The 57,671-nt window shown below is 40.1% G+C and carries 45 protein-coding genes (2 of these 45 cut by a window edge); 9 read left to right on the forward strand and 36 right to left on the reverse strand.

Annotated elements, in window-relative coordinates; all coding sequences use genetic code 11:
* The 19 genes from ACHWSC_RS10245 to ACHWSC_RS10335 form a co-directional block, all read right to left on the reverse strand.
* Positions 1-88, reverse strand: partial view of a response regulator gene (locus tag ACHWSC_RS10245; protein ID WP_394676677.1) — the 5' end (the start) only. It extends 1,043 nt beyond the left edge of the window; 88 of the gene's 1,131 nt are visible here — the first part of the coding sequence; it begins with the start codon at positions 86-88; its stop codon lies off the left edge, out of view.
* Between the two features lie 120 nt (positions 89-208).
* Complete coding sequence (locus ACHWSC_RS10250) at positions 209-1,267, reverse strand: endonuclease/exonuclease/phosphatase family protein (protein WP_394676678.1); 1,059 nt, start codon at positions 1,265-1,267, stop codon at positions 209-211.
* A gap of 10 nt (positions 1,268-1,277) precedes the next feature.
* Positions 1,278-3,095: an ATP-binding protein gene (locus tag ACHWSC_RS10255; protein WP_394676679.1), complete on the reverse strand. Its 1,818-nt coding sequence runs from the start codon at positions 3,093-3,095 to the stop codon at positions 1,278-1,280.
* 13 nt (positions 3,096-3,108) lie between these two features.
* A complete protein-coding gene (locus ACHWSC_RS10260; protein WP_394676680.1) occupies positions 3,109-4,299 on the reverse strand; it encodes a glycosyltransferase family 2 protein in 1,191 nt (396 codons plus the stop codon).
* Between the two features lie 38 nt (positions 4,300-4,337).
* Positions 4,338-5,189: a glycosyltransferase family 2 protein gene (locus ACHWSC_RS10265; RefSeq protein WP_394676681.1), complete on the reverse strand. Its 852-nt coding sequence runs from the start codon at positions 5,187-5,189 to the stop codon at positions 4,338-4,340.
* A 27-nt stretch (positions 5,190-5,216) separates the two neighbouring features.
* Positions 5,217-6,359 (reverse strand): hypothetical protein, encoded by a 1,143-nt coding sequence (locus ACHWSC_RS10270; RefSeq protein WP_394676682.1) that lies wholly within the window; start codon positions 6,357-6,359, stop codon positions 5,217-5,219.
* Positions 6,360-6,476: 117 nt separating this feature from the next.
* On the reverse strand, positions 6,477-7,925 hold the full coding sequence (locus tag ACHWSC_RS10275) for a lipopolysaccharide biosynthesis protein (protein WP_394676683.1): 1,449 nt from the start codon (positions 7,923-7,925) through the stop codon (positions 6,477-6,479).
* Entirely contained in the window at positions 7,918-8,859 is a 942-nt protein-coding gene (locus ACHWSC_RS10280; protein WP_394676684.1) for a glycosyltransferase, read from the reverse strand. The genes ACHWSC_RS10275 and ACHWSC_RS10280 overlap by 8 nt, the downstream gene beginning before the upstream one ends.
* Complete coding sequence (locus ACHWSC_RS10285; RefSeq protein WP_394676685.1) at positions 8,856-9,461, reverse strand: acyltransferase; 606 nt, start codon at positions 9,459-9,461, stop codon at positions 8,856-8,858. Before ACHWSC_RS10285 ends, ACHWSC_RS10280 begins: the two co-directional genes overlap by 4 nt.
* A complete protein-coding gene (locus ACHWSC_RS10290) occupies positions 9,442-10,575 on the reverse strand; it encodes a glycosyltransferase family 4 protein (protein WP_394676686.1) in 1,134 nt (377 codons plus the stop codon). Before ACHWSC_RS10290 ends, ACHWSC_RS10285 begins: the two co-directional genes overlap by 20 nt.
* The gene (locus ACHWSC_RS10295; protein ID WP_394676687.1) at positions 10,544-11,725 is read right to left on the reverse strand and encodes a glycosyltransferase; all 1,182 of its coding nucleotides are present in this window, start codon (positions 11,723-11,725) and stop codon (positions 10,544-10,546) included. Before ACHWSC_RS10295 ends, ACHWSC_RS10290 begins: the two co-directional genes overlap by 32 nt.
* Positions 11,725-12,639, reverse strand: a complete 915-nt coding sequence (locus tag ACHWSC_RS10300) for a glycosyltransferase family 2 protein (protein WP_394676688.1) — start codon at positions 12,637-12,639, stop codon at positions 11,725-11,727. The genes ACHWSC_RS10295 and ACHWSC_RS10300 overlap by 1 nt, the downstream gene beginning before the upstream one ends.
* A complete protein-coding gene (locus ACHWSC_RS10305) occupies positions 12,620-14,065 on the reverse strand; it encodes an O-antigen ligase family protein (RefSeq protein WP_394676689.1) in 1,446 nt (481 codons plus the stop codon). Before ACHWSC_RS10305 ends, ACHWSC_RS10300 begins: the two co-directional genes overlap by 20 nt.
* Positions 14,066-14,071: 6 nt before the next feature.
* Positions 14,072-16,228, reverse strand: coding sequence for a hypothetical protein (locus ACHWSC_RS10310; RefSeq protein WP_394676690.1), 2,157 nt, complete (start codon positions 16,226-16,228; stop codon positions 14,072-14,074).
* A gap of 4 nt (positions 16,229-16,232) precedes the next feature.
* A complete protein-coding gene (locus ACHWSC_RS10315) occupies positions 16,233-16,973 on the reverse strand; it encodes a TolC family protein (protein ID WP_394676691.1) in 741 nt (246 codons plus the stop codon).
* Positions 16,974-16,993: 20 nt separating this feature from the next.
* Complete coding sequence (locus ACHWSC_RS10320; protein ID WP_394676692.1) at positions 16,994-18,190, reverse strand: sugar transferase; 1,197 nt, start codon at positions 18,188-18,190, stop codon at positions 16,994-16,996.
* Positions 18,190-18,555 carry a PleD family two-component system response regulator gene (locus ACHWSC_RS10325; protein WP_394676693.1) on the reverse strand — a complete coding sequence of 122 codons (366 nt, stop codon included), beginning with the start codon at positions 18,553-18,555 and terminating at the stop codon, positions 18,190-18,192. Before ACHWSC_RS10325 ends, ACHWSC_RS10320 begins: the two co-directional genes overlap by 1 nt.
* A gap of 118 nt (positions 18,556-18,673) precedes the next feature.
* A complete protein-coding gene (locus ACHWSC_RS10330) occupies positions 18,674-20,917 on the reverse strand; it encodes an LruC domain-containing protein (protein ID WP_394676694.1) in 2,244 nt (747 codons plus the stop codon).
* 247 nt (positions 20,918-21,164) lie between these two features.
* On the reverse strand, positions 21,165-21,995 hold the full coding sequence (locus ACHWSC_RS10335) for a helix-turn-helix domain-containing protein (RefSeq protein ID WP_394676695.1): 831 nt from the start codon (positions 21,993-21,995) through the stop codon (positions 21,165-21,167).
* Between the two features lie 1,221 nt (positions 21,996-23,216).
* On the opposite strand from ACHWSC_RS10335, the gene ACHWSC_RS10340 reads away from it, so the two are divergent.
* On the forward strand, positions 23,217-23,363 hold the full coding sequence (locus tag ACHWSC_RS10340; RefSeq protein WP_394676696.1) for a hypothetical protein: 147 nt from the start codon (positions 23,217-23,219) through the stop codon (positions 23,361-23,363).
* 43 nt (positions 23,364-23,406) lie between these two features.
* Positions 23,407-25,362 carry a hypothetical protein gene (locus ACHWSC_RS10345; protein WP_394676697.1) on the forward strand — a complete coding sequence of 652 codons (1,956 nt, stop codon included), beginning with the start codon at positions 23,407-23,409 and terminating at the stop codon, positions 25,360-25,362.
* A gap of 876 nt (positions 25,363-26,238) precedes the next feature.
* Here ACHWSC_RS10345 and ACHWSC_RS10350 read toward each other — a convergent pair.
* The 11 genes from ACHWSC_RS10350 to ACHWSC_RS10400 form a co-directional block, all read right to left on the reverse strand.
* Positions 26,239-28,506: a DUF4838 domain-containing protein gene (locus tag ACHWSC_RS10350; RefSeq protein WP_394676698.1), complete on the reverse strand. Its 2,268-nt coding sequence runs from the start codon at positions 28,504-28,506 to the stop codon at positions 26,239-26,241.
* 11 nt (positions 28,507-28,517) lie between these two features.
* Positions 28,518-30,926 (reverse strand): aminotransferase class V-fold PLP-dependent enzyme, encoded by a 2,409-nt coding sequence (locus ACHWSC_RS10355; RefSeq protein WP_394676699.1) that lies wholly within the window; start codon positions 30,924-30,926, stop codon positions 28,518-28,520.
* A gap of 20 nt (positions 30,927-30,946) precedes the next feature.
* A complete protein-coding gene (locus ACHWSC_RS10360; RefSeq protein WP_394676700.1) occupies positions 30,947-33,817 on the reverse strand; it encodes a tetratricopeptide repeat protein in 2,871 nt (956 codons plus the stop codon).
* Between the two features lie 6 nt (positions 33,818-33,823).
* The gene (locus ACHWSC_RS10365; RefSeq protein WP_394676701.1) at positions 33,824-35,332 is read right to left on the reverse strand and encodes a glycosyltransferase family 2 protein; all 1,509 of its coding nucleotides are present in this window, start codon (positions 35,330-35,332) and stop codon (positions 33,824-33,826) included.
* Between the two features lie 10 nt (positions 35,333-35,342).
* Positions 35,343-36,422 carry a HEAT repeat domain-containing protein gene (locus ACHWSC_RS10370; RefSeq protein ID WP_394676702.1) on the reverse strand — a complete coding sequence of 360 codons (1,080 nt, stop codon included), beginning with the start codon at positions 36,420-36,422 and terminating at the stop codon, positions 35,343-35,345.
* Positions 36,423-36,425: 3 nt separating this feature from the next.
* Positions 36,426-37,442: a hypothetical protein gene (locus ACHWSC_RS10375; protein ID WP_394676703.1), complete on the reverse strand. Its 1,017-nt coding sequence runs from the start codon at positions 37,440-37,442 to the stop codon at positions 36,426-36,428.
* A gap of 25 nt (positions 37,443-37,467) precedes the next feature.
* Positions 37,468-38,262: a PleD family two-component system response regulator gene (locus tag ACHWSC_RS10380; protein WP_394676704.1), complete on the reverse strand. Its 795-nt coding sequence runs from the start codon at positions 38,260-38,262 to the stop codon at positions 37,468-37,470.
* Positions 38,263-38,523: 261 nt separating this feature from the next.
* Entirely contained in the window at positions 38,524-39,174 is a 651-nt protein-coding gene (locus tag ACHWSC_RS10385) for a response regulator (protein ID WP_394676705.1), read from the reverse strand.
* Between the two features lie 22 nt (positions 39,175-39,196).
* On the reverse strand, positions 39,197-39,967 hold the full coding sequence (locus tag ACHWSC_RS10390) for a hypothetical protein (RefSeq protein WP_394676706.1): 771 nt from the start codon (positions 39,965-39,967) through the stop codon (positions 39,197-39,199).
* A 1-nt stretch (position 39,968) separates the two neighbouring features.
* A complete protein-coding gene (locus tag ACHWSC_RS10395; protein WP_394676707.1) occupies positions 39,969-42,896 on the reverse strand; it encodes a histidine kinase in 2,928 nt (975 codons plus the stop codon).
* A 228-nt stretch (positions 42,897-43,124) separates the two neighbouring features.
* Positions 43,125-43,892 carry an HAEPLYID family protein gene (locus ACHWSC_RS10400; RefSeq protein ID WP_394676708.1) on the reverse strand — a complete coding sequence of 256 codons (768 nt, stop codon included), beginning with the start codon at positions 43,890-43,892 and terminating at the stop codon, positions 43,125-43,127.
* A 67-nt stretch (positions 43,893-43,959) separates the two neighbouring features.
* Between ACHWSC_RS10400 and ACHWSC_RS10405 the strand changes: the two genes are divergently transcribed.
* Together ACHWSC_RS10405 and ACHWSC_RS10410 are read left to right on the forward strand one after the other, a co-directional pair.
* Complete coding sequence (locus ACHWSC_RS10405) at positions 43,960-44,307, forward strand: hypothetical protein (RefSeq protein ID WP_394676709.1); 348 nt, start codon at positions 43,960-43,962, stop codon at positions 44,305-44,307.
* Positions 44,308-44,333: 26 nt separating this feature from the next.
* Positions 44,334-44,714 carry a hypothetical protein gene (locus ACHWSC_RS10410; protein WP_394676710.1) on the forward strand — a complete coding sequence of 127 codons (381 nt, stop codon included), beginning with the start codon at positions 44,334-44,336 and terminating at the stop codon, positions 44,712-44,714.
* Between the two features lie 494 nt (positions 44,715-45,208).
* Here the strand turns inward: ACHWSC_RS10410 and ACHWSC_RS10415 are convergent, their stop codons facing one another.
* On the reverse strand, positions 45,209-45,655 hold the full coding sequence (locus tag ACHWSC_RS10415) for a response regulator (protein WP_394676711.1): 447 nt from the start codon (positions 45,653-45,655) through the stop codon (positions 45,209-45,211).
* A gap of 473 nt (positions 45,656-46,128) precedes the next feature.
* On the opposite strand from ACHWSC_RS10415, the gene ACHWSC_RS10420 reads away from it, so the two are divergent.
* On the forward strand, positions 46,129-47,385 hold the full coding sequence (locus ACHWSC_RS10420) for a tyrosine-type recombinase/integrase (protein WP_394676712.1): 1,257 nt from the start codon (positions 46,129-46,131) through the stop codon (positions 47,383-47,385).
* Between the two features lie 2 nt (positions 47,386-47,387).
* On the opposite strand, the gene ACHWSC_RS10425 is transcribed toward ACHWSC_RS10420, so the two are convergent.
* The 4 genes from ACHWSC_RS10425 to ACHWSC_RS10440 all read right to left on the reverse strand — a co-directional run bounded on the left by ACHWSC_RS10425 (position 47,388) and on the right by ACHWSC_RS10440 (position 52,035).
* Positions 47,388-48,554: a C1 family peptidase gene (locus tag ACHWSC_RS10425; RefSeq protein ID WP_394676713.1), complete on the reverse strand. Its 1,167-nt coding sequence runs from the start codon at positions 48,552-48,554 to the stop codon at positions 47,388-47,390.
* On the reverse strand, positions 48,551-49,678 hold the full coding sequence (locus ACHWSC_RS10430; RefSeq protein WP_394676714.1) for an acyltransferase family protein: 1,128 nt from the start codon (positions 49,676-49,678) through the stop codon (positions 48,551-48,553). The genes ACHWSC_RS10425 and ACHWSC_RS10430 overlap by 4 nt, the downstream gene beginning before the upstream one ends.
* Positions 49,679-49,779: 101 nt before the next feature.
* Positions 49,780-50,862: an endonuclease/exonuclease/phosphatase family protein gene (locus ACHWSC_RS10435; RefSeq protein ID WP_394676715.1), complete on the reverse strand. Its 1,083-nt coding sequence runs from the start codon at positions 50,860-50,862 to the stop codon at positions 49,780-49,782.
* A gap of 87 nt (positions 50,863-50,949) precedes the next feature.
* Complete coding sequence (locus tag ACHWSC_RS10440; protein WP_394676716.1) at positions 50,950-52,035, reverse strand: mechanosensitive ion channel family protein; 1,086 nt, start codon at positions 52,033-52,035, stop codon at positions 50,950-50,952.
* A 301-nt stretch (positions 52,036-52,336) separates the two neighbouring features.
* Here ACHWSC_RS10440 and gldL point away from each other — a divergent pair, with 301 nt between their 5' ends.
* The 3 genes from gldL (at position 52,337) to ACHWSC_RS10455 (ending at position 56,101) form a co-directional block, all read left to right on the forward strand.
* Positions 52,337-53,149, forward strand: a complete 813-nt coding sequence (gene gldL / locus ACHWSC_RS10445) for a gliding motility protein GldL (RefSeq protein ID WP_394676717.1) — start codon at positions 52,337-52,339, stop codon at positions 53,147-53,149.
* Positions 53,150-53,179: 30 nt separating this feature from the next.
* Positions 53,180-54,715, forward strand: a complete 1,536-nt coding sequence (gene gldM, locus ACHWSC_RS10450; RefSeq protein ID WP_394676718.1) for a gliding motility protein GldM — start codon at positions 53,180-53,182, stop codon at positions 54,713-54,715.
* A gap of 630 nt (positions 54,716-55,345) precedes the next feature.
* Positions 55,346-56,101 carry a hypothetical protein gene (locus ACHWSC_RS10455; RefSeq protein WP_394676719.1) on the forward strand — a complete coding sequence of 252 codons (756 nt, stop codon included), beginning with the start codon at positions 55,346-55,348 and terminating at the stop codon, positions 56,099-56,101.
* 137 nt (positions 56,102-56,238) lie between these two features.
* Here ACHWSC_RS10455 and ACHWSC_RS10460 read toward each other — a convergent pair whose 3' ends face one another.
* Positions 56,239-57,147, reverse strand: a complete 909-nt coding sequence (locus tag ACHWSC_RS10460) for a DUF4625 domain-containing protein (protein WP_394676720.1) — start codon at positions 57,145-57,147, stop codon at positions 56,239-56,241.
* Positions 57,148-57,374: 227 nt separating this feature from the next.
* Here ACHWSC_RS10460 and ACHWSC_RS10465 point away from each other — a divergent pair, with 227 nt between their 5' ends.
* A protein-coding gene (locus tag ACHWSC_RS10465; protein WP_394676721.1) for an RNA polymerase sigma factor crosses the window boundary here: on the forward strand, positions 57,375-57,671 show its 5' portion. Its footprint extends 288 nt past the window's final position; 297 of the gene's 585 nt are visible here — the first part of the coding sequence; the start codon lies at positions 57,375-57,377; its stop codon lies off the right edge, out of view.

Raw genomic sequence — 57,671 nt, forward strand, 5'->3', positions numbered from 1 at the left:
CGCGTTCCAAGATCTCTTTTAATACAAAAAGATTAAGCTCAGAATCCTCTACAATGAGAATATTATAGGTTGAAAAATCGATTTCCATAGATTAATTATAGCTTATGTAGCATTATCCAAAAGGATGCCATCCCTCTTTTAAAATTTATAAATCAATATTACGCTATTAATTACTGTAATATTTTGTGTAGCAAAAATGTTATGCATATCAATTTATCTTAAAATCAACCAATACAGGAAGATGGTCACTAAAGTCAACACTTCCTGTTCTATAATTTACTGCCTGAAATTTAGCTCCAGAAAAGAACACAAAATCAATGCGAAAGAGCTTCATTAAATTATTGTAAGTATATCCATAGCCGTTACCCGCTTCGCAAAATGCATCCTTTAAATTTCCTTTAATTTTATGATAGCTATAAGAATTGGGGCTATTATTAAAGTCCCCACACATAAGCGTAGGAAAAGGAGATTTATCCATTAAACTTTTCAAATAATCAGCCTGTCCCCCTCTCAGCCTAAAATTTTCCGACATTGTTTTAATCGCATTCCACCATTTGAACATAGCATTATCAGCAGGCAATAAATCCCCCTTCACCTGGTTCCAATTTGTCGTCTGCAAATGACAATTCCCGATCCTTATCTTTTCACCTTTCAGGGAAAGGTCGGCAAAAAGCGCACAGTTGGGACGTTCTCCAAATGAAACAGTATGAACCGAGTCTAACGGATATTTACTTAAGATAGCAAGCTGATTATTTCCGGACTTACTCCCTGTTCTTACTAAATAGTGAAACTGGCCAAATGCCCGCTTCAATTCCAATGCTGAGCAGTCGGCCGGCACCTCTTGCAAACATAAGGTATTTACTTTCTGCGATTCAATATAGGAAGCAATCTGTTGCATTGAAGATAAATTATAAATCATTTTAAACTCTCGAACGTTATATGACCCAAAACGTATTTCTGCCGTTTCTACTTGCCCTACAGAGTTCACCTGAATTACCTTTGTGAAATAATGAAAGTTGGCCAATAATGCTACTAGCGGACAAATACTATACCAACTACGCTTATATAAGCCGATAATAAAAAAAAGAAAATTAACGCCGAGAAGTGCTGGTAATAGCACACCGACCCATTGGAAAATAACAGTGGTCTGTGGTGAAATAAACAAAGACAAAAACGACAGGGAGGTAAGTATAGCCACCATTAGCAGCACAATCCGGATCAGTAACCTGGAGATGCTCACGGGCCTAAATTCAAAATCTTTAATCATGGTATGCTATTTAATCTTGTTCGCTTAAGGGTAATCTTATGCTAAAAGTAGCTCCTTGTCCAAGCTCCGATTCGACCCCCAACTGTCCATTCATCTGCTCAACGATACCTTTACAAATTGCAAGCCCCAATCCGGTGCCCTTATCCATTGAATTAATCTTATAAAATCTGTTGAAGATCAACTCTTGATTTTCCATTGCTATGCCTATACCATTATCTTTAACATAAAATTCTACATGATCTTTACTTAGCCTGTAACCAACGTGTACAGCACCCTCAGGTGGCGTAAATTTCAAGCTGTTGTTAATTAAATTGACGAGTACCTGAATCACTCTTCCACGATCCAGCCTAGCCACCAATTCCTTTTCAGGAATGTCAAAAATTATAGCGGGATGTTCGGCATTCGACAGAAAACTCATTGATAATTCGTTCAGTATTCCTTTGAGGGAAACATTCGAGTTCTTTAACCGCACTTTACCTGCATCCATCTGGGACATTTCCAGAACATCCGTTATCAGCCGCAGCAATTGGCTACTATTTACATTGAGGAGTTCACCATATTCCTTTCGCAGTTCAGGATCTGGTGTATCGGCAATAATACTTCCAAACCCCATAATGGCGCTAAGCGGGGTTCGGATTTCATGATTCATATTCGAGATAAAGGCAGATTTTAACCTTTCGGATTCCTCAGCCGCTTCTTTTGAGCGCAACAATTGCTCTTCGTAGCGCAGCTGATCCGAGATATCCCGCTTGATAGTCCAGACGATATCTTCACCGTTACCATTTTTGATCATCAGCGAACTGCATTCCGAGCCAATAATATCCAGTTCTGGATACACCGTATCACAACGATATTGATAATAACCCGAAGCAGAAATGATTTTTTGCACAGATAAATCCCAAGCTTCTTCTGTTGTGAACTCCCGCAGGCATTCAAAAACTTTTAAGTCAGCAATGATCTCTTCTTCTTTCAGACCATTTTGCTGTCGGCAAGCCTTATTCGCAAAAGCCATTGTACCATTTTTATGACATGCAAAAATACTATATGGCGCATTATCAACGACGGAAAGCACCATTTCAAGTTCGTTTCTGTTTTTAATAAAATCGCTTACATTTTGGGAAAAACCGTCTATTAAACATACATTATTTTCAATTCGCTTGGCATACTTTGTCGCCCGTACGTAAGTGATCGGGGTACCGGGTTGTTTTATACGGTACTCAAATGTACTGTATTCAATGGAATCATTGTGCAGAAAAGCATGCATTCGCTTTCTGTCATCGGGATGAACATGTGTCAGTAGATCCTGCAAAGCAATCCTTTCGGGTTCTTCAAGATTTCTTTTTCGGAGATTGGAATAGCCATTGTGCGTAAATTCCCGTTGTTGTAGATCATAAGTCCAATGCCCAATCATGGCGACCTTCCCCACCTCAAGTTGGGCAGTCAGTGCCGATTTAAGACGGTACTTCATGTTACTACGCTGTGTGATATCCCGATATTGGCATATTAGATGTTCGTCATCAAATTTGTGAATTAAAAACTTGAAATAATACATCTGCTCTTCAGTAGGCAGGTCGTAATTTAGATTGGAAGTTTGCCCTGTTTGACGACAAAAGTTAAATTCCTGTTCAATAAGAATTGATGTCGGCTGGGGTAAAATAGACAAAAAATTTTTTCCGACTATATTAATATTAGAATTTAAAATCGGATTATTTGTTTTCATTATAGCATCCACGCAGACATTATCCCTGTTTACCAGCAACAATGTATCGCAAGTCATATTCAAGACTTTCTCCAAGAACTTTAAATCATGTAATATTTTTTTTTCCATAACTTTCAATAGATTATTTTCTTTGAGATTTCTCCCACCCGCCAATATAGCGTCTGCTAAATAAATAGTAAATTCCACGCATTACATTGATGTTCATAAACAGAAAATAGTACGGAATATAAAACAACTTTGAACTATTGGGATCATTTCGCATCGCATACCCTAAAACCGCACAAAGATAAAAGACACACTGAAGCACAAAAATGACAGAAAACACATTGAAAGGTGACAAACACCGATATCCAAGAATTGCAGCCAAGGGGAAGAGTGCAAAAAGAGCAAAAGGTGTAACAGACCAGCGCAACACACGATGAGATATATATTGAAAACTCAGCTTCCCAAATTTAAATCCATTTAGTAATGGCAGCAACCTTCCTATCGACTGCCATCCCCCCGCAGCAATACGTCTTTTCCGTTTTCCTTCCTCTTCCATATTCAGCGAACCGTATTCGACCGCGTACGCATCTGCTGTATATGCAATACGATAGCCTTTTTGTGCGATGCGCATTGATAGCATAAAATCATCCAACAAAGTATCTTCTTCCATCGTAGCAAAGAGTTCTGTTCGTACGGCAAAGAGTTCCCCAGCGGCTCCGACAGCTGAATAAAATTCGAAGTCTAGCTTTTTTAACAGGGATTCATATTTCCAATATGCTCCCTCCCCTTTTGAAGAAACAGTATCGTCATCATTAAAAGCAACTCTTTTTTCACCAGATACACATCCAATTGTTGGATCATCAAATTGGCGAGCAATAATCTTCAACGCCCCGGCATTAAGTAAACAATTAGCATCGCTAAACACCACAATTGGTGTTTTTACATATTCCATACCATGATTAATGGCTGCTGTCTTACCTCTCCTAAGAACTGATCCGACAACCTCGACCATTGTATACTGTCTCAATAGCTCATGACTATCATCAGTACTTCCATCTATAACCCAAAGAATGTGTATCTTGTCTTCAGGATAATCAAGTTCAAGGCAATTTGACATTTTTTCCTGAATAATTTCCGCTTCATTATAAGCAGTAATAAATAGCGTCAATGGAGGAAGCTGCTTTTCCTCACTGTTGCTGGTTTGAACCCATTCCTTGCTGTGAAGAGGGTATGGAAATAACTTGGCCAGTATATAAATTATGATAGCATAGCCGATATAGGTATATAGTACTAAGAATATACAAATCCAGAAGAAAAATTGAAGCATAGGCCGGATAGATTTTAGACAAAAATAGACAATTATTTTTACTGAATCCTATTCGAGTCCTCATCCTGATAATGCTTCTTACCCGAAAATAGTCCGCCTATCGATGTTATCGCTTTACGCAACCTGACAAAAAAGCTATTTGCAAGGGATCCATCCGCACCGAGCGTGTTTTGCCCTGTCATCGCCCGCGCCTTTGTACTTCGAATAAACTGAATCTTTCCGTAGGGCTTAAGTCCCAAAGCCATTGACCCGTCTTCACCACGTTTTATGTCGGTCCTAAAATTAACCTTGCGTCCCAGCTCAGTCTTAAAGGAAAAGACCATCCCCCGAACGCACAATTCAGGCCTTTTTATAAATTGCAGGCTCAGGTAAATATCCCGAAGTCCTTCGTAAAACCAAAGGAAAGTTCTTGACTGTCCGGCTCGGGGCAAGAAACTCCACAAACTGAATGTAGCGGATATCCCTGGCCTATCTAATACTTTCATATGCGTTTCAGCATAGCTTGCGGGATACATGGTGTCTCCATCTACGCAAAGCATAAATTTACCCCGTGCTTGATCAAGACCACATTGCCTAGCAAATCCAGGTCCCTGCTTTAGTTCATTATAATAAGTCACACCAAGTCGTTTTAAAATTGATTCCGTTTGGTCTGTCGAATTATTGTTAACGACTATTAATTCCATAGGCAAATGACAACATTGTTCTGCTAAAGACCAAAGGCATGCCAAAAGCCTTTTTTCTTCATTATAGGCGATAACCACAATACTTATAATCGGGTCAGAACTTGAAAAAAGTTGGATCTGTGCCCGAACCTTCTCAATAACATCATTATCTACAGAACTCATGTCTTGGTCATAGACCTCCGCATACTGCGTATACCATTTAACCATCCTAGCGTCAATTATTTTGTTAAAAAATTAAATTGCTTGCAACACGTTATTCATCTGTTCGGCCCATGATAAGTCCAAAATACTATTTCGAATGCAGGCTGGGTCAAATTTTTCCTTCTTTAAAAATTCCAGTATTTTAGTGATATCAATGGCGGATTCATCCGGACTCGCTTTGAGTACATAAGGTTGCCCATCAAAGTCAGCATCAGATTCCGAATAGATAAAGGGAATTCCACGCGCCGCATATTCTCGGTTTTTTAAGGTTTTTATAACTTGTATACCACTGCGATGACGGCCTAAACTACCGATTGCAAAGTCGGACAGATTAAATATGGCATCCAATTCGTCACCCCAAAGCGGGCCATGTAAGACTACATGTTGCTGGAGATTAAAATGCATTATCGGCTCTAAAATAGATGTCCGTTCACGTTCGCCGCTAAATCGCCCCACTAGGTGAAAAATGATTTGACAATCAGGGTGACTTTGTTTATAAATACCTAGTCCGCGAACCAGCCGATCAAATCCGTGCCAATAATGTATTTCCGCAACCCCCAGCAAATGGATAATTCGTTTTTCTACCCCCCACTTTGGTTTACGAACTGGAATGGCACTGAAGTCTATCCCATTGGAGATGCGTATTGCTCGCTGCCCAAAAATTGTCCGGGCATCAGAAAAAGTGACAAAAGCATTCAATTGCTTTGCAAGCTTTTTACGATAAAGACGATCGATTGCCAATTCGAGGCGCATGCGCAAAGTGACATACTCCTGATCATAGGGATAAGTTGGAATCTCCATTAGCACCTTTGCGCCCGAAAGCCGCATCATCTTCACCATGTTTAATGTGAAAGGATTGGCATTATGGTCGGACCGAATATAAATTAGTTCGAACTTATTTGTCTGTACGTATTCTGAAATCGCCCGATAGTCTAAGCGTTTACGTATTTTTGCTATTAGACCTTTACCGAAATCCACAAGAATGTCATCTTCAATATTCCATACACGTGAGCCATCACTTTCTACCCTGTAATAACACAGCCGAACATCCACACCAGCAGATTTCAAACCGTTAATTTGTCCCCATATTTTTTTACTAATGCCATTATGTTCGCTAAAACCATGGAATACCAAAAAAAGTACCTTATATGATCTATCTTTTACAGCCCCTTTCAATTTTGAATGCTTTTAAATACTGTTGTTACTAGACTGGAAAATACAAAAAGAATATGAATACAGGAAAAAATGATCAAAATGCTTTGATTAAAAACGCTTAAATAAACTAATTTAATCTTACTGAAGTGATGACTTGCGTAAAAATGCCAACAGCAGATTGCGATACCCTCCGAACCAAATCATTAAAATCATAGAAAAAAGATAGATAGCAGTTTTGATTGCTAAGCGAAAACCCAAATTATCCGGCAACTGGTTACCTACAACCAAATGAAAAATAAATCCGAGTATGAATGCAAATAAGATCGGCCGCCATAGGCTATTGACAAAGCCAATCAGGCTTCGCCTGAATACCACGCGATACATTAGCCAATAGGCCTGTACAAAATTGACACTAAATGTAACCAATAAACACCAGGCCACTGCGTCAATACTTTTAGCGTAAAATACACCAAATAGTATTCCCCCAACATTTAATACTGCCGAAAACAAACCGCATATAAACAGACTTTTGGTATCTCCTGCTGTTTGGAAAATGGACCCCGATGAGGATAGTATCAATTGGATCCCGACTGTTAGACTCAATATTTTAAAGGAAGGAATTGCTAATCCCCACTGCGGTCCAAAAAATAATAAAATAAGTTCTTCAGCTGAATAAAACAAGAAAACTGATAATGGAAATCCGATCAGCGACAATAGGCTGGTTAATTTTAGATTTGCCTCATAAAGATATTGACTATCCTTCCCCTTCTGACTTAATATCGGATGGATCACTGGTGTAATCACCTGCGTAATGTTTTGGAGTGGCAATGACATTAGTCGATAAGATTTGTCATAGAATCCCAGCGGTACCATGCCCAGATATTTACCAATTAGTAGGGTATCCGAATTTCGGCTAAAATAATTGATAATATTAAACAAAAACTGAAAAATCGAATAAGAAAATAGTGGCCGAAGTGGTCGAAATGAAAAACGTAGGCTAAATTTTAATGGATACTTTAAATATGAAATAATAAAAATCAATAGTGATGAGAATATGGGATTCAAAATAAGCGCGTACACCCCCATTCCTTTAAAGGCAGCAATTATAGATAATCCTCCGCCGATAAGTTGAACAATCAAACTTCGTAAAGCGATCGATTTAAATAACCTATCCCGAAAAAATAAGGCATTTGGAACTACGGTAATTCCCGAAAAAAATAGACTTAGCGCCAGTAATTGGCAGATTGGTTTTAATTGGGGCTGTGCATACCATTTTTCGATAATTTCAGCAGACAAAAAGAATAGTACTGACAAAGTGATAGCAATATATACAGAAAGGGAAAATAAATAGCCCAATGCTTTTCGATCCAGCTCTTTGTGCTGGACAACTGCCGGAGACAGTCCGAAATCAGCTATTAAATTTAGGAAAGCAATTGCGACTGTAGCTATGGCCACCACGCCAAACTGATCTGGTGCAAGCAATCGTGCTAAAACCGCCGTGACGACCAGCGAAATTACCAAATTCGCGTATTTGGCCAAAGCTGTGAAAAACACCCCAGAAACGATTTCCTTTTTTATGTTATCCATGCAAAAAGCCTTTCTTAAACAGTAGAACTCCCATAGTTTTAAGTGAAACATATTTTCGCCAACACGTCAAAATCAAGAGAAATATTTTCCAGCGGTCAGCGATCGGTAGCACATGTGCTTTCCATACCGCTGCGTCCAACATACGATGCAGATACAACTCAATAATTTGTATACTATCCGAATGCTTTCGTCCATACTCCCTCAAACGCAGGGCAACTGTGAAGTAACATGTTATATTAAAAAGTTTTAATCGGCTTGTCATAATGGAATCTGGCCTGACACGCCTCTGAAAAAATTGCTGTGGTATATAAGCAACTCGAGCTGCCCCTAAATACAACAAGACGGTAAATAACTCATCCTCATGCACAATGCCGGGTTCAAATCCAAATCCATTCCGATCAAGTATGTCCTTACGAATTAAATACATACAAACTGAAGAGAAAAAGTCTTCTGCGTTCAGTTGCTGTTGCAATGCGTCCGGCCCACTAAAAACAGTATAAGCCGGCATCATTTGTCGGGAATAATTAAAATCCTTTAGTATTGAGCTATCCGAATTATCCGCAAAAACCGAAGCATCAAAATAAACAAAATCGAGGTCTTTCTTTTCACAATAATCCAAACACATAGATAGTGCATCTGCACGCAGCAGGTCATCACTATCCATAAAATAAATATACTGGCCGTTCGCAAGAGAAATTCCTCTATTTCTGGCAGCAGATAGGCCTTGATTTTCCTGTGAAAATAATTTGACTCGGTTATCACATGAGCCCCATTTTTCCAGTATAGAGAGACTTTGATCGGTCGAACCATCGTTGATTAGTATAAGTTCAACATCTGCATATTCCTGATGTATAATACTCTCTATAGCCTGATCAACATACATAGCTGTATTATAAACTGGCATTATAATGCTAATCAAAGGCCTTTCATTCATGGTTTGATCCAGGCATTAAGATTAAAATCGTAATTTTTCACAGTTTTGGCCGGGTTTCCAACGACAACACTATATGGCGGAACATCTTTTGTAACCACGGATCCCGCACCTATTACAGCATGTTCACCTATACTAATACCTGCTAGAATAACCACATTTCCACCGATCCAGACGTCGTCAGCAATCGTCACTTGAGCGGTGCTGACTCCTTGATCTGCAATAGCTTTGGTCACATCTTCATACCCGTGGTTTAATCCTGAAATAAGTACATTTTGACCGATATTCACTTTATTACCAATCGTCACTGGCCCTATGATCGTATTCGAAATTCCTATTCGGCTATTGTTGCCGATAAACAAGTCGCCGACAGCATTATTCAATACGGCAAATGACTCTATCACGGATCGGGATCCTATGGCACATTTACGGAAAGGAACCAAATCACGGCGCACACTACCATAAATCACTGAACCCGCTCCCCGTTTAACATAAAAAAACTGCAGCATGCGAACATACCAGCGCGGCCGTGTACGCACAGGATTCATGATAAACCAGTGCAGTAAGCGCTTAAATTTAGGATGATTATGAATGTACGCTTTCATATATTGCTAATGTATGTTTTCCTGTATGTTCCCAACTGAAAGCTTCGCTTCGCGCCAAACCTTTACTAACAAGCGAGCTATATAACTGTGACTCATCTTCCAATTTCAACATGCCTGCTGCAATGGATTCTATATCCATCGGGTCTGTATATACCACATTATCCCCGGCTACCTCAGGAATAGCAGACGTATTGGAAGTAACCACAGGTGTGCCACAGGCCATCGCTTCAAGCAAGGGAAGTCCAAAACTTTCCCGAATAGAAGGATACAAAAAAGCAAAAGCACCATTGTAAACTTCAACCAATTTGTCATGAGCGATATATTCTTCGACCACAATAAAATCTTTTATCGTTAACAAATCGAATTCTTTTAATAGTTTTTCCAAATATGCATGATCCAAATCGGCCAGGAACAACCTTTTCTTGTGGGCACTTCTCTCTAAATAAAAAGCATAAGCCATCAAGGTATTTCTCAGATTCTTTTTGGGATCGGTATTACCTAAAAGAAGCCAAAAATCCCCTTTATCAAACTTTAAAGATTGCCCCTCCGTAGGTATATCCATCGGTTTAAATCTTGAGCTTACACCATTATATACTGTGATAATATTTTTCTGTAGATGCGGAAATGCCGTCTCGATATTTCTTTTTTCAAAATTGGAGACAGTGATCACGGTATGAACCCTTTTCAATACACGTGGCACGACCCAACGTCTATAGATACGTCCCAAATTTTGGTACATGGACGAATTGCTACCAATCTTTTTCTCCATAAAGATGATATCGTGCAACGTAAGTACCAGCGGAATAGACAATCCCAATGGCGCAGTGTTGGAAGTACAGTGCAGGATATCCGCATTGCTGGTTTTAATAAGTTTAGGTAAGAGAAGTTGCTCCCAAATAAAATAGTTGGAGCTTTCCAAAACTTTAATCTCAAAATTCGCTGAACTTTCCAAACAGCGGTCCTCGCCTGGCCCGACAGCGATAATATACCGGTTAAAGGTATCCAATTTTTGAAGGGCGCGAATTACTTCCAAAGCCACAAAATCCATCCCGTGTTTATTGAGACGAAAGATCCGTTGTGCCTCAATGATTATAGTCTTCTTTTTTTTCGCCATGCGGTGTATGCACAAAAGTATTACGTCCCGATTTGATTCCCATAAAGCTACGTAAGATTGCCATAAAAATAAATGGTAATTTTAAAAAGCAGAGCAAGGTCCTGCGCGTATAAAATCTATTTGGTATAGCTAAGCCAAGTGACATAATAAACAGCCCATAGAGTATAAACCATTTATAAGCCAATGTTGGTGCTAACAAATAGACAATGCTTCCCAGTATAGGAACCATTCCGAGTAAAATAATGCGGGGTGGTATCGACCACTGGATCAACTTGTCGAGCATAGGCCAGTTGCGGGTACGAATTATTGTTCGAAATCGCTTCAAAGTAATCAAAAAAGTATCAATTTGAGCAGCGATCCATCTTTTTCGCTGATTGGAGAGATCGCGACGGTTCTGTACTTTCTCATCTAGTACATACACATCCTCCAGGTAAACCGTGAAAATCTTATCCAAGAGCAAATAATACTCCAGCTCTTTATCCTCACCCATAGAGCTTATTTTAGCCATCGTATTTTTAAACCATTTAATTTCAAACAACATGCCCGAACCCGTTAATGCGGCTGGTAATCCCAGGTTCACATGCCCCTGTCTAAAAATTGAATTATTTATTTCCTCGCTGATCCCATCGAGATATGCAGTATCGGTATTACTATTTTTTGCGATGCGATGTGTCTGGACGGCAACAGCGCCAGACGCAAAGCAATCATTGACAAGTGCTAGATAATTTGGAAAAACTAAATTATCAGCATCCAATATAACCACACCATCAAAATCTTCTTCTTTGATAACGTTCATTGTCAGATTTAAAGCAGCGGCCTTGGATCTCTTTTCATATGTAGGAATAAGTATTCGAATGCCCAAATCTTCAAGCTCTTGATTGGTTTCTTTCATCATACCGTCGGAAACAACGACAATTTCAAAAAGCTCTTTTGGATAGTCTTGCTTCAAAAATGATTGTATGCTATCCACAATTACCGCATCCTCTTTGTAAGCGGGAAATATGATGAGAAATCGGTGTTGAATATTCGATCTTTCAAAGAATAATTTCTTAGGAATGCGAAAGCCGACTGAAAAAATAAAGAAATACATGATCCATACCAAGAAAGGAATAAAAATCAATGTTTCAATAATAAACAAAACCGTTCCCATCAGCTTAGATTCTTTTTAGAAAATAATTTAATCCCAGACCATGTCCCTGAACATACTGCTCCAACATGCCTCCACTTACCAAAAAAAACAAATTTAATTAATTTTGTGCTATTCACTATCCCAATGAGATAAAAAACAGCCAAAATCCGATCTATTCCCGACCTGTTTCGATAGGCAAATAACAAGCGGTTACGTGTCAGATAAAATATTTTTAATGGGGAGTCCTGACCTGTGGAAGCACTTTCTTTATGAAAGATATGAGCATCTGCAAAATATACTAATTTATATTTTTTATTAATCCGACAGCTCCAGTCCAACTCCTCATAATAAAGAAAGAATAGCTCCGACATTACACCAATTTCCTTGATAATTCTGTTGGGTACCAACATAGCTGCACCATGTAAATATGGAATCTCAGCACAGTTATTATATTGACCTCTGTCCGTTTCCCGATAACCGATCTGCTTATTTCGAAGGGTAACTGATGTAAGCGTTGTGCACCCCGCAAATTGGATCATTCCCTTGGGTTGATAATACATTATTTTAGGTGAAATTCCACCTACTCGTGAATCTAGCGCAAAGACTTCCAACATAGCCAAAATCTCGCTATCGCCATTTTTTGGAAGTAGCGTATCATTATTTAAGAAATAAATAAATTCGCCAGTAGCTATTTCCAGCCCCAAGTTATTTCCTCCTGCAAATCCCAGATTCATTCTATTATAATAGCCTTTGATATTAGGAAATTGATGTTTGATCAGACTATATTCATCTTTTAACGAACCATTATCGATGACAATAACCTCATATGCAAAAGATAGTCTCGCATTCAGAATACTTTCCAATAGGGAAATGGTATCGGCCAATCCGTTGTAATTGACCGTTATGAATGATATTTTATAGGGTTCCGCTTTCATGGCTCAGTTTTTTGTCCAAATAAGGCGAAAGCATAATAATCCCCATTAGAATGTACACGGTCTGCCCAGTGGGCATTTGATGTAGCACTTCATTCGCATACCCCGCGACCATAATTCCTGCAAGTCCGGCTGTAGAAGCCATTGCTATAGACTTGATCCGCCTATCTTTCAGTCGAAATAGCACGTAATATGTGCCATATCCCAATATCGTAAGACATAAAATAATATAGCATATAAGACCGACGACCCCCGTTTCTACCCATATAAAAACGAAGGAAGAATCGGTTGCGATACCATGTATTGCATCTCCTTCATTCGCATGTTTAGACCCGCCCAATCCTATACCAAAAGGATGGTCGCCCATAAAGGTTCGCATTTTTTTCTGATTCTCCAAGCGCACATTGAAAGAAGCATCCTTTGAAAAAGAGAAAGCCGTCCGCATACGACGGATATCTGAACTGCTATTGCCAATGGTCGTTAAATTAAAGAAAGCAAAAGCCGTTATTAATAAAGAAACGCCAAAGATTACCCACTTCCACTCCTTCACAAGGATAATGAAGAAAGCAAAGCCTGCAAAAGGAACAGCAATAGCGGCCCTTGTACCAGATATCATTAGCCCATAAGCCGCAAAAGCGATAACAAAAATATAAAGAAAACGTCTTTTTGTCTGCTTTTCATAAATAGCTAAGATGGTAAAAACAACCACAGCCAGCCCCATATGACAGCCAAAGTTTGCTGCATCGCTAAAGAATGAAAAGTAACGGATCCCACTATAAATCACATGTGTATGAGCGCCGAATGTATATAACCAAGCAGTCTCGAATCGGTCCAAACCGATATACTTTTGCCCTATCGCCTTTAAAGCTCCCAAAAGAACAAATATGCCCCAAACTTTAAAAAATAAGCGTAATTTGGAAATGTTATCCAAACTAATAAAGACCAATAATTGAAATAAGACAATATGCATCCCAATGCTACGGACTGTCGTAATCCAGTTCGCAAAAGTGGACATTGGATTTACAATCTCCAGCATGCAATAAAGCATCCAAAAGATGGAGATCAAGAGAAAAGTATTAAAATATACTTTACCTAAGGAATTTCCTCTAATAGAATGTAAAGCTAACGAGAGAAAATTAAATAAAATCAAAAGATCCAGGATGACTCCTACCGGAAGTGGAAAAGTGATATAGCGCCCAAAACCCATCACCAGGTAGGACAAAATATACAATAGAAAGAAACAACTTATTGGCGAAGACAGCAGCACAATAATAACCAATAAAAATACAGGCAGCATATAGAACAACATAGCCAGTGACAATCCTGCAAAAATAAAAATGCAAGTTCCTGCCAATCCCCCGAGTATGAGAAACAGCAGGAGCAAATGCCGACTGGTTATCATCGATTTTGTATGATCATACTGCATCATATCCCGCTATTTCCCCAACGATGTCAGACCAAAATTACCCAATTGATATTCCAGACGCCTCAAAAAAGTAAACGGAGGCAACATACCTGTGAACTCTTCCACAACATATTTTTCAGCATTCATTAGACAGATGACAATTGGTTTACCGGCCGAACGCTGCAATAGATCTGCAAACATCAACTCATCTTCTGTTTTCCATACCGAGTCAGCCCTTAATACCAATAATGTAGCCATCCCCCGCTCTAGAAATATAGAAGGGATAGGACGTAATGCCATAGAGCCATGCTTGACTAATGAAATATCATAATTACCCAGTTTTTCCGTCCACGCATCGTCCACTAAATATTCCCTCGATTCTGCACTAAAATTAGTTCCTTCTTTGTATGCTAGTACATTAATACCCAATCCCTGCCAATAGGTTGTTAAAATATCTGTTAGTGTCCCCAAATCAAGTGTAGAAGAGAACTTGACAATATTGATAAAATTTATAGGATTTGAATTGTTGTAAAAACCATATAATCTATTAGCCAAAACGTGGATCGCCCTTTCTTCAATTTTAGTCTGTTTGGCACCGCTTTTACCAAGTTTGGGCAATGCCGCAATCACTTTTCCTTTTGTAATCCGTTCGGTTCGCGTTTTATCCCTTAACGTACGATCAAAAAGTTCAATAATAAGCAAAATACCAAGTATAAATGCCACAGTCCCAAAAAAGACAGCAAATACGATCAATTTCCTGCTATGGGGAAGAGCATTTAACGGAAAGCTTGCCGGGTTAATCACCTTTAGTGTTGCTGAGTTCATTTCCAGGCTCTTCAATCTTAAGCGGGCTGCATTTAGACTGGACAAGATCGACAAATAAGACTGCTCTGTAAAGGATATACCACGTTCCTTACGCTTTAAGACAGAACCAATAGGCGAATATTGTGTATACTTATGATCCAATTCCTGCTTAAAATCACGGGCGACATTAAGTTCTGCCTCCGAACGCTTAAAACGTAATAGCTCTTCTACCCATTGCTTTACATAATTTGCATTTGGATAGCCATTTTTGGTATATTTTTCTGATGTATATTGATCCATAAATGAACGGAATCCCTTCTCCTTTTGATCCAGCTCATGCGACAAAACGTCAAGATCTGCTCCGCCCTGTTTTTGATTAAGAGAATCTACACTCAACGTCCTTATCTTTGAAATATTATAGTTGATGTCTGCAATCTGATTCATACGTGCCAAAAACTCTGTATTATTTTTGATCGCACGCATATTGGCATCCATCCCCGACTCCAGTTGTTTTATAGCTGCTTGCGCACTATTATACACAAATAACACATCCTGGTGCCTTAGTTCATACTCTTTATCCAATAACGCAATTGCCTCTGTCTGTTTGTCATAATTGATCACCCGGTTTTCAACGTTATACATAGTCAGCGAATCTTCCTGTCCGCGAAGTTCCCGTCCTATACGTTCAAGCTCAGCCTCAAAATACCGGATGACATTGTTGGTACTGCCAAATTGCAAATTGGTATATTCGATCGCAAAAACTTTACTCAAAATATCCAATGTCTGAAAAGCAACCCCTGGATCGTTTGCCTGATAGTTGATCTGTAAAATATCGCTATTGTCTACCCTATTGATTTTAATGTTTTCGCGGAGAGCATTATAGCTGAAATAAGGATGGTTCCAGTTGAAAAGGCCGTAGACAAAATTATTTCGGTCTGCTTTCTCATATTTTTCCAGATTCTTTACCGTATTCTCTTCCGAGGTTTTATCAATCAACTTTTGTACATCTTTCGGCGTAATTGCCACAAGCTCCTTGTAATGTTTTGCGGTAATATATACATTATCTTTATTAGGATCACCATGAATCATTAGGCGCGCATATAGTTGCATGGAAAGCCTTTTGATCGTTTCTTTCGAGTTAATCGTATTGATAATATTCTGAATCGAATTGTTTAATACGTTCCAGTCTTGCGAAGCATTCGATTCGCCGGGATCACTTCCATAACTTGAAATAACACCTGTATAGATCGTAATATCGGTTTTATATTGCCGGTCCATTTGACGCGTCAGGTAGATTGCCAGCAAGGCAAAACCTAGCGGCAAAATCAACAACCACCACTTAATTCTGAAAATGGCCCGAAAGATATAATGGAAAATATTCATGATACTATTGGCTTATAATTTTTGTCTTACTCAGGATCTCTAAGGTAAGGATTTCATTGGTAATAATAGATTCGTTGGTTTTCAGAATTTCATAAGCCTCTGTCTCCAACTTCTTTGCTGTATTAAGATCGCTAATATTTGCATTGCCCGACTTAAACTCATTTTCAGTCATTTTGTAATTAGCTAGGGCGATATTGTAATCTTCAATTTTTTTCTTGAGTGTAGAAAGAGCTGTTTTTACTTTCGTATAGGAGTTGACGATACGGATCCGCTGCTCGTCGAGCCACTTGTCCAATTCCAGCTGCGTAAACCGTTGTTCCATCTTCTGACGTTTGATTTTATTGCCTCGGTCGAAGAGATCATCCAAAGGAATATTCACTCCGGCAGTTCCATAGTAGGAACTTTGGGTTACGCCGGAAGACTGATAGAAAAGAGGTGTATATTCATTCGTGAACGCAGAATTGATCGCGATATTGCCATACTGCCAAGATCCACCAACCCTGAAATATTTTAACCAACTTCTCTTTTCGGTTATCAATTGATTGGCCTGAGCCTCCATTTTTGCCTCATACATTTCCACTCCAGGACTTTGTTTGGCATTCTGATAGAGGGTTTCCAAGGGCGGCAATTTCAGCTTTGTAAAATCAACCATATCCGTTGGATCCATTACAGATTGTGCTTTTAGCAATAGACCTACTGTTACTAAATAAAACAGCAAAAAAGCCCGTTTAAGCAATAAGTTCATCGAAATAAATATTTATGTTATTAAACATCCGCCTTTTGGATGAATGCGGAAAACGTTTTATATAATATCTTCAAATCCATCCAAACCGAATAATGCTGTGCATAGTCAATATCCAGTTTTATTCTTTCCTGATCGGACATACTTCCATTATCGCCCCGTTTTTCTACCTGCCATAGGCCGGTTATACCTGCCGGAGCCATAAATCGCTCGATACTATCGTCTGTCGTCAGCATCTCAGCTTCATAGAGTGGCAAGGGTCTATTTCCCACAATAGACATATCGCCTTTAAGCACATTAAACAACTGGGGTAGTTCATCAATGCTATATTTACGGAGAATACGCCCGACCTTGGTTACGCGTGGATCTTTCTCAAGTTTAAAGAAAGCTGCTTTTTTTTGTCTTCCAGCGGTATAAGAACTTTTTACAACACTTTCATCATCAATAAGCACATCACGTAGCTCATCTGTTGTAAAAAGTTGCGCATCGCTATCGCTTATCATAGTGGCCACTGCACTATGATTAACATTTAATGATGCATCCACATACTGATTAAGCGCCATATACTCTTTTAGACGTTTGTCAGCATCCGGATACATGGATCTGAATTTATAAAAATCAAACATATAATATCCGGAGCCTATCCTTTTCGACTTATAAACTGCAGAACCTTTACTTTCCAACTTAATGGCAAAATAAACAATTGCCAATATCGGTGAAAGCAAGAGGATTAAAATCGAAGAAACTGCAATATCAAACAATCTTTTTCCCAGCGGAATTCCTATTTGAGGAAAAGATTTGTTTGCTGTTTCAAACTTTTCAATCTGCGCTGTCGCTTCAAAATATAGCCTGATATATTTTCTAATCGATTCAAAAACATCCGCATGCGGGCACGGATTAATAGTATTTGTTATACCAGCCTCAAAATAAGATTGTTTCTCAAAACGCGAAAGATCATTTCCTATTAAGATTAATAGTGTATCTTTTCCATGTTGGACAAGCTTTGTCAACCGTGATAAATCTTTACTAAGGCTTTTGCTTTTTTCATAGAATACCACAGAAAAAAATTGCCCTTCTTGTTCTCGAAAATACATATCCATGGTCTCAAATGAATCAAAAAACTTCAAGTCAACCCCCAAGATGTCTTGGACCTGTTGATGAAAATAATCAAAAGTTTCGAGATTATCACCAAAGTATATATAATCGCTATATTGAGGCATTATTTTAATGCTTTTTTAATACGTAGTTTTAATTCAAGTGGATTGAACGGTTTTAAGATAAAATCATCGGCGCCAGCTTCAAGTAAACTTATCCGCGTATTGGAATTATCCTCGCCTGACAAAAATATAACCGGAATATTCTTCAGAAACTCGTTTTGCTTAATCATAAGCAGCAAATCGTATCCATTCATCTCCGGCATGGTATAATCCGATAAAATTAAATCCACGCTGTTCCCTTCCTTCAGCCAATTGTAGGCGTCCATCGCATTGCTAAAGAAACGAAAGTCATAATCTGCACTTAAATAAAGTGTAATCAACTGACCAATTGCTGGTTTGTCATCAATTATTAGAATCTTTTTTTTCATAGCGTCTTTAGAATATAATGGTTTAGGCGTACGGATTGCATTATTTAGGCGATCTCCCTATACCAAAGTACTCCTTTCTATTGGACTACTTTGGTATAGGGAGATGTTGCTATTTTTATCATTTCTTATGTAGATACCAATCTGTGTTTTGGCTACCTCCGCTCGTCGCCCAAGACTCAAATAGCGGATAAGCAGCAGTAACCGCCTGTCCTTCGGATGGATATATAAAAGAAACCGGGACTAACAAACCAAAAGGTTCATTCGCTTTTGTCTTAAATGGATCGGTAGCCGACAACAGGTTTCCTGTTTCCTTTAACACCAAACTTTTATTGATTTTATCGGTCGCTTTATAACCAACCAAGTGCACTTCATTTCGGCCAGCAAGGTTTTGATTGAAGTTTACAATAAAGGCATTTAATGTCCCATACGTAAAGTTATCTATTGGAGTATTGAACTCAACAGTTACAAGTACCTCCACTGGTGCATATTGACCAGTTTGAGTCGATATAAAACGTGTATCCGACACACCAAAAGCTTTATGAGCATCATCCCATAATGGAAGCACAGCATACGTTTGTCCAGATTCAGCACCATTCGCTCCAAGAGGCAAGGCTGTACCTACCAAATCTTTGCGCGAATACGTCACATTTTTGACATTTCCTGTTGCGATACCATCAAGCTGTACGGCGGTTGAAAAACGGATCGAAGCACCTATCGAACGCAATTTCGCTTTCAAAGCCACCTTAGTCACTTTATTCGTTGTATTTTGAAATTTGGTGATGTTCATATCCAACACACAGTCATTCATGTCGTAGTCACCTTTAGCCGGCCACTTATCTTCGAAGATGTAAGAATAAGTACCTAAATTAACTTCGGTTACGGTTTGGTCGGTTGGATTGCCACCAGAGGCATTATTACCACCCGCATTACAAGAAGTCCCAGCAATCACCACTGTTGATTTGTCGTAAGGAACCAATTTTGCTGGACTATTGATCACATAATACGTGCCCCATTGTGCATTAGCTGTATGATCTGAGCAAGCTACCTCTAAGTTACCACCGTAGGTAATTGCCATCCACTGGTTGTTCACATCAACCTTTTTGAGACGAGCCAATGCCTGACCTGAAGTTGGCCCAGTCATGGTGCTCGACTGGCTGTTAAATTTGGCCAGGGTGTTGACATCCAAAATTGATGATGCTGCCAAATTAATTTTTGTACCACCAGCATCTAACTTATCTAAGCTTAATAAAGCTCCTTGTGCGACTGAAATTGTCGCTCCATTAGTGGTCAATGAATTGATTACCGTATGACAAACAGCTTCCAAGGTCGCATTTGTCAATGTAGCATTCTGTACGGTAAGTGTACCCTCATTGCGCACGACTGTACCATTTGTGGTACTGCTCAGATTTTGGATTGTCGCCACACCATAGTTAGTAAAGTTACCATTTGTGATATCCGCTTTATCAGCTGTAAGTGTACCATAGTTAACGTACAACGTGTTATTTCTTGTCTCCATTTTGGAAAGTGAAGCAGACCCATAGTTGACAAATCCACCCACTGTATTCTGCGTCACATTCACTAGGTCAATGGAACCCGCCTGTGTAATATACAATCCATTATTGCTTCCAAGGTTTAGCTCAAAGCTTGTATTTTTCCAAGATCCCTGAATGTAAATCTTCACATTACTTGTACCGTTGTTGGCATCGATCTTACCTGTAAAGGTCACTCCAGACTTAACGACATAGGATTTATTGGACTCGACCGAAATTGTAGAGTTACCCGATAGCGCGATTGCATCCGCAGGAACTACTACTGGTGTCGCTTCAACCGTAGCCGCTTTTAAACCACTACTAGCCAATGTATTTGCCGTGGCTGCAGCACGTAAAACACTCGCTTTGCTGCTTGACCCCAGTTTTGCACCGTCAACATTGATTGTATTTTGTTGTCCAACTTCGATCATGCTGACTGCTGCAACACCTAGCGGAGAAGTCTCTCTTAAATAGATATATTTTGCAATTGTCGGAATCATTAGCTTGCCAACAAAATCCTGACCTGATTTCGCCTGACCCGCAGCGAGCAGATTTACCCCACTGGCTAACGTTGGATCATTATCAAAAATTTCAACCCGATAAAAGTATTTACCGCTAAATTGATCGTCTACAGCAACGCGCAAATCTACAGTACGTGTTGAATTCCACATAAAATCGGCTGAAATATTGCCTCCCCCAGGAAGTAGGGCGGACGAATCAGATCCTTTTTCGGTTTCGTTGTACAAATCTTTTACTTTTGAACAACTTGCCCCGAAGAGCGTAATCCCTGCAAGACCTACCAAGAAGAGATTTAAGCTTTTTCTGTTATACATAATTAAATAATAATAGATCAATACCAAACAGCCCCATCATAGATGTCACAAGACTTTAATACTTGGCTTTGCGAATAATATTAAGGTCGAACTGTTTAAAGCAAAGATATAACTAATTCAGCTGACAATAGGATAAAATACACAACTACAGTATAAATCACAAATCTTGTAGCGGTTCCACTACAACAACGCATCGTAAACTACAAAAAGAGTTTATAACTAACAAAATGATATTTAACTATAAGGGTTATTTCTGCCACCTTTTTCGGTACTCGGTAGGCGTCAAGGTGGTTTCTTTCAAGAAAAAAGTACTAAAGTTATTAACATCAGCATAACCAAGTTCCCAAGCAATCTGTTTGATGCTCATCGACGATTCAACTATAAGCTTCTTACTAACACGCAGCAATTCTTTAATGATAAGTTCTTTTGGCGTTACTCCCAAAATTTCTTTGGTTAAGTAGGTTAATTTTTTATTTCCGACATTGAGTTTTTCGGCATAGAAGGCGATCCGCTTTTCTTCTTTTACATGTTTTTTGATCAGCTCCTGAAAATTCGACACCAGCTTTACATCAGCACTTTGCCCCGCCAATTCGCTAGACAGCCTGTCTTCGGCAGATATCGCTGCCAGAAGCACAATTTGCTTAACGATATTATGCGCTAAATCTCGATAAATTGCCAAATTATAATTCTGCTTAGAAAGCTTAAGCTGCATGCTTACAAATTCGTAATAGCTTGCGTACTCTGCAGGAACACGCAGTACACGGTAGGTATATTCGTTTTTATTAAATGATTTGAAATTATGAAGAAAAGTGGTATCTATCTCTGTACGTGCAAAAAAACTTTCCGAAAAATAAATAATAAGAAAAGATCGTCGTTCATTGGGGTTGGCCTCAATTTTTATACCTCTCGGAACTAACACCAAACAGAATTCTTCGATCTCTGTAAGCTGTTTATTGATCTGCAAACTACAACCACCCTTTGATACAAAAAGAACAACATAGTTTTCTTTTGCTGTTGCACCCATAATTTCCGAGAGCTCCTGCGCTATACCAATGACCCGATGAACTCCAAATTCCATAAATATTATTTAATGCATATAAGGCCGAAAAGCTTTTCAAAACACTGAAATATGGAGCAATTTAGTAAATAAATCCCGAACAAAAAAAAAACACTTCCAAAGCAATACATGCGTTTATAGCCTCTTTTTAACAGAGCTTCAGTAAACTTGGAAGAGTATTATGGAGCGTGATATTCAAGTACTTTTTGAGCACAATCAAGCATACCTTTCATTCTCATAAGGACTACTAAATAAAGAATATAAATAGGTTGGAAAAACAATTATTATAGAAATACACATGCCCGCAACTCAAATAGATATCAAATTTTATGGCCAAAAAATATTTTAGTTAAATCATAGGACTATTACACGAATTACAATTCAAGGCTAGGAAGCTTGTTTTTTAACACTTCTTAACACAAAAACGAAACACATCAAAAAATTAGTTGCACACACAATTTTCTTAAAATGAAATCATTTAAAACGCCAAAACGTGAAATATTAAATTAATAAAAACAAACAAAACATATCTTAAAAAACAATAAAACAATAAATATATTGAAATTCAATAAAAACAACGGCTTATACTTAAAAAAACAGGAAACTCTATATCTTAAAAAAAATAAAAAAACAATATTGTCAATATCACACTAAGAAATAAATTTCCAAATAAAAGCTAAAAAAAACAAAAACAAATAAACTGTTTAAACATATTAATTATAAAACAACTATGATACCATAAAAAATATTTAAAAAATGATAAACAAAATAAAAGATGACTTGTTTAATGATCAAGATAGCAGAAAAAAAGCCAGCATCAATCGGTTTACATTGAGATTTAAAAGTATTAAACAAGAATAAACCGACAAATTTTATAGGATAATAACAATGAAGAAAGTTGTTTTATTACAAAATCAAAAATAGCTTAAAAAAAAGTTTACAATTTTTTTTTGCACAAGTTGATATTAAGTCGTAATATTACAATTCAATTCGGGAAAAGTATTACTAGCCGATAGCAAAAAAGTATTAACAATTAAATTAAAAATCAACAAACAGACAAAAAATTTAGGAATACCTAAGTGATAACGGCAAAATATTGCCTATACGCAAAGGCAAGCAGTTATATGCTTAAGTATTTCTAGCAAATAAACGAGGGTTAAATTGTCCATTAAATTTAAACCCCATGCTGGTAACAGCATGGATTATCCAAATAATATTATCATGAATAAGAACGCAAAAAAAATGTACGTAGCTCCGTCCATCAAGGAGCACGTTGTAGAGCTTGAGCAAGGCATTGCTGCAGGTTCTCAGGCACAACCAGATGCCACACCACAAACCGACGGCTGGGGAGCAGGGACAGACGGGACCACTAATGGCGAAGGCGCTTAACGCATTATCATCAAAATTACTAACAACACGAAAAAGCACTAAAATGAGATTTAATCTGACTAAAAGAGCGAACTGGGTTGTTGCGATGGCAATGCTAGCAATCCCCGGTACATTAATCACAAGTTGTTCCAAGGACAACAAGACTGAGAATGTCGAAAACAAAAGTAATGTACTTACTTTCGCTGTAGGTGGCATTAAGACGAACGATACTGGTGACGCAGTGAAAGTTGGATCGACAAAATCGAGCGCAACGACCAGCAAAGTACATTCCTTTTCGGACGTCGACATGGTTGTTTCGACAGACAACAATTTACCAACCATAACTAGCGATGCGATCGGCGTAAAACGCTCCGGCGGTCCAGCTGCTGATGTTGCGCCTGGTGTCACAGAAAATATGGTATCCGGCACAAAGTATGTTGTTTATATCTATTCAGGAACAACATTAGTTACATCAAAGGAATTGACCGCAGGAACGGCAGGTACTATTGAAGGACTTAATTCCGCGACTACGTATACATGGGTCGCGCTATCTTACAATACATCAGATGCTAATCAACCTGCACTTACACCAACAAATGGATCAATTGCTCTTGCGCAAAATAAAGATGTCCTTTATGCTAGCGGAACTGTCAACCTTGCAACCAATTCAAACATCAGTATCCAATTCAGTCATAAGTTTTCACGCATAGGAATTGAATTGAATACCAAAGGTGTTTTTGGAAATATCACAGGCAATCCTACAGTGAACGTAACGGGTTTAAATTTAGCAACAGGTAGTATCGCATTGCAGAGTGGAACTGTTACTGCAGGTGCAAGTTTTACGCCAACGTTAACATATGCCAACTTTACAAATATTGATGCGGCATTCAATGATGCAAAAATTGCCTATGTTTATACCGCATCTACGGCTGCACAAAGTGCAATTAATGTTCAAGTCCAAAACCTAAATATTAGCCATGTTGACGGAAGCTTAGCGCGCACCTATTTTTCAACAGCGTCCAATTTCGGATTTTCCGTTACACCACAATTGGGTAATAGTCATCGCCTATTGCTAAACGTTGTGGAATCCCCATTAATCACCAACTACGGTAACCATACAGTGAAATGGGGACGTTCGAATTTGTTTTACAGAGGCAATAATGGAAATGGCCGCAATTATGCTTTCTACGCAAACAATCAGCTGACCGCTAGAGCAAACGGCTATTTTGCTTTCGGAAGTATTGTTCCAGGGCAATTTGCGACAACTACGACAAATAATGGAGATCCTTGTGCTTTGGTTTATCCAGCGGGACTTTGGAAGCAACCTGCAAAGGCAGATTTTGCCAATATGGTTCGTGGAGACATCGAGTTGAATTCTCTTACAGGAGCGCTGGGAGGCTTAGGTCAAGTTGTTGATGCCACAGGGTTAACCGGTCTCTTAAACATCATTACCAATCTCTTAGGAAACACAGTATCGGTACTAGTCAATACAGCGGCTCCTAATTCATCGCTGGCACCATCAAGTCCATATAATTATGGTCAATATACACTGGCGTCAGGAGCTAATGGGACTCCCACCTCAGGCTCTAATGCTTTTGGCGATATCAATAGCGCATCCAACAGACTACGCTTCTACTACAATGGGGAAATTTCAAATATAAACATATTGCCTCTGCTTGGAAATGGTGGTTTAGCCAATATTGGCTTGAATGATCTTAGCGTTGATATTTCAAACTTTCAGGTTGTAAGCTTGGGTATTAATCTTCTTGATAGCTACGGCAGAGCAACTACATTGTGGACAAATGAACAGGGTGCTAACATTCTTAACCTAGTTGGCGCAGGTACATGGGGTTATTATGGTAATGCTGGCCGGGGAATCGCACTACTCCCTGTTCCATCATTAGGCACAAGATTCCATATGGCAAACAATACGGGAGAACTCTTAAACGGTGTAAGCGCATTAGGTGCAAATGTACTAAGTACATCATTCAAAAACGTTCGCTGCGTACGTGCAAACTAAAAATAGTAATAATTGAAGCTTCGGCAACTAAACAAAGACGGCTAGAAATTCTAGCCGTCTTTTTTATGAACTATGTAGCCCTTCAACTACCGCGTCGATTTTTACACGATTATGGTAAATTTTTACCGGTGAATTTTCACAATATTTTTTTACATTTGGGCCATCAAGTCATTTTTTTTGCGTTCGACTTGATAATATTAATGGATATAATGGGGCGAAGGCGTTCGCCCCATTTATTTTTAACCCCTTACAAACCTCATTAAAGCACCTATTTCCTGATTTACTTTGCCCCCAAACTGTAAGCTTAATTCATTATACACTAAACATTGACTCATCCAATTTAGCTAATCTGCCTAATCAGCATAATGTATATGATAACTTGCACAAAAAAACAAAATAACCAAATGGTCAAAAACAGTAAATAACCATATCGGACTCTTCTGCCGCTCGAACAGCATTCAGACCAGGATTCTATACACCTAAAAAGGATGACAAAAGTCGTTATCACAAGCGTAGGAATTCCTATAATAATACATGCGTAAAATAATTTCTGCGGCCACAATATGAACAATTCATTATCTGAGATAGACAATGTAGTTATTAACATAGTCGAAAACGTGAGCGCGAATAAACAAAAAAATGCTATCCTCTCCCAAATTTGTCCTGCGCTATTAACAACACTAGCCTTTAGATAGATCCAGCAAATCAAATTATAGCTAAAAAAAGCTCCAAGCATAATACAGGGCAAATACAGCAACAATAACAAAAAAATATTTCCTAACGACATGATGATTTTCCTAGGTCAGATAATCGGTTGAATAAATTTAGGAAAAATTCCTTTTAAGATTAACCAAATATTTTTAAATCCGCCCGCTTCTATTTTCTAACGTGAATTTCATCTATCGCAAAAAGCGGGTTACGATGCTTTGAGCCTTCAAACCAATGTGGAAACTCTTGGGGAAAAGAGATTTTCACTTTTAAAAAACGTCCTTTTTGTTGCTTTAAGCCAAATGAAACTGGATGACATATCGGACCTTCGGGAATTAGACTGGTATCCATCTTATATGTCCCGACGTTAACGTATGAAATATTATCTACCGAGGATTCTACCTCAATTCCATCTGGAAGAAACAGATAATGTGCCGGATCCAAAAGGAAATTAAGCCTAATTTCCGAAGCCTTTGTTTCATTCGGAAACGGAAAAGTAATCTCCACATCCTTACCATCAAATAATAGCCAATTGTAACTGTAATCTGTTGTTCCCGATAACCCATCATTCAGTGTTGTTTTTCCATTTGCGGGAAAATCTTCCAAAAAAGAAGGTTTAAATTGAGGATCTATCCCTTGGAGCAATGAAGGCAAATAGGGTTTATTTAATAGTGTTAGCCATTGTTGCCGGTATTGCTCAAGACTACCACTAGTTTCAGCCAATTCGATAGCTCCGCCTCGAAGCGCATGATCCAAAAATTCATCAATCCGCTTCATCCAATTGGGCTTGACCATCCACTGACCATCAGCTTTCCTGTTTAAAAAGCCGAGCGGATGATCGCCATAAGCCTTTGCCTGCTCCAACTCTGCATACTCGAGACTTAAAGCGATCAATTTGACACGACTTAAAAATCTCGGATCACCAGCTACAGTTTTTCGCGCATTATTCAAAAGTTCCTTAAAAAGTTTCATCTTTTCTAAACTCAGATATCCATGCCGCGAAAGGATGGGATTACCGTATATATCAAGCGTCGAGCGACTTGTTTTTCGAGCTTCAATAAGTTGTTTTAGATACATTTTAATATCCTTTGACGCTGCACCATAATAACCGTCCAAAAAATCCTCTTCCACATCAGCTCGATCCAGCTCAGGATTCCATAGGCTCTTAGCCTGCATATAACTGGCATAGGCAGACATATCAGCTAGCGTATGTCCAGGCCCATGTTCAAAAACACCTTTTACGCCGCGTTGATACATGTAAGCGATATTGCTCTGATAATGATCATACATCGGAAAAGGATTTATATAAGCTGTAAATTGAGTGGTATAATCCCACACAAAAATATTCGATGAAATCTTTGACCAGTCATTGAGCTGGCGTCGAAAAGGAACAGCTGTTGGATTATCGCTAAGGTCCCGTTCCCGCGTTGCATCTATCGTGCTTAGCAGCACATACACATTGGCCGATGGATGAGTTATTTTGGGAGCTTCTGCGGTGTAACCATAGGCTAAGGTGGTAAAATTCTGTTCTGGAAATTGAGCCGCAATACTATTCACAAATCGGATTAGCGTGCCTTGAGGCCCTCCCTCCTCCTGATCAACCTTTGTACAGCGGTCACAGGTGCAGTACCCTTTGCCATCCATTGGCGCTATAGACCAATAGACCGCATCAGGATTATCGGCAATGGCCCGTCGAAAATAATTGATTGCAATTTTCTGGACGTCAGGATTTGTCAGACAGAGTTGAGTTGCACTGCGCTTTCCGTTTGTTAAAGCGAAATATTCAGGATGCTGCTGAAAATAGTCTTCCGGTGGTATAATTTTAAAAAATGAATGCCCCCATAAGCCCCACAGATCCTCAAATCGATGCAAATGATGCCAATCTAGGTATTCAGCATCCGCAGAAGCGGGGTAGTAAGACTCCCGATAACGTAATGCTGGTTCAAAACGCAAATTGAAATCCTGAGGAAGCGTCAGACTCGAACGCTTGGGCACCCATGCAGGCCCTTGATCATATTTCCGAGCGCCAAATTGCTTCTCGATAAGTTCATACACGCCATACAATAGACCTTTTCCTGAACCTCCAGTCAGATATACTTGTCCGTCCCGAACAATAATTTCAAAACCTTCACTTCCAAGCTCAACCTTCTTTCCAATCCGCTGTTGATAAAAATTATTTCCTATAAATAGTACGTGTTTTTTCGTCTGAGAAGGGCTCGACAATATCGCTAACTCTTCGCCAGTAATACGTTTGATATACTCCTGTAATACCAGAGCCGCCTTTCGCTCCAAATTTGATGGATGCGAGGAAATAACGATTTCAGTTTCGGCTTTCTTATCGCGAACGATGTCCACTTGCTGTGCCATACAGCTGCTAATGAACAGTAATCCAACAAGAACGAACAGGTTCAGTTTATAATTTGCATCTTTCATCATTGCATATTAAACTAGATCACCAAGTCAACTTCTTGTTTATCCATGATGGCACAATCCACAAAAGAAGCTATCGTATCAAGTACCATGCGCAGGCGGCCCATATTTTCATAATAAGGTATACCAAAACGCAGTACATGTCCAACCTTCGCTTCTACTCTACAGTGCTTAATGCATTTAATATGGATGTCTTTCTTTCTCAAAAACTCGTACAGCGGATAAGGATCATAATCTGACACCAGTAGACTTACGACTGGAGATACATCATCTCCCATAAAACAGTGCGTAATGCCTGCATGGCTCAAGATCCCATTAAGCTCCCTTTTCAGATAAGCTGCCAGATAGGTACTGCGCTCCAGGATCGCTTTCGGCCCAATTTCTCGATAGCGCTTTAAGCTTTGCCTCAACCTTTCATACAATAAGAAATCCTGCCCCCCAGGAATGCTGAACCCATGGGTTAGCGGATCTTCAAAAAGATGCTGCTTATTCCAATATAAGGCCCCGATCCAACTTGCAAAATCTTCTTTGAACCAAGCTAAACCACCACCCAATGGTCCATGCAACCATTTATGTGTACTCCCGATCAATACATCGGCATCCCCAAAAGGAAGTTGCTGAATCCCTAATGACTGTGCTACGTCAAGAATCAGAATTGCATTCGGAACAGCCTTTTTTATATTGCTCAGGCGCCACTTGTCTTGCATCAGTTTTCCTGTGGGATAATAGACATGGGATAAGAACACGATGTCTGGTTGCCTTTCGCGCAAGCATCTGTTAAATTCCTCCGTGTCATTAAGGACAACGTCAGGGAGATAAGTGAGCTTATATTCTGGCAAATGTTCAAAGGGGCCAATACCGCCCGGATGTTCATGTTCACTTGTCAGGACCTGAAAACACCTCTTCCCATCCTCCTGCAACCTCCGTAAAAGCACCAATGCCAATAAATTCATGGCCTGAGAAGTGCTGGAAGTCACATTACAGCGATAACCGATAGCCGGCCACAATTTAGTACATTCCTCCTGTATGGCATTAAAAGCTTCCCTCCCTAAAGCATATAAAGAAAGTGGATTGCCGTTTATCTGACTTTTGATGGTTTCGAGACGATCCTGTGGCAAAGTAGACAGACAGCCCGGATTTAGATTCACCCGGGCCGAAGGAAATGTATTGATCCTGATCTGATCCCAATACGCGTCATCTTCTATTTTTCGGACGGCATCCACTCTTTCAAAATCAAGATTTTTCCCATAAGAACGTTCGTTCCAGGCGCTATGAGGTGAAAAATGATGCGATAGAAGTGTACTATATTGTTTTTGTAAAAGACTGATGGATTCTTTGATCACGGTATGGAAATTGGTATGATACAAATTACTTCCCTGCAAACTTGTCTCAATGGTGTAAATAGGTTTCTTGACGGCACTTTCCCCTCTAAGATCTGATATAAAAGAAATCTTGGGATCTAACTCCATACCCCTGGCGATGTCAGCAATATCCTCCGCTAATTCATTAATGGAATAGTGCGTTTCTGTAACATGGTTCACCACACGATGTTCACCCATTGGTGGTATATCTTCAGCAAATCGGGCCAACGAATTTACCGCATCGTTCAACGCCATAAGCCCAGTACGCTGGTTTCCGCTACCATATACTGTCATCGGTGAACCAGAAACTACCTGCGCTATAAAACGGTTGGCTACCGTTCCAAATATCGGATCGTAATCAAAACGGGTAAAAAGATCAGGCGAGGCATCCATTTCCGATGTTAGCAGACCAAAGACCGTTGCTTGCATCACTTCTGTGATGCGAAGCCCCCAGGTACGCGCCGCCATCGCTACATAATTCGAGTCATTTATTTTGGAAACATGATAAATATCGTTTGCCGCCCTAGGGTAAGGTAAAGGCGTCGACGCCAACTCTTCTTTATAACTCGGCTTAAAATAGCCTTCAGCTATCGGCAATCCGCCCTTGGCATATTCCCCAAAAGATCCAAGCTTAATAATATGGGCTTTCGGGACATATTCGCGTACTGCCCAGAGCAGACGCATATTACCTTCTTCATTGTTACGGATGGTGTAAAGAGCCTGTTGTAATCCCAACATCGAATAACTCGCCGAACACTGCTGTGCGAGATGATAAATCGTATGTGGCCGTTCCCGACGAATCAGTTCCGCCAATTCATCCGAACAAACCTCAGCGTGCACACCGCACATATTAGATAAGCCATATTTTCGGCCAAATGCTTCGATACGACTTGAGAGATCCGGAATCTGTAGCCAGGGGCCAAATCCAAGATTGGCAACCGTGCTTTTGCGCCAGCCATTATCCAGCAATATGATTTTTTGGTCTGGATGGTGCAGCGCTAACTTCATGGCAAGCGGCCAGCCAAGGTACCCTTCGGCACCTAAAATTAAAATTGTACCATTCATTGTTCAATTATCGGCTAGAGTTAAAATTTCACCTGTAAAGCGAGCAGTAGATCATATTGATTACGAAATGTTGCAGTACCAATTTTTTGACTCGTGTAGGTACCATTCAGACCTAGCGATGTACGATAATTTATTGTACGTCGGTATCCCGCTCCCACACTTCGACTCATAACACCCCCCAATTCAGGCAATAAAATAAGCCTGCTTCTATCGTCTGGTGAAGTTCCAAGTCCAAAATTTGCCTGCAATAAATCGGCTTCAGTAAGCTCATATTTTGCGCCTGCCTGAAAAGCAAAGTAGAAATCCTTTTCCTCCTTGATGGCAAAGATTCGTGCATTCAGCAGAAAAGGGTCAAAACTTTTGCTCGCACCAACAACCACTGATACCGCTTTGATCGCGACAACTTCCAGAAAACGCGCCCCAAGCTCTCCTTCGAAACCTTTCCCAAGCTGCCGATAAAGCGAATAGGCCAATCTATATTTGGGAAGCAGCACATTATTGGATATACCTATCGAAGCATTCCAGTAAAGCAATTTATTCGCCGTATACGTCAGGTCCCCTTCTCCCATAATGCCCGTACCTGATTGCCTTCCTGTGAATAACAGCTGTGCGCCATAGCTTATTTTTGGCGACAAACGACGGGTGTAATACAGTGTCGCAATACGGTATGCAGGTGGCGCTGGATTATCATCAACACCTGAAAAGGAGCTATTCAGCAAAGAAATTCCAAAAGCGTTCTGCATGGTTTTACTTCGCAAAAGAGCTGCATATTCCCTGTGCTTCCGTAGATCGAAGCGCTTGGATAGCGTATCGGCATAATGTGCCGCTTCAACAAACCGCCCCAAACTGTCAAGTACGATTACTTTCTTTAGGAGAAAAGGTTCGGCATACTCAAAATGCTGCAATGCCGTATCCACACTCTGCAGGGCATATTCAAAGTCTCCTTTTGCCATTAGAAGGTTTATTTTATTACTATAGGCTAGCGAATCTGTTCGATTGTCCTTGAGCACGCGATCAAAACAAAAGATTGCGCTATCGGCTAATCCTTTTTTTTGAAAAGCCAATCCCGCCGACATCCATGCATCCTGTACCATTGTACGGTACTTTTGATTGTACGGATATTCTGTCCGCAGCATAGTGGCGACCTGAACAGCTGCCATATACTGCGCACTATTATGAAGGATTGAAGCATTCTTCTGAAGAAATTCGCGGTCACCCGGATAACTTTGCAGGGCCTGCTGAACAACGAGCAAAGCTTCCGGATAGCGTCTTCTGAGGTCAAGAATATTAGAAAGGTAGTGTAGGGCTTCTTTATTATCGTTGTCTTCAATGAGTAATTGACGAAGATGCGTTTCCGCTTCTCCGTACTCTTCCACCAGTATACAGGCATTGGCTGCGGCAAGCTTTTGCTCTAAATAAAGCGATTTAATTTTGGGATTTCCCGGATAACTGGCGTAAAGTTTTTCGCTTAAAGCTACAGCCTGCTGTATTTTGCCCGATTGTGCCAGGAAACCCGCCTTTTTTAACTGCAAATCGATATCATTTGGATAATAACTGATCGCCTGCTCCAATTCCCGAAGGGCCGAGGATAAATTGTTTTGCAGGATAAGAGCGGAAATACGCCCTTGCAGGGCTGGCATATTGCTCGGATCTAAGTGAAGCGTACGATCGTAGTAAACGATGGCGCTGTCGGTTTGTTGCTGTTGCAAATAATAACTCCCACAGGCATTGATCATTTGCAATGCTTCTGATCGGAAAGCTTTATCACCGTTGCTCCCATAGAGCTTAACAGCAATATCTGCCGCTGTCTGATAGCGATGTAGCTGATATTCAAAATCCATTTTTCTGCGCAGTAGTACACGATCGGCTGCATTTCGCTGTAAGGCACGGTCTACCCAATATAGTGCCTGCGTCGTCTCCCCCCGAGAAGCGGCAATGCCTACCACCTTTTCCAAGGCTTCCCGATCGCCTGGATTCTGATCCAAAATCGACTGATAAAGAGCATAAGTATCTGTGTTCTGATAATATCCGGCTGCTTCTTTCCGTAAACTATTGTTTAGGTCAAGGGCCTTTTTATCTTTTGGATAATAACGTAAAATCAGGCGTAACACTTCTAATGCCTCTGCATAACGATGTGATTCCTGTAGCAGACTGAGCTTTTGGAATAACGCATTGTAAGATTTACTATCGTTGTTCAATATCGCATTTGCCTTGGCAATTCGTGCATCATAATCACCGCCTTGAGAGACGAGATTGTTCATTTTTTCGATGAGATCTGTATTTTTCGGCGCGAGTTCGAGCGCCTTTTCATAATAAGAATTGGCGAGATTATCCATTTTATTTCCTTTATACCAATCGGCTTTTGCTTCATAATGACCGGCCATAGCGAGTCTTACGCTCCCATCGGTCGGAAAGCGCCGGATCAGAACCTGCGCCCAAGAATCTCCATCCTGATAGCGTTTGAGCATATCCAATATATTAAGCTTTTTGATCCCGAAATCTTTATTGGTAGCAAAACGCGCCAATCCCATTTCGACGTACCGCAAAGCTTCAGCAGGCCGATTTTTTGATAAATAAGAACCTATAATATAATAATAAACATCTTCATATTGGGGCGAAGCACGCAGTACCAGTTGTGCAGTACGGATCGACTGATCATATTGTTTCTGCGCCATATAGATTCGGGCAAGTTGCACCTGCGCATCGATATGGGCTGGATTCAGCTTTATGGCCTCCTCCAATGACTTCAAAGCTTTCTGCTGTTGAGCAGATTTGATGTCTACCAAAGCCTGCTGGTACAATTTTTCGGCACGCACGGAATTCCAGGTCTGCGCTTGCAGGACAGGTGTAGATAACAGGAAGAGAATAAAAATAGTATAACGGAAATTCATAATAGCTTAAGCTTGATTTTTGTCGGAAGATTTTTGGCTTGCAAAACCTTTACGCTGCATATTTCCCCACACCAGTTTTTGCCTGAACATGGACTGTATGTAGCCTTTAATACTAAAAAAAACAATGAGCGGATGATAAATAAACGGCTCAGCAAAGGCCGTGAGGCAAAGGCCTATCACCTCACTCGTTTTGCGGTAATGCCTTTCAATCAATTGATCCCACAGTACGGCTATGGAGCTTACCAAGACGGAAAACATATAAAGAAAAGCGAGTAATGTAAATGTATTTTCCCAATTGATGGCGCCTATTACAATAAGATAAATGTAAAACAACAGCCCCAATACCTCGAAAATAGGCGCCAAAAACTCAAATAAAAAGTTATAAGGAAACACTATAAGCCCGAGCCTTTTAAACTTAAAATTAAATAAAACATGACGGTGGAGCAGCATGATCTGGATCAATCCCCTAGCCCAGCGTACACGCTGTCTACTGAATACCGGCAAGGTTTGTGGTCCTTCCGTCCAGCACAATGAAACAGGAATATACCGAATCGCATATTTGTGATTATTCTGGATCATGTAAACACTCATGCGCGTCACCATATCAATATCCTCGGCAAATGAGCGCGGATCATAGCCCCCAACCTTAACGGCAATATGCTTGTCAAAAAGACCAAGTCCTCCAGACACATTAGGAACACAATTAATTGAGCTCCAAGCCATTTTAGAAAGCAAATATGCGCGAATATACTCCAGTTCCTGAAAACGTGGGAGTACTTTATGTGGCGGTTTAAAGCGTGTTATTACGCCGTTATCCACTTCAGACGAATTGATCATCCGCAGGGGCGCCCCCACCGCTATGACCCGCCGTTGATTGTTCTCCACGTGGATGTATCCGGTATCGGGTATCACCTGAATGTCTTTTAAGCGGCTCCGGCTCTTTTCATCTAAAATGGGACGCATAAGTCGGGAAAGCGTATCCTCGTGGAGGATACAATCCACATCTGTGCAGAGAAAATAATCGAATTTTGAGGCATTTATACCGGCATTCGAAGCATCAGCTTTGCCTTTTCCGTTCTCCTTATCGATGACCAACAGCTTTTCATAAGCGCGATTAGTAGATCGAAAAAAGCGTTTTACAGCCTTCGTTTTGATCTTTTCATTGTAGGGGAGATCTACTTCCTTAAGTTCGAAATGCTCCACCAATTTTTCCAATGTATCATCCGTACTGCCGTCATTGACAATAATAACTTCGTACAATGGATAATTCAGATGCATTAATGCATACACATTATCAATAATGGTCAGGCCCTCGTTGTATGCCGGAGCAATGACCGAGATGCCCGGTGAAAGTGGGCTCGAAATTACATTTTGGGTATAGTGCTCTCTATTTTTCCGTCTATATAACATAATTCCCTTATACGATAGCACCGCCATGATGACGTAGATCACCATGGTCAGGCTACTGTAAGAAAATATAAAAAGTTGGAAAACGTCAATTATATCTTGGATCATATTGTATGCATTATTGTTCGTGCAGATAATAGTTTAGAATGCGTTGTTTTCGTGAAGGCAGATGTAAAGAATTCCACGCCAATTGTTTGCTGCGTACCAAGCGGGCGAGTATTGCCGCAACATGATTTTCGATTTCAAAATCAAAGGCCGACTGAAATTGCTCGGTCAGAAATTCCATGGCTCTCGGAGTCCGAAACATGCCGAGCGAAAATAGGATTTCGCACTGGCAGTCTACCGGCTGGTTTGGATACATTTTAATCAGTGTTTCCTGTGTATGTACAGCCCTTAAATGCCCCAGCGCATTAATAGCGTGCGAACGCAAACTATGGTCGTTCACATTGAGCAATCCTTCGATACTGTCTATGGCCTCCAGGCTCTGTTCGTGTGCTGCAAGTTTCATGCAGCAAATTACAACTGTTTTGTTGCGCGAATAACGAATCCAGTTTGCAAAGTTTGATTTTACCGTATCGCGGGATTGTTCGAGAATCCGAAAAAAACCGATCAATTCCCAAATGCTCAATGGATCGCGTACCTCATCAAAAAAGCGGAATGGCTCGTTCTTGCTGAAACGCATAAAAGCACTTCGCGCTGCAGAGCGCAGTTCGGACTCTTCGCTGAGATTGAATCGGAGAATATCAATATCCGAGATTGCATAGTCCATCAGCGTCAGCTCGTGCAATCCCTGAACATTGCGATACCATTTGCGCGATTTCATCTTTTGCAACGAATCCAGATTTAGCCCAAGCAGCACATAGATTCGATGAAGAATCAGCGCATTTGTTCCGGCCACATGCCATCGGAGACGGATCAAGGTATCAATTAGGGTCTGGCGGTTTCTTTTATCCATTAGGGCCAGCTCATCCAGCACAGACTGATCAATAGACACATACGCACTTTCTGTACCCATTTCCTGGATAAACTGCGGCAGTATACGATCTTCTATCAGCTGGTCGAGCTTATTTTGCCGACGCTGGGCTTTCGCCGTTCGCAAACGCAGCACGATGATCACAGCATAAGCGACAAAAGTTCCAATAAAGGAGGTTGCAACAATCCCCTGAATCACCGCAATAAAAGTTTGATCTACAGTCATACCTTAGTTTTCAGCAAGGGCTACACGCGTCTGTATATTCCCTATATCGATCCCCACCGGCAATTTGGACTGATCCTGAATGTAACGCATGGAATTTAGTAAATACCCTTTTACGGCAAGAGATTCAGGCTGGTCGACAATTTTAACACCGGCAATATCTCCAAACTCTTCGAGAATACAGTCGATGAGATCGCCATAATGCGCACCACCACCACACAGAAATATTCGATTTGATTTAGCTAGATTTCTATCATTGACCACGTCACCCAATGCTGGCGAGACAATTTCGGCATAATAGGTCTGTATCGCTTTCTTGCGCAATCCCTGAAGGTCAATTTTTTTACGGTTGATATAGATGTAGCCGTTTCGAAAAGCCTCATCAAGCTGTTGGATGCTTTGAAATGATAGATCATACGTCTGCTGCAGCTGTTCGCGGAGGATATTGACAGCATAATGCATACCTGGAGCGCTCCCCATCGCATTTTCGACTACGCCTTCATCGGTACTCAGCCCAGTTTCCAATGTACCGAACCCAAAACTAAAAACGAAGAAAGCCCCCCTTTCACAACTTTCTCCCCTGCGCAACGCCACCATACAACTCACGACCTCCGGCAACACATCAATATGCGCTACCTCAATTGGTAATATACCAGATCCGTCCTCACCATAAACAGCGGGATCCGACTGGATGATATGTTTTCCACGAAGCGTCTGTTCGGCAGTTTCCCGATACAAGCGGTAGGTACTATTGGGCAAGCCAATAGTTATCATCAATGGAGTGTCGGCGCCGACACCGCTCGTCAAAATTGCAGCCTTGAACAGCAATTGACATTCCAATGATTCCGGCGATGCATTCAGGGGTCTTCTAGGGCTATTTCCTTCATTTAGTGCCAATTTACCACAGATATACCACTGCTGCCCCATTTGTATTTTCAAGCCCGTCAACAATGAATTAGCGGTGTTTACCAAGGGGGAGTTTGTTGCCTGCATTAGGCTTGAGAATGACTGTATTGTATACATAAAATTTTTCGTGTGTACTAATTATTTACCACCATCGTTTACCCGACATGACGGGCAATTTCTGTGTAGCCGCTACTAAAACTGGGTGTTCAGGTACGATATCTGTTGCCAAAATTTCTTCCTTGGAGACATATTCCGCCACAAAAAGCTCATTCATCGCATCTTCTTGCGCACGTACCACCGCCTGCATATGTATCTTTTCCTGCACCTCTTCTACCTCATGCACATCCACCAGCTCCTCCACAGCTATTAGATCCTGTACAGGAACTATTCCCTGCGGTTGTTCTGAATGAGCTATTTTAGCATTTTGCAGGAAAGAATCTAACTGCATTTGATGCGGCTCAGCTTCGTTGTTCTGGCTCTCGGAGATATTTACGACCTTAGACCCAAGTTCTGGAAGTAATTGTCCAGCAACGTCCGTATCACCTTCCATGATGAGCTTCACTCTTTCCAATAGTTTTCCCACGACCAGCGGTTTTTTAAAACAATCTTCACGCACAATTTCCAGTCCCTCACGGATATGGAGATAACTCATGTTGGATGTGATAAGTGTCCTGGTGCGCGGCGATTCCTTCATCACCTTATTGATAATTTCATACCCATTTGCATATTGCATATGCATTTCGGTAATGACGATATCATACTGATAGTCCTTCGCTTCCAAAAGGGCAAAGGCTTCTTTTCCATTGGCGGCGGAATCCAGCTGAAATGCTTCATTGGAGAAAACATTCGAAATTATTTTTCGCATGAGCAGATCGCTGTCTGCATGCAATACCGAAAACACCCTAAATTGCTTAGGTGGGAGATCATAACTTTGCATACTTTTAATTAAATAGATTAAGTTGCTTTAAAATGGCATCACAAATTTAAAAATACAAGCAAAGTGATTACCTACCCATAAGGGTGGTTTTCACAAAAAAATTTAACTTAAAATAGGTATTTGTCGGTAAGATAGAATTTTCTTAAGATGCTCTTAAGAAGATCTCAAAAACAGATAGTGTACACACCGCATAGTTAATCCATCGATTGAAACGAGCAGCATGTTTTCTTTAGGCATTGTTTTTCGCGAAAAGAAGTTCTGTCAAATCGGTTTATTATATTTCAGCATAAGCTCCGAACGGCTGTTAACCTGCAATTTTCCATAGATATTCCTAATGTGGAATTTCACGGTATCTACACTAATAAATGCAGTTTCAGCAACTTTTTTATAGGTATACCCCTGTTGCAAAAGGGAAACAATTTCGATCTCGCGGGGGGTAAGCTTTTCGCGATGCCGGTAATCGACTTTATGCTCGAGTGCTGGGTTAAAGTGAGATATGACCAGACGAGCCACCTGCGGACTCATCACCGAACCTCCCTTCATGACTTCCACGAGCAACTGCTCCATCTCCGGTAACGGCGTACTTTTAAGCAGGTAGCCGGCGGCACCCGCGCAAAGTGCCTGAAATATATGTTCTTTATCATCAAACACCGTAAACATAACGACCTGTATATGCGGAAATTTGCGCTTTATATACCAAGTTATTTCAATGCCATTTTTATTTGGTAGTCCAATATCGCAGAGCAGCAAATCTAAATATTCAGGACTCCAGTTCGCTTCTAGCAGCTCATCAAGTTCACGTGCCGCAACCACCAGATCAAACTGAGTGTTATCCTCGAAGTAAGATTTTAATGATTCGAGAACAGGCATACGGTCTTCTATGATTGCAAGTCTAAATTTTGTGTTTGGCATAAAAAATAAAGATAAGTGTGTTTTATTTTAAGTAGTATAATTTTGATTTTGTATTTCCATCCAGCATAAACCACAGGCTAAACAAAAGAAAGCAAAAACTTACCCAGACCAGCTTATCCAGACTTTTAAGGATATAGGCCTCCTGACTGCTGTTGAGGATAATGGCTAACACGATACTACATTGCAGGAGAAGATAAATGCTGTAAATGCTGCTAAAAATCAGCACTTCTCTTTTTGTGGCTTTCGCATCTACATCTGCATTATAATATAACCGCCATTGTCCAATAATATAAGCAATAGCGAGTCCGAATCGCAGCATATAATGTAATTGTTGATCCACAAAACCATAATGGTGCTTAAATCCTAGGGGGATGTCTTCTACCAGCATCCTAAGCAGTTTTTTCTGTTCTTCTAGCGGGGCTATTGCATACGGAATGACATCAATCAATCCAAAGCAAAAGGGCAATAAATGTAGGAGGCAATATTTAGGCAGTGTCGCATTGGGATTAAATTTGAGCCAAACATAAAAATAAAAGCAGGGGCCCACCAGATAATAAAAGGGTATTCCTTTGTTATAAATACGCGGATAATATTGAATTTCACCCGTATAGATCATGCAATAGATCATGACATGCCAAATTAAGGCCATCACCCCCACACTGATCAGTAGCTGTCCTATATCTTTGTATTTAAAAAAACGATAAAAGCGGAACAAAAGACCTGATATGCAAAAAGCGCCTCCCAATATAGCGAAGCTCAAACTTATCCAAAATTGGGGGTTATGCTGCATCATATCAATTAAAAAAGTCAAGAAAAAGTTTATTCACGTTGAGTTTCGCAGCTAATTGAATACGATAATGTGTTGTGGACCTTTCGGCTTCGAATTTAGCCCCTATCGCCTCTGCCCGACGTTTCATGTTGGCCGTACCCTGACCATGTCTCGGATACTTCGTATGCGAGATGGTTCCTTCCTTCAATTGTATGGTATTACACAACCTTAAAATCAGCTGATGATGATCTATTTTTAAAAATATATCAACTTTCGCATTAGGACTGTGCTTGCAGATATTATGCAATGCTTCTTTAAAGATGAGATATACATTCTGACGTACATATTGAGGCAGCTGGCCGGCACTTTGCAGATTTATATCAAATTTGACATCGACATCCTGCATCGGCAGAATCTGCGAAACCAAAAACCTCATCCGGTCTTCTAAGCTTCCCTGGCTATTATTGCGCGAGTCTATTGCCCAGATGACATCATCCATCGTTTGTACCGCCTCCCGACTATAGGCTGCAATTTTTTCCAGCGACTGATGCCGCCCTGCGGGCTGCTGACCTATAGCCATAAGATCAGTCTGCATCGCAATTCCCGTGAGCAGGCCTCCAACCTCGTCGTGCAGATCGCGCGCGAGTTCCAGCCGGAGCTTTTTGTCCCGCTTGAGCTGCGAAGATCGCATAATAGCTATGACATAAAGAACAACGCCCAGCCCTAGGGTAACCAGCACATAAAAAAGCTGTGTCTCATAAAATTTCGGCTTTTTATAAAACAGCCACCGCTTGGTTTTCACACTTAGACCATTGTCGCTTATCGTCTTCAATTCAAGTTCGTACTCGCCTGTTTTCAGATCGGAAAGGTTAATTTCTCCCGATGCCGGCACTTCCTGAAATGATTTTATGAGAGGCTGAAGGCGAAAGTAGATTTTGTAATTTTGTTTATAAGCATCTATTTTTGCTATCCTAAGATTTGCAAATTCAATTTTTTTATCGAAAATCAGCGTGTCCTGACCATCCTTTGGTGTAAAGGAAGTTACGATATTCCCGGAGCTGGTACCCATAGAAATTGTTGACAATACCGGCGGCGGCACTGTTTCCTGCTTCAGATTATACAAAAACTGCTGCGGCTGGATGGCAATACAGCCGAGTACACCACCAATAAACAATTGCCCTTGAGGCTTATCATCGAGTATTGAAGCCTGATTAAATTCTTCAAATGGCAGCCCATGCATCGCATAAGCATTATAAAAATTTTTACCGTCCCAGACCGACAGACCCCGGAATGTCCCCAAAAACAACAAATCACCTACCCAGGCCATATTAAAAACCACATTATGCGCTAACCCACAATTCGTGTTATAGGTGTCAACATGTCCTGTACTGGCGTCGATGGCTATCAGTCCCTTTCCTTTTGTTGCCAGAAAAACCTTATTATGCCGAAATGAATGACTGTACACCTGGAGTTTCTCGCTTTGTTGCGGATAAATTTTCCGTAGCTGGCCCGCCAAGTATTCAAAATAACCATTTTCGGTGGTGAATGAGATGACCTGTTGTCGTACTTGAATGGAATTGACTCGCTCGCCCATCCCAACAAGCTTTCCCATATTATCCCTTAATGGACTTACTGATCTCGTATCGCGATTGTAGATCCATAGCCCACATGATGTCCCTATCAGATAGCTGTTTTCCCGATAGTGACAGAGGCTGTACACCATGGTGGACAAATCTTCTCGGGTTCCCTTAACCTTTTTATAAGTTAAAGTTCTAAATTTTCCATTGACAAGTAAACCTAGAAAACTGCCCTCCAGCCCCACAAGCGCGGTATCCTTATTGGTTGGCAGAAAAGCATAATAATTATTGAGCGGGGCCGATTCCCTTATGGCAAGGTGATTTAACGTAAAATATTTTAAGGGAGCATAGCCGCCCACATAGTACTTATCCTGCTGTTTTACGATCGCCCTGGCCGTACCTGTATTCCAGTAATTCAGCTCAAAGGTTCTTCTGGCGAGGCTATACAAGCCATTCTCTGTTGCACAGAGACCTTCGTGCCCATTAAAATCAAGCTGGTTGAGCCTTGATTTGAACAGACTTCTACGGATATCGTGTTTGTCCTCACGTAAGAGCGTCATTTCGAGATTATTTCTAAATTCAAAATAGCGGCCATCACTGAAAAGGAATATGATCTTTTCCGTTTCCGCAAAGGACCAATGCGCCCAATCGCGCATATCACCTTTGTTAAGCCCCTTCAGATTTAATTGGTGAAATTGCCTTCCGTCAAAGGTCATATAACCTAAGCCGTAATTTCGCAGTAGCAGACCATTTTCCAATAAAAATAGATCATCTAGCTCCTGATAAACCCTTTTTGACATCTGAACCTGCTGCGTTTTCCCCGATTTTAAATCTACAAAAAAGAGTAAGCTATTGTAAGCAAACCAAAGCCTGCTTTCATCCGCAATAAGACTTTTGCCTACCGGCCGCCGCATTTCGGCTAAAGCGGGATGAAACTCCATCAGCTTTTTCTTCCGAAAACCGCTGATCTGCCAGAGAATACCCGATCGGGTTGCCACAAAAAGATTTTTTCCTTGATTAAATAGTGCAATGACATCCTCGCCGGAAAGCCCTTTTGAAAACGTATCTTTTTCAATAAATCGCCATAGCTGGGTATCAAAGATGAAGAGCCCATTTCTTGTCTCTAGCCATAACCGTCCTGAATCATCAGCCGTAAGTTTATTCACTTCCGTGAAACCCAAAGGTTCTGTATAAAGCTCATGAAATGCTTTTATTGCAACACCATCATACCGGTAAAGAAGGCTTCCTGCGACAAACCAGATAAACCCTTGTTTATCGCGGGCCGCAGATTCTATATTACGGTGAAAGGGATCTATCCCCGAGAGAATTTCAATTTCATAATAGCCTGAAGCCACTACCCTGTTAAAAACAGACATAGCAAAACAAGTGCTTAGTAGCAATAGAAATTTTAGCGCTTTTTCAAACACAATCGACTAAGTTCAATAATATGGACAGATCAAATATAGCTATTTGAAAGTAATTATATATTAATAATCGATATAAAATTTTCCTCCGAAGAGATTTTAAAACCTGGAAAAATAACTGCTTCAAGTTAAATACCAGTCTAAATAGACAACATTTTTCTATCAGAAAAAATCATTCTACTAAATCTGATAAATAATGCGTAAAAAGGAACTTAGCCTATTTTCCCCTCTCCCCATCGGTAGGCCAATTGCCATACCGATGGCCATTTTTTTGCTGAGGCCGAGTTTGATTTGGGGATGCAAAATCGTATGAATGCCTTCAGCTGAAATTTCCTGGTTAATCTCAATACCGATAAAATGCTCGGTATTCGGAACAGAATAGTGAAATGACGTATTGATCTGCCAATTCATAGCCGTTTTGGATGTGCCGTATTGATAAGCAATCTCTGGCCCGGTGTAAATTAAAGTATGCCAATGACGGTACCAGTTTTTGGCGGCTATAAAAAAAGGATTAAAGGCGGTACCACCGTTTACAAAGTTAAAGATCTGTGTATACCCGAAAGCCAAGGTTGTCGCTTTCTTTTTTGAGACATAGAATGAATATTGCGACGACAATCGCAATATTTCCAATTGATTTGTTGAAGGTACATTGGCCATACGACTTTTAGCGTAGGCAAAATCCGTTTCCACCTCGAGTCCTAAGCGATCAATTGGAGCAAATTCATACTCCATGAGATATCCAAAGTCATCCTTTAGACTTGTCCTTGTAATATCGGCTCCCAGATTAAATTCTTTTTCCCCTTTTCGTGCACCGAGGTCGCGTACGAGATCATTATAGAGGGGTTCAGCATGATGCACCTTGTCGGGTAAGCCTCCTTTCTCCTGCGCGAGGATAACACAGGAAAAGAAGAGACTACAGAACAGGAAAAGAAATCGACAAGGTATCATTGTTTGATGGTTGTATTTCATAACACAAACCTCTCGCTGAACTTTGGAAAGAAATGGGAATTTGCACATGATAATTCCTATTTCTTACACGGTATATAATCAGTTCTTAAAACAAGCAACGGTAGATCCTCATGTACCTAGTGGAACGTATGGATTAAACAGTATTGCAATAGGCTCGCATAATAAAATTGTAGAGAAGAAGAGATTAAGTATGGGAAAAATATCAGATCAGCAATTAGCAGGATTAATTTCAAGAAGAACACTGGAAATCATCAATTTAACAGGATTAACATTAGAGATCCTCGCCAGTTTTGAGGGTTTATCCACATCCACTATTCGGAGCGCTTACCGTAAAACCAGTTCATTATCTATGGATAGCTTGCAAAAATCTGTCGACTATTTGCCATTCGACTAGCAGATTTCTTTGACTCGGACTTATCTTTGAAGATCGACGAAGAACACCTGACTGATTTAAAATACTTTAAGAAGAATTACTTCGCGGATCAAGAATTAAAGAGTCCGATATCTCCATTTGAAGAAAGTAACAATCAAAACAAGTACCATCGCCAACAACTCGAGCTCATCGCCTATATTATCTACCGATCCAACTATTTCAATAGTTCAAAGACACTCGAAGCGATGGTGGCCGACTTTAGGAAACATTACCAGGTGGCTTTCACGTCGGAAATATTATATGCTTTTCTGTTAAAATATTTAGGCAGTGGAATCCTCGACAAAAAAGCCTTGCAAAGGACTGCTCGTCGTATGCCGGCCAATAGGCGTCCTTATTTATACTTCAAAAAAGGATCTGCAAAAGTATAAACGTAGTACTCAAAGTTAAATCTGCCGATAGGAAAGCGGATTGTTACCTGTCTGCCATTTAAAAAAAATGCGAAAAATTAGATTCATCCAAGAAGCTCATTTCATAGGAAATCTGGGATATCGAAAGATCAGTATGCCGGATATAGCGCAAAGCCTACTAGGTCACAACAATAGATATAACACATTTAGCCGATTTTCCAGCGACGGCAGATCACAGATCGATCAACTTCCACGGAGAGACGTGTAGACGGTCAGCATAATACTGCAAACTGGTATGTTCGCGGTATTACTTATGCAATAAGACCGAAAATCCGTTAAATAACTGAACGGCAGCGATAGGTTGTGCAATCTCGATATCATCTTGTGGCCCAATTTTTATACTTACAGGAAAGCAGATTTGAATGATGAAAAAATCGATGTATGGTTTAGCCTTTTAATTAGCTGGTTACCCTAATCAACTAGTTTTAGCGCTCCGAGTTGCTTTCTGTCTTTTACTATAGCTGGTTTACAAAATTCCATTTCTTAAATAAATTCTTTTCAAAATCAATGATATCCAGATTTTCACAGAGCCTAGTATAATGGTAGATAGAGATCAGCATTTTCCGTGGAGACTGTTTTGAGAAAACGAGCTTGACACCACTATCAAGAAACCTCTTTTTTTCATCTGCACTTTCGCTGGCCGAATAACCAAATAATCGAATCATGGGATAGCGACGCCTTAGTGTGCGAGCAGTTTTCATACCGTCCATTTCGGGCATATGCAAATCCAGAATGCACACATCCGGTTGCTCCATATTTGTCTCAAGCAAATGCACAAGTTCTTTTCCATTGTGACAGGAATATAGCATCTCATAGTTTCCCATCTCCCTGGCCAAATGCTCAATTACTTTCAGGTGCAATACGTTATCATCTGCAAATGCAAGTTTCAATTTCTTGTCCATTAAGATAATTGTTAATTTATAAATTTGACACCTTGGATTTTTCAGGTTGGCTATACCTGGCTTCATTGCACGCACGCGTGTTGATGAAATTGTCAAAGCAATTCTCCAATACAATTAAAAGCATTTCAATTTTCGGCGCGACAGATCTCTGTTTACTCTTCATATTTCGATCTATTATATTTTTTCAACAAGCTTGTATTAGCGATTTTAATTGTAAATTATTAGTCTAATTCAGACTAGAAAAAAAACATTACAATCTGACTACAAATAAGTTGAATAGAAAAGTTTTTGATTTTAAGCATGTATTTTGTACAATTAACAACATTTGCTAACCGAATGATTATTTTAAAGGCATATCTAATAAGTAATTAAAAAAAATAATTATATTTGAATAGGTAGGATTGTAGTCTGAATTAGACTAATCTGTATTATCTAGTATCTTTATGCTCAGACAATAGCAAAAAGTTTACCTCATGATTTTTAATTTTATATTATTGAATCCTACATCAATATCCTTTATCTATATTTCATTTGTTGACGATCAACAGCAGCAATTTCTTATTAAAACTCCTTTAAAAATTATTCCGGCTCAATGGGATGTGGAGAAACAGCGCCCCTGTAATATTTATCTGAAAATTTTTAAAAAGCTAAATACAAAGCTCGATGCACTGAAGATTGCAATAGCGAGTTATCTTTCTGAATTAAAGTCGAATAAAAAGGAATTTTCGATACGGGCAGTCAGCCGCTTAGTCAAAAAATGCTGTTCAGAGTTAACTCCTTCACTTCTAGAAGGAGGGCTACTACAAAGCGTCGACAATTTTATCAAAAGCCGAATTCACCTCATTACGTCAACCACACACAAACGCTACCTCGTCTTCTTCCGCTTATTAAAACGGTTTGAGGGATATCAGCAAAAACATCTGATGTTGCATCAGGTGAATGGTATTTTTGTACAGCAATTTATTGCCTATGGTGAAGCCGAAAACTACAGTATAAGCACTATACATCGCACTATACATTTTGTGCGCACAGTACTTAATTTTTTAGAGAAAAGAGGGGTGCGAACATTCGTTTATGAGTTAGAACTGCCCAAGGTCAAAAAAATAAACCGCGCTATAAGCCTCAATGAAGATGAAATTAGCACAATAAAAAATATAGAAGTGCCGATACATCTGAAGGCCGCCAAGGACTGGCTGGTGATCAGTTGTTATACGGGCCAGCGTGTGTCTGATTTTATGAATTTTAATCTGGATATGATGGAGATTCTTGATGGTAAGCCCTGTCTATCTTTTACACAACAGAAAACACAGAAAAGCATTTTACTTCCGCTTCATCCTACGGCATTAATTATTATGTCGAATAACGGGCATCGCTTCCCACATAAAATGACTGCTCAAAAATATAATGAGCAAATCAAGGAAGTGACACGTCTTGCAGGTATTACCACGCTGGTAAAAGTCAGGAAACGGAAAGGATTCCGTTCCTCGGATCAGCTTATTCCAAAATGTGAGGCGATTACAAGCCATATCGGCCGAAGAAGTTTTGCCACAAATTTTTACGGTAAAATTCCTACAGCATTGTTGATGGATGCGACCGGACATAGTACAGAACAGATGTTTCAGCGGTATATCAGCAATGTGGATACCGAACGTACCCGATCATTAGGTACTTACCTGGAAAACATGTATCAAAATCGGAGCAGACCACAACAGGAACCACTGAGCAGCTAGTTTTACAATTTGTCTTTCAAAGATGGTTCAAGAGCATCTTTGTGAAGCATCAAAGCTATGCTTTTATAGCGCAAATATTCTTTCGTGAGGTAGACAAAACCCTGGAATGCATTGCCCCTGCCCCAAGAATTCTTGGCTACATAGTATTCTTTTCCGTTTTGATCTTTTACTAAGCCAATAATATGTAACGCATGATCATCTGTTGTCTGCCATGTATCGAATGCGCTTTGGCGCTCCATAGCATCGACTATACGTTCAGGTTGTGGCCTGATGAATTGAGTCTTCTTTTCTTCCGCGGTCATATCTGATACCGACTTTTGGGGAACATACGCGATGCCATAAGGCCAGGAAAAACCAGGTTCCGAAATATCAACTGTACAAGCTACCGTGAAACCTTTTTTTAAAGCCCGATCAATAACAATGGTAAGTTCCTCCATAGGCAAGTTATAAAACTGACTGAACGACCAATTGTCGGGAATCAAAAAAACAAATGATTTGTAGTAGGGTGCGGTGGTAACAGAAGCGATATGAATATACTGATCTGGATCTATTCTTATAACCTGATCAGCAAAACTACGTGCTGTATACGATTTACCCTGATAGTCAAAATTAACGGGAACTTTTCCTAAATAGTCGTCCATTAGCAACTCCACATCTTGCTCCCAGCTGCTTTTCAGCTCTTTGGTTTTTACCATATTGGATAGCGTACTGTTCAGCACAGCGCGCAGGCGCTTGAAATTGCTCGAGCTTTTACCTGCTTTAACTCCCCGGTATGCCGCGCTGGGTATCGCCCCATGCTGTCTTAGCGTCTGCATGACATCGTAAAGCTGCCCCCCCTCATTCAGTTTTAGGCCGCCATGCAAGCGCAAGTAGTTTCGCACCCGTTCGAGATAAGCCATCCTTACCGTATATAGGGGTGAAATCGCTACAGAAGTTTTACCCATACGGAGCATTTCAGATTCTAAAAATGAATTGCCGGTATAAGACCAACAGGTGCTGGAAGCTCCCTGGTTCTTCACTGCTGTACTTTTCAATAGGATCAACTCCGTAAAGACAAACTCCGACTTGAGCAACCTTATATTTTTCGGGTAATAAAATCTATAAAGTATAGCTACGGCAGCCGATATAGCAACTATGATTGCCATAATGATCCAATTCTTTTTTTTCATGATAATCTACCTCCACAAATAACTGCCGTAAAGCTGGGCAACAGCTTCTTAATAGCCCTATAAAACAATAGTCCCAACAGTATAACGATGGCCGGGCAGAGAAGATACAAAAACAGCAGTATAACATCCGTTTGCGGTCTAATCTGATTAAATAAGAATTTAATAATAAAAACCAATAGCAAACGGTGGTAGGCAAATATAAAAAAACTGGCACTGACCAAAAAATAATTAAGCCGCCAGCGTCCCTTTTCGATAAAGGAAGCTGTCACTGCAACCACGCTTATCAAGCCTACCAATACATTGGCACAATAGATATAGCTCCACCATTCTTCGTTCAAACTATAAAATGCCCCTACGACCAGCAAGATATAACATGGAATTGGCCAGGGCAATAAAGACTTCATGATGAGCACAAAATTCTTTTTATGCAAACTAAAGTAAGCCCCTGCCGAAAAGAAAAAGAAAGAAACCGTACTCCATCCCGGCAGGTAAAAATAAGGATTATAAACCCAGAGAAACCCGAGTATTAACAATGCGAATAGGTGTAGCTTTTTAATTAAAATATAAACAATGGGCGACAGGACCACAACCACCATGAGATCACGGATAAACCAAAAAGGTGAATTGATGGGTAAGTTTTTTGTCGCCTGAACATGTATATGCGAAGTATCCCAAAAAGACCAAAGCCAATCAGATATACTATACTGAACAATAGGCTTATTCGCACCCGATAAAAGTCCGACGAAAAAAGTCTGTGCCAGAAAGAAAAAAAGTAGTACCGCTAAGTTCCAGAAAATATAAGGGATAAACAGACTGTGCAGTCTGCTCTTTAATTTTTTGAGATAGGCCTCAAACGTGAAGGACTCCGTACGATAAAAGAAAAGAAAGCCTGAGATAAAAAAGAAAAGCGGCACACAGACTTCGAAGACGAGCTTCGAAAATAAGGAAAAAACATGTGCGAAAACAGGAAAATGGAGTATATTAACCGGTTTTGAAGCTTGAATAATGATATTCGAAAAATCCGTATGAATAAACACCACCCCTACGATCAAGGGGAAGCGGAGAAAATCGATAGTTTTCGACAAGAGCGTTGCCGAAGTTAAAGAAGAATGATCTCTTTCCATGGATTGGATTTGGCTATCTCGCTTAGTGTCGTTAAATTAAGCATTTTAAACAAATTTCTTCCTTTTTTTATTAAAAAGAATCCAATCCGGAGTTAACTTCCCTACTCCCCTTTTGAAATTCGATTGTCGCTTGCTTCCTCCCTACCCTCAGCAATCATCTCATTAACTTCGACCATATCACCGTCTTCCAAATGTTCGATATCTTCCGCCTGCTCTTCGGAGTAACGATCGATAAAGAATGTACAGCCCATCGGAAAATGATCGGACCCAACCGACGGATATATAAACAGCTTATCGATAAATACTGTTGGACTATGAAACAACAGATCCAAGGGCACTCTGAAAAACCAATGGTTGGCATGAAAGGTGGAAAGAATGCCCCGTCCGATGCGTGCATCGATCAATTTGCTGGTTTTCTTGAACAAAAGGGAAGATTTTGCCCAGGCCACATTATTAAAATCTCCCGTGACAACCACTGGCATTTTGTAATCGCGGACCCTTTTGGCCACACTGAGCAGATCGCCATCCCTTTCTTTGGAAGTTTCCTCTTCTGTCGGACTCGGCGGCGGCGGATGAACGGCAAAAAAGATAAAACGGTGTCCATCGGCAGTTTCCAGTTCAGCTTCAATACTTGGAATATCATCCGCCACAAAATAATGCACCTGACATTTGTTAATCTTTAGATTGGTATAAAAATGCATGCCGTAGGTATTGTCCAGCGTTACCTTCTCAAAATTTGGGTAATCGTTTTCAAGTATACGTAAAGCTTTTTCCCAAGAAGTATCGCTTTCCATAGTCAAAAAAATGTGCGGCTGTTCTTTTTGAATCAGGTCAATGAAGCGATCATAATCCGTATTGAATTGCAGCACATTACAGGAGATTACTTTGATACTATCAGATGCATCTCGGCCCTTTTCATATTTTTCGCGACGCCAAAATTTGGAGTAGCGTATCAATATATAGGCATGGTATACAATCAGCACCAGCTGTACACCCTGCAACCACCATATCCAAGAATCTTCCCCCAAGAGATAAAAACCCATTGCCAATGCCGGCACCTGAAATACCAACAGTTGCAACTTGACAAATTCAGCTACCCGAAAAATCCAATGCTGGCTTCGGATAAAGGGTAACACACTCAGTAAAATCAATATACTGGAGAATATAACATAAAAAATTAGCATATCGCTAGCCCTACCATTTTAAACAAACTTAAATAAATTTCACTTATTTTTTCAACAGGTTACCACTTATCAAACGCTACTTAGCTATTACAGCTCCTTTTGCATGCTCTCCCGATAATCCACCCGTGTTTTGGCTAATGCATTTGGAAAGTTCGAATGGATATACACAATCATTTGTTCCCGAATATAACAGCGTAGGTCAAAAGCCTGAGCCGAATTGCGGCAGCTCATCAGGCATCGGATCTCCATGGTACGCTCTTTAAAATCTGTCACTTGAAGGACATTGACTTGACCGTCCCAAAGCGGATGACCGGTAAGCAAGGCCGTCAATTTATCGCGCAATAGTTGCACAGGTACGATAAAGTCTGTATAGATAAATACCGTACCCAATATCTCGGAGGTTGTGCGCGTCCAATTTTGGAACGGTTTTTCAATAAAATACGTGATGGGCAATACCAAGCGGCGTTTGTCCCAGATATTGACCACTACGTAGGTCAGATTGATTTCCTCCACACGCCCCCATTCCCCTTCGACGACCAACACGTCATCCACACGTATAGGTTGTGTAAAAGCTATCTGAAAGCCAGCGAGGAGATTTCCCAAAGACTTTTGTGCAGCAAAACCGATTATAATACCGCCAACCCCCACTCCAGTGAGCAAACCCGCACCGATCTTTTGCATGCTATCAAAGCTTAATAAAATAATAGCCATCGAAATCACAATGATCAGGGTAACCACCACTTTTCGGATAAAGACGATCTGTGTCCTAATCTTTCGTTCCCGGAGGTTGTTTTCCTTATTGATATCAAAACGATGGTAGAGATAATCTTCAAAAACCTTGATCCCCTGTATCAGCATTGCCGCAAAGAAACTGACCAACAAAAGCTCATTGGTTTTACTAACCACGCGGAGCGTTCTTTCGTTAAATTGGGTAAAGGGCAGTAAACTGTTAAAGACAATTAATGGGATAAACACACTCAGCACACGATTAAAGCGTCTAATAAAAGAACGGAAAAGGGAGTAGGATTCCTGTTGAATGGCCTGACGGCGTAGTAAGGGAATAAATATGAGTTTAATCAAGATACCTATCAAAAATGAAAATAGGATTAATGCAATATTCCAGAGCCATGGCGGCCATTTCTGTGAAAGTTGAATTAATGCTTCGTTCATCATGTCTCTTTTTTCTATTGTTCTACATCTAATACTAATAAGATATAACTTTTTAACGCTATTAACGTTTGAATTAATTTGAAAAAACCTATATTGAAACGAAGTTTTCAACGATTAAAAAATTGCTTTTATTACTCTTTTTGGTATGTTTTTTGAGCTTAAAGAGCCAATTACAAACAGATAACTAACTTTATATACTGCATTAATGGAATATATAAAAAAAGCATTTACCTTTTATAAAATGTTTAAAGATTAGAGACATCTAACTTTCCAAGAAAATTAAACTAAAATATATCGATTAACAATGAGCAAGAAAAAAGACAATTCTAGATGGCTGAATGTAGCCATATCCTGGGGAGCGAGTATCGTCATCATTGGGGTACTATTTAAAATTCTACATATCGGTGGAACCACAGCCAACTATATGATCGGAATCGGTTTAGGTGTAGAAGCCTTCCTTTTCTTTTTAATGGGTTTTAACCCACCAGCGCCAGAACCTGATTGGACCCGAGTTTATCCTGAATTGGACGACAATTTTAATGGCGAACTTCCACAAAGAGGAAAAGCTGTTGTTGCCCAACCTGCAGGGCCTTCAGCTACAGCTGCTTTGGACAAAATGTTTGCTGATGCCAATATTGAACCAGCAAGTATTGAAAATCTCGGTCGTGGCCTACGTGATTTCAGTGAAAAAGTATCAGCCATCAATAAGTTATCGGATGTTTCATTAGCAACAGAAGAGTTCACGAATAAACTCAGAACAGCAACTTCTAAGTTTGATAACTTGAGCCTAGCGTTTGAAAAAGCTTCGCAAAACCTAGTCGCTATGTCGAATACCTCTGGCGATACGTCCAACTACCACGAACAGGTAAAAAGTTTGACAACCAACCTAAGTCAATTAAATGCGATGTATGAACGTGAATTACGCGATTCGGCCTCACATTTACAATCGATGAACAAGTTTTATGAGAACCTAAGCTTTACCATGCAGAACTTTAATGAATCACTGGATGATTCCAAAGCATTTAAAGATGAAGTGGGCAAGCTAGCGAAAAACCTCAATGCCTTGAATGCCATTTATGGCAATATGTTGAGCGCGATGAATCAACCGCGTGTGTAATTAATTCTTGTATCACTTAAATCAAAAACAATGGCATTAGGAAGAGAAACTCCAAGACAAAGGATGATTGGAATCCTCTATCTGGTCTTGCTCGCTTTATTGGCGCTCAATGTACCGGATTCCATCTTGGATGCATTCAAAAACATTAACAACAGTCTCGAAACATCCAAAGCGAATGTTAGCACAGCTGTTCAGCAACTGTTCACCGCATTCGAAAATACCAAACTAAAAGAAGAGCCGGCACGTGCCAAACCAATCTACGATAAGGCAAAAAGAGCGCAGGCTATTATTGGGGAACTTAATCAATATATTGGTTCCTTAAAAGAAGAGTTCGTTAAACAAGGCGGTGGATACGATGAAGAGAAGGGCGATCTTGCTCAACGTGAAAACGAGGATATCTCTCCCAATCTCATGATCAATGAGAAAAAAGGAACCATCCTAAAAGACAAAATCAATTCAACACGTACCAAACTATTGGCCCTACTGACACCTGAAGAACAAAAGATGGTTTCGTTCTCTTTAGAGGCGAAAGATCCGGAGAAGTCTGTAAACGGTAAAAAATCCTGGGAAGAAATTAATTTCGGTAGTGGCACACCTCTGACCGCGGCGATGACTATTTTAACCAAAATTCAGACCGATGCGCAGAATGCAGAATCTGATGTGGTCAAGCTTATCTTAGGCAAAATGGATCAGGCCGTTGTGAACTTAGACAAATTTGCAGCGGTTGCTGTTGCTCCTACCTCCTATTTGGTCCAAGGGCAACCTTATAAAGCCGAAGTATTTCTGACGGCATCCGATTCCAAATCTGAACCAGCCATCTCCGTTAATGGATCATCGCTTCAGGTGGTGGATGGAAAAGGTGTTTATTCGATCAACACCAGTCGGGAAGGTATCTATACCTGGACCGGTGTGATCAAAGTAAAACAAACCGATGGATCCTACAAAGAATATCGGACCCCTGTACAGACCTACCAAGTTGCGCGTCCTTCAGCGGTCGTATCGCCAGACAAAATGAATGTACTTTATATCGGTGTGAACAACCCGATATCGGTTTCAGCTCCGGGTACTCCGACAGATAAAGTGCGGGTGAGTATGAGTGGCGGCAGTATTTCTAGTGCCGGCGGTGGTAAGTATAATGTGAAAGTAAGTTCTCCGGGCACAGCACATATTTCGGTTTCGGCTGAGGTCGCACCAGGAAAAACACAGACATTGAGCTCGACAGAATTCCGTGTAAAACGCATTCCAGATCCTATTGCCAAGTTTGCTGGTAAAACAGGCGGATCAATGGCTACGGTCGCACTTAAAGCACAAAATGCATTGTTTGCCAAACTGGATAACTTCGATTTTGATGCTACTTTCAAAGTCACCAAATTTACCATGATCATTGCCAAGCCTCGTGCGGATGCAATCGTGTTGTCGACTTCAGGCGGCCAGTTGAGTTCAAGCATGTCCTCTGCATTAAATGGTATTGTACCAGGTACGCGTGTGATCTTTGACAATATTGTTGCTGTAGGTCCTGACGGAACCTCTAGACAGCTCAACGCTGTTGCTTTGACGGCAAATTAATGTAAACGATCTACATAACGAATAAAAGAGGCTGTCCAATCTTTTGGGGGCAGTCCAAAATTGGACAGCCTCTTTTATTGCGATGCTATACGCCACTCTCCACAGTAAGATCGTAAATAACTACCTGCTTTAACCTTACACAAACATCTGCTTGCCCGGAAACAGTCCTATTAATGCTATTTTGGTGGTTACCTTAATTGCCTCCTTAGGTTTTAAATAAACAATAAACCCCAAAACAGTCATACTAAGTTATACCTAATAACAATTTTTAGCCAATATTTAGACAGTGCTCGTTCAGTGTTTGCTCAGTATACACTGAGCAAGCACTGAACGAGCACTGAACAAGCACTGAACAAGCAATGTCAAAAGGCATAATTTGGTAACTATTTGACATGGTTTGCTTCAACTAAAAATTACCCAAACTTCCACTGCAATAACATCTCATTTTTGCCCTTTAAAGGATTTATATTAAAGAGGACTTTCCCTATCCATCCTATATTTCTTTCTGAAAAGTATTGAAAAATAAAAATATACACCAAGCATACAATAACTTTAAGTTATTATAACCATCTTTAAAATTATACAAAACTTAAAAATCACAAAACTTGTTTACTCAAATAGAAAAAAAACATGCAGTTTAAAACGACTCTACAACCACTTTTTTTTGTCTGCGCCCTAGGCCTGTTTTTTAGCTCTTGCCAAAAGGATGACCATTCTGAGACGAAGGGGCCTATCGATATTGAAACAGGAGATCCTGCCTGGACAAAATTGAGTATCCCGCGACAGCTTAGAGGTACCTCGGCGATCTATGGTAATATTGACGATACCCTGGTCGTTGCCACCATGTACAAGATTTATATGACCACGGATAAAGGAGCTTCATGGCAAATGGTCAACGATGCCGGACTTGGCATACCAAGCTTCAGTATGTATCAGGGAGAACTGATGGCTTTAAGTAACTTTCAGGACCATTCGACAAGTCCATTTTTGTTCTCGTTGGACATGGGCAAAAATTGGAGCGGAAAAGGCAAATATGGCTATGAAGTCTATGATAAAGTGCGGGTCAATCGAAAAGAAACAAAGATCAGTGAAAATGAATCCTACAAAATCAGCCCACAGCCCAATGAAATCATCGACAAAGAATATGGACGCCCGTTGATGCAGCCAGATAAACTAGTAAGGGTTACTGATAAAGGCGAACAATTGCTTGATTTTCCTTTCCGTCGACAACTAAATTATATTTACCACGACAAGAAAAACCGACTTTACATTGGCGCTGAAGGAACGCGTTTTGAGTGGACTGTTAAAGGCAATCAACGTACTTATCCAACAGCTACTGACACAGCGATCATATATATTAGTAAACTACCTATAAGCGGACAGTGATATAAAGAACTATAACATCTCTCGCAATTCCTTCAAGTAAACCGGCAATTCATCATGCTTATAGCGCAATTATTAAGAAAGTAAAAGCCTTCCTTTAATTGGGAACGCTTTGATATATTTAACTAGGCAAATATCTTCTAATACGAAATAGTAATGGGAATCGACTTAAAGGTACTCATATTAAAAGTGGTATTTTTATATAATATAACGAGATTGTACTGACCAGATTGCCATTGTCTTTCACCAGAAATCTGACTGCCCAAACCATCTTTCTCGGCACCGATTAAAATATCATCACCGCTTATCGTACCATTGACTAACTTATAGGTATTGACTTTTGATGCTGGCCCCAGATCTTTATGCTCCACTTTAGAGATAATGATAGCCTTCGTCAAGTCAAGTTTATCAACCGTTTCGGGAAAATGATTCAAGGTCCGTCTGATCAATGCTGTATATAGAATGCCATCCCCCTGTATTTGCTTGATCTGCGCACGTGCCGTAAACTTATCCCCTTTTTTGAAAATCAGCGGATCCTCTACATAGGTATTCATATAATAAACCATATTATCGTTTCGGGAGAAAATATCACGATCCACGGTGGGGTCAACTGGCATATTAGTCACATCGAAGATCTGAAAGTCTTCCTTTAATGCTAACTTAGATCCATTGACATCATTTACGATAAAGAAAAAATCAAATTTACCCTCAGGCGCTTCCACTGGAATGGTAAAATGCTTGTGCACATTGGCATTTTTTAATCCTTTAAACTCATCCCATGCCATTTCAGTTTTCCATGATGAGGTATAGGTCTGCCCATCCTTTGGCAAAATTTTTACTTGAACAGACTCGATTTTATCTCCGGCAAGAATATCCGCATTAAAGTGAAAATCCCGCCCTCGGATTGCTTGCTTGTTATTGGCATAGCCAATTTCTACGTTTTCTGCTTTTGGCGAAACAACCTCTGCTGTCTCCCCTTCTTTTTTACAGGATACAAAAAGCTCAGAAACGAGCATAAATGCTAGGATAATTTTTATTGGTTTGATCATATAGTACAATTTTTTATTAATGCAATATAGTTGCAAATATAATAAAATCAATACAAAAGCAACACTGTTGTATTAAAACAACTATTTAAATTTTGATCCTAAAACGCTAACTGTATATAAATATCCGTATGAAAGCTATTGCCGTTAATATTAAGTTGAAATTTGTAAATTTGATCGCTGATTAGCTGTTTAAACAGCATACTATCTGCCCTTTTGAAAACTCTACAATGGACGCTACAGCAGAAAATAAGCTATTGATTTCGCTCTCCCAAGGAAACGAGCAATCCTTTTTTGCTTTATATGACCAGTATAGCCATGCCTTATTTTCCACTATCTTTCGAATGGTTAAAGATAGAGAGGTCAGCGAAGAGATCGTCCAAGATGTATTCCTAAAAGTATGGCAAAAAAGATCTACCATTGACCCGAACCGAAACTTTAAGTCCTGGATTTTTACAATAGCTAAAAATGATGTTATTTCATGGTATAGAAAATTAGCGAAAGAATCCGCTATGCAGGAAAACTTA

The sequence above is a fragment of the uncultured Sphingobacterium sp. genome, assembly GCF_964277905.1.
Lineage (GTDB): Bacteria > Bacteroidota > Bacteroidia > Sphingobacteriales > Sphingobacteriaceae > Sphingobacterium > Sphingobacterium siyangense.

Bases quoted from the DNA above. Each gene is read 5' to 3' on its own strand.
- ACHWSC_RS10460 (WP_394676720.1), bottom strand. From the start codon at position 57,147: ATGATCAAACCAATAAAAATTATCCTAGCATTTATGCTCGTTTCTGAG.
- ACHWSC_RS10385 (WP_394676705.1), bottom strand. From the start codon at position 39,174: ATGCCAAACACAAAATTTAGACTTGCAATCATAGAAGACCGTATGCCT.
- ACHWSC_RS10370 (WP_394676702.1), bottom strand. From the start codon at position 36,422: ATGACTGTAGATCAAACTTTTATTGCGGTGATTCAGGGGATTGTTGCA.
- ACHWSC_RS10295 (WP_394676687.1), bottom strand. From the start codon at position 11,725: ATGGGAACGGTTTTGTTTATTATTGAAACATTGATTTTTATTCCTTTC.
- ACHWSC_RS10260 (WP_394676680.1), bottom strand. From the start codon at position 4,299: ATGCTTCAATTTTTCTTCTGGATTTGTATATTCTTAGTACTATATACC.
- ACHWSC_RS10340 (WP_394676696.1), top strand. From the start codon at position 23,217: ATGTACGTAGCTCCGTCCATCAAGGAGCACGTTGTAGAGCTTGAGCAA.
- ACHWSC_RS10315 (WP_394676691.1), bottom strand. From the start codon at position 16,973: ATGAACTTATTGCTTAAACGGGCTTTTTTGCTGTTTTATTTAGTAACA.
- ACHWSC_RS10415 (WP_394676711.1), bottom strand. From the start codon at position 45,655: ATGGACAAGAAATTGAAACTTGCATTTGCAGATGATAACGTATTGCAC.
- ACHWSC_RS10395 (WP_394676707.1), bottom strand. From the start codon at position 42,896: ATGTCTGTTTTTAACAGGGTAGTGGCTTCAGGCTATTATGAAATTGAA.
- ACHWSC_RS10455 (WP_394676719.1), top strand. From the start codon at position 55,346: ATGCAGTTTAAAACGACTCTACAACCACTTTTTTTTGTCTGCGCCCTA.
- ACHWSC_RS10285 (WP_394676685.1), bottom strand. From the start codon at position 9,461: ATGAAAGCGTACATTCATAATCATCCTAAATTTAAGCGCTTACTGCAC.
- ACHWSC_RS10350 (WP_394676698.1), bottom strand. From the start codon at position 28,506: ATGATGAAAGATGCAAATTATAAACTGAACCTGTTCGTTCTTGTTGGA.
- ACHWSC_RS10425 (WP_394676713.1), bottom strand. From the start codon at position 48,554: ATGAAAAAAAAGAATTGGATCATTATGGCAATCATAGTTGCTATATCG.
- ACHWSC_RS10435 (WP_394676715.1), bottom strand. From the start codon at position 50,862: ATGCTAATTTTTTATGTTATATTCTCCAGTATATTGATTTTACTGAGT.
- ACHWSC_RS10365 (WP_394676701.1), bottom strand. From the start codon at position 35,332: ATGATCCAAGATATAATTGACGTTTTCCAACTTTTTATATTTTCTTAC.
- gldL (WP_394676717.1), top strand. From the start codon at position 52,337: ATGAGCAAGAAAAAAGACAATTCTAGATGGCTGAATGTAGCCATATCC.
- ACHWSC_RS10300 (WP_394676688.1), bottom strand. From the start codon at position 12,639: ATGAAAGCGGAACCCTATAAAATATCATTCATAACGGTCAATTACAAC.
- ACHWSC_RS10360 (WP_394676700.1), bottom strand. From the start codon at position 33,817: ATGAATTTCCGTTATACTATTTTTATTCTCTTCCTGTTATCTACACCT.
- ACHWSC_RS10310 (WP_394676690.1), bottom strand. From the start codon at position 16,228: ATGAATATTTTCCATTATATCTTTCGGGCCATTTTCAGAATTAAGTGG.
- ACHWSC_RS10405 (WP_394676709.1), top strand. From the start codon at position 43,960: ATGATAATTCCTATTTCTTACACGGTATATAATCAGTTCTTAAAACAA.
- ACHWSC_RS10305 (WP_394676689.1), bottom strand. From the start codon at position 14,065: ATGATGCAGTATGATCATACAAAATCGATGATAACCAGTCGGCATTTG.
- ACHWSC_RS10430 (WP_394676714.1), bottom strand. From the start codon at position 49,678: ATGGAAAGAGATCATTCTTCTTTAACTTCGGCAACGCTCTTGTCGAAA.
- ACHWSC_RS10290 (WP_394676686.1), bottom strand. From the start codon at position 10,575: ATGGCGAAAAAAAAGAAGACTATAATCATTGAGGCACAACGGATCTTT.
- ACHWSC_RS10280 (WP_394676684.1), bottom strand. From the start codon at position 8,859: ATGAATGAAAGGCCTTTGATTAGCATTATAATGCCAGTTTATAATACA.
- gldM (WP_394676718.1), top strand. From the start codon at position 53,180: ATGGCATTAGGAAGAGAAACTCCAAGACAAAGGATGATTGGAATCCTC.
- ACHWSC_RS10255 (WP_394676679.1), bottom strand. From the start codon at position 3,095: ATGGAAAAAAAAATATTACATGATTTAAAGTTCTTGGAGAAAGTCTTG.
- ACHWSC_RS10400 (WP_394676708.1), bottom strand. From the start codon at position 43,892: ATGATACCTTGTCGATTTCTTTTCCTGTTCTGTAGTCTCTTCTTTTCC.
- ACHWSC_RS10320 (WP_394676692.1), bottom strand. From the start codon at position 18,190: ATGCCTCAATATAGCGATTATATATACTTTGGTGATAATCTCGAAACT.
- ACHWSC_RS10355 (WP_394676699.1), bottom strand. From the start codon at position 30,926: ATGAATGGTACAATTTTAATTTTAGGTGCCGAAGGGTACCTTGGCTGG.
- ACHWSC_RS10390 (WP_394676706.1), bottom strand. From the start codon at position 39,967: ATGATGCAGCATAACCCCCAATTTTGGATAAGTTTGAGCTTCGCTATA.
- ACHWSC_RS10335 (WP_394676695.1), bottom strand. From the start codon at position 21,995: ATGGAATTTGGAGTTCATCGGGTCATTGGTATAGCGCAGGAGCTCTCG.
- ACHWSC_RS10345 (WP_394676697.1), top strand. From the start codon at position 23,407: ATGAGATTTAATCTGACTAAAAGAGCGAACTGGGTTGTTGCGATGGCA.
- ACHWSC_RS10420 (WP_394676712.1), top strand. From the start codon at position 46,129: ATGATTTTTAATTTTATATTATTGAATCCTACATCAATATCCTTTATC.
- ACHWSC_RS10440 (WP_394676716.1), bottom strand. From the start codon at position 52,035: ATGATGAACGAAGCATTAATTCAACTTTCACAGAAATGGCCGCCATGG.
- ACHWSC_RS10250 (WP_394676678.1), bottom strand. From the start codon at position 1,267: ATGATTAAAGATTTTGAATTTAGGCCCGTGAGCATCTCCAGGTTACTG.
- ACHWSC_RS10325 (WP_394676693.1), bottom strand. From the start codon at position 18,555: ATGAAAAAAAAGATTCTAATAATTGATGACAAACCAGCAATTGGTCAG.
- ACHWSC_RS10330 (WP_394676694.1), bottom strand. From the start codon at position 20,917: ATGTATAACAGAAAAAGCTTAAATCTCTTCTTGGTAGGTCTTGCAGGG.
- ACHWSC_RS10265 (WP_394676681.1), bottom strand. From the start codon at position 5,189: ATGGTTAAATGGTATACGCAGTATGCGGAGGTCTATGACCAAGACATG.
- ACHWSC_RS10380 (WP_394676704.1), bottom strand. From the start codon at position 38,262: ATGCAAAGTTATGATCTCCCACCTAAGCAATTTAGGGTGTTTTCGGTA.
- ACHWSC_RS10275 (WP_394676683.1), bottom strand. From the start codon at position 7,925: ATGGATAACATAAAAAAGGAAATCGTTTCTGGGGTGTTTTTCACAGCT.
- ACHWSC_RS10375 (WP_394676703.1), bottom strand. From the start codon at position 37,442: ATGTATACAATACAGTCATTCTCAAGCCTAATGCAGGCAACAAACTCC.